The organism is Amycolatopsis sp. NPDC114484 (assembly GCF_055633755.1).
This window is the reverse complement of sequence record NZ_JBVKDQ010000005.1, coordinates 307221-364891: the sequence shown is the minus strand read 5'-3', so window position 1 is coordinate 364891 and position 57671 is coordinate 307221. Positions and strand designations below refer to the sequence as shown.

Sequence of the window (57671 nt, the reverse complement as noted above, 5' to 3'; positions counted from 1 at the left end):
CGGGCCGCATCGGGGAGCGGTGGGCGCCGAGCGGCAAGGTGGGCAGGAGGCGGCGGTAGCCGGTCAGCAGCGGGACGACCTTGCGCCATTGCGTGCCGGACATCGGAAACCCGTGCCCGAACACCAGTGCCGGGCCGGTTCCGCCGGTGTCGGCGTAGTCGATCGGCCCGGCGGACAGTTCCACGCGCGGCATCGGACCTCCCTCGGGTCTCGCGATTAGAGCGATCACTCTAGTCGCGAGACTAGGCCGGTCCGGGGCGGCGGGTCAACCCGGCTCGGTGCGGGATCGCGGTCTCCGGGGATGGCCGCTCGGCGTGGGTCTCTGGCGCGCGGGGTTCGGCGGTCGGTCAACCCGGTCCGGTGCGTGGTCCTTGGCGGGACGGTTGTCGCGACCGCTTGGCGAGTAAGGCTTTGGCGCGTGATGTTGTGCGAGACCCCGCCTGCCGGTCAATCCGGCCTGGTGCCGGAAGGTGGTCTTCGGCGGAACGGTTGGGGCAACTGTTCGGCGAGCGGGTTCGTGGTGTCGCGCTGCGCCTTTCGGCGGACATGCCGCCGGAGTTCGCCGTTCCAAGCCGTGTTCTCGCTGGGCTGGCCGGAATTGTTCGCCGTCATGGCTTATTTTCCGGTGAAGACCACGCGGTTTCCGTCCGGATCGACGAGCGGCAGAATGCGCGTGCCGCCGCCGGGTCGCGGTCCGTCGTGGGCGGCTCCGGCCTTCGTCGCGTGGGCGGCGGCCGCGTCGAGGTCTGTTTCCTCGAGGACGACCGTCGAGTGTCCGGCCCGGTCGGGTTCGGACCACACCTGCAGGCCGAAAGTGTCGCCGAGGTGCCATTCGAGCAGGCCGGGCATCGGCCGGGCGTCCGGGCCGCGGTCGAACAGGGCCGCGTACCACTCCTCGGCCCGCGCGAGGTCGGAGACGGTGCACTGGGCGAGCACTCGACGGATCATGACCGGTCCCTTCGTAGTGGTTTCGATCTGCAAGCACTATCAGGAGACCACAAGTGCTAGCGATATGCAAGCACTTGGCCTGTCCGGTGCCGGGCGGCCGCCGGATATCCGCTCCGATGAACGAATCAGGCGAATTGCTCCCGCTGCGCCCAAGGACGGTTTTCTTCCCGGTGCGGAAATCTGTGCCGCGGCCCGGAGGCAGCGTTCATCTCCTGTTTCTCCGGCGGTTTTCCCTTGTCTTTGTGCGCGGCCTGGAATACGCCGGTCGCCGTGTCCGGCGGCAGAGACGAGGAGGACTCCCGTGTCGAGAATTCGTTGGCGTGCCGCGGTGGCGATGGCCGCGGCCGGTACTGTCGCGGCGGCTGTGCCCGCGCTGGCCGCGCCGGTGCGCACCGAGCACGTGCTGCTGCTTTCGGTCGACGGTCTCCACCAGTCGGACCTGGAGTGGTACACGCGCACCCGTCCCGGGTCCGCGCTGGCCGCGCTCGCGGCGCGCGGCACCGAATACGCGCACGCGAACACGCCGGTGCCGTCGGATTCGTTCCCCGGCATGGTCGCGCAGGTGACCGGCGGCAACCCCGCGAGCACCGGGATCTACTACGACGCCACCTACAACCGGGCGTTGCTCCCCGCGGGCACGACGTCCTGCGCCGGTGCGAAACCCGGGTCCACAGTGGACTACACCGAGGACCTGGACCGCGACAAGGACGCCATCGACGCCGGGCAAGGCCTGCCGAACCTGCCCGACGGAGTCCTCGCGATGACCGGCAACCCGCGTTCGCTGATCAACCCGGCCGCGCTTCCCGTCGATCCGGCAACGTGCAAACCCGTTTATCCGCACCAGTATCTGCGAGTGAACACCGTGTTCGAGGTCGCCCGGCAGGCCGGGCTGCGCACCGCCTGGTCGGACAAGCATCCGGCGTACGAAATGCTCAACGGCCCGTCCGGGAGCGGCGTCGAGGACCTCTTCACTCCGGAGATCAACAGCAAGGCCCCCAGCTCCAGCGACTGGACGAAGGACAACTCCGCGACTCAGCGTTATGACGGCTACAAGGCCAAAGCCGTCCTGAACGAGATCGACGGCTTCGACCACAGTGGACAGAACCGCACCGGTACGCCCGGGGTGTTCGGCATGAACTTCCAGTCCGTCTCGACCGCGCAGAAGCTTCCGCTCTCCGGCGGCCAGCCCGGCGGATACCGTCCGGACGGCACCCCGGGGCCGGTGCTGGAGTCCGCTTTGGACTTCGTCGACCGGCAGGTGGGCGCGTTCACGGCTGAATTGCGAAACCGCGGCCTCGACCGTTCGACGACGGTGATCCTCTCCGCGAAACACGGCCAGTCGCCGATCGACCCGTCCGCACTGACCCGCATCGACGACGCCCCGCTGCTCGCCGGCCTGAACGCCGCCTGGCGGGCCGCGCACCCCGGCGCACCCGACCTGGTCGCCCAATCGACCGACGACGACGCGATGCTGCTGTGGTTCACCGACCACTCACCGTCGGCGGCGGCGTTCGCGCGGCAGTACTTGCTGGCCCAGTCCGGCACCGGGAACGGCAGCACCGGTGCGCCGAAACCGTTCACCCACGCGGGCCTGACGGCGGCCCACGCCGGAGCCGATGCCGCCCGCTACTTCCAGGCGCGCCCAGGCGACCCGCGAGTGCCGGATCTGGTCGGCGTCGCCCAGCACGGCGTCGTGTACACCGGCGGCCACTCGAAAATCGCCGAACACGGCGGCGCGGCGGCGGACGACCGCGCGGTTCCGCTGGTGGTCAGCGGCGGGCACGGGACGAGGATCCCGGCGGCGGTCGAGACGACCCAGATCGCGCCGACGATCCTGCGCCTGCTGAACCTGGACCCGCGTGCACTGGCGGCGGTGCGGGAAGAGGGGACGGCTCCGCTGCCCGGCCTGGGCCGCGGCTGATCCGGACCTCGGCCCGGCTCTCGTTCGAGGGGCGGGCCGAGGTGGGCGGACAGAGGCGATTCGACGGGCGGGCTGGGCGGCTGGAGGTGTTGGGGCGTCTGGCTGAGCGGGGCCTGGTTTGCCGGGATGCGGTGGTCGAGTTGGCGGGGCGGCGGGGGCGTTGGAAGGTCCGGCGGAGTGGGGAGCGGGCCTGGTTTGTGTGTGTGGGCTGCCGAGTTGGCGGGGTAGCTGGGGGTGTTGGAAGGTCCGGCGGAGTGGGGAGCGGGCCTGGCTTGCGGGGATGCGCTGGCGGAGTTGGCGGGGTGGCTGGGGGCGTTGGCGGAGTGGGGAGCGGGCCCGGTTTGTCGGGATGCGCTGGCCGGGGTGGCTGGATGTGCCGGAGGGCCTGTCCGAGTGAGGACACGGACTTGGTTGGCAGGAACGCGCTGGTCGAGCGGGCGGGGTGGCTGAATCGGCCCCGGGTTTTGTCGGGCACTGCGCTGGAGTCTGCGCCACAGGGCGGGGAATCTGATCAGGCTCGGCGGAGGTGATTCGGCCAGGGCATGGGGACGAGTCGCACACTGCCAGGGTGGCGTGACAGATGCGGGATCCGGCGAAGCGCACCGGGGCTCTGTGGGTTGGCAGGCAGGGGCTTGCTGGAGCGGCCTCGGCTCGTTCGGCAGTGCGGTGCGGGACCCGGCGGAACGGAATCTCAACCGGAGCGGCGAGCCTGGCCGGGGTCGGTGGGGTGCGGGGGACTCCGCGGTCGGGGGCGTGCTGGAGCGGTCGGGCTGCTCGGTGGAGCCGGGCTGGGCTGGTCCGTGCAGTGCAGGGGATTCACCGGCGCAGCGGCCCGACCGGCTGATGCGATCCGCCCGGCGGAACCTGCCCTCGTCGGCGCAGGGAAGCCATAACTCAGCCGATCGCGGAAGCCGGGCGAGGCAGCAGCCCGCCCCGCCGTCCTATCCCTCGGCAACCGCGCCAATCCCGGCATCAACCCTGTTCACCGGCATATTATGAGCAAAAGCTCACCTCCGGAGGAGACCCGCGATGCCCGGAAAGCGTCTGCAGCCGCGCAAGGAGCCCCGGCAGGTGCGCGGCGAGCTGACTCGCCAGCGGATCCTCGTAGCGGCCGCGCAGGTGTTCGCTGAGATGGGGTACGCGGCGGGCACCACGAATCGCATCGCGGAGCGGGCTCGGGTGTCGATCGGGTCGTTGTATCAGTACTACCCGAACAAAGATGCCGTCCTCGTCGCGTTGGCATCTCAGCATCTCGACGCCGGCGCGGAAACCCTTCGCCGCCACCGGGAAACCGCTGGGCCGCCGGAGACGCTGGACGGTGCGCTCCGCGAACTCGTGCGCCTCGCGATCCAGAACCACCTCGACGATCCGCAGCTGCTGCGCGTGATGGCCGAACAAGCGCCGCGCTCCGCGGAGTTGCTGGAGCAGGTCGCGCGGTACGAGGAGGAGCGGGTCGCCTACGTGCGCGGTCTGCTCGAACCGGAAGCGAACGTGTCCAATGTGGACATGGCGGCGCGGATCGTGGTGAACACGGTGGAACTGCTCGTGCACAAGATGATCGCCGGACCGGAGCCGCTCGATCTTCCCGTGTTCGAGGACGAGCTGGTGGCCATGCTGACCCGCTACGTCACGGCGGGCTCCGAGCGGAGCAGCGGATTGCGCCATTGAGTCGGCGGACGCGGTGGGGCTGTTTGTCAAGTGGCGGACATCACTGTGGACGTCGTGATCGATCAGGCGATCGATTCCGTGATCGCGGCCACGGCGGAGCGGCGGGTGACGAAGGCGGGACCCGGCGGGAGGGGGCGGGAGCGGTTCGGGCGGGTAGTCGGCGGTTTCCCGGCTCGGCCGCAGCCGCAGGTCGCCGCGGCGCAGCGGTCCGGCTCTTCCCGGTCGTTGAGACGGCCCCGGGCTATGACCGTGATCTCGTCGCGCTCGTGGTCGAAAAAGGGCCTCCGGTTGGCTGCCGGAGGCCGGACGGCATGGGAGTATCCAGCGCATCTGTACCTGAAGCGGGCGAAGTCGGACCAGGTGGCGACCCAAAACGCCGTCAGGCCCGGCCGGCGGATCTTCCGCGAACGAGCGGGAAGGAGACAGCATGCTGATCGGGGTGCTCAAGGAGGCACAACCGGGGGAGACGCGCGTCGCGGCGACTCCGGAGACGGTGGGCAAGCTGCGCGGGCTGGGCTATGACGTGACGGTGGAGCCGGGCGCCGGGCTGGCGTCGGGGTTCTTCGACCAAGCGTATGAGGACGCGGGCGCGGCGGTCGGGCCGATCGCGGAGGCGGACATCGTGTTCGGGGTGAACGCTCCCTCGTCCGAGCAGTTGGATGCGGTGAAGCCGGGGGCGACGGTGGTCAGCCTGCTGGCCCCGGCGTTGAAACCGGAGCTGGTGGAGGATCTGGGGAAGCGGCCGATCACGGCGCTGGCGATGGACGCGGTGCCGCGGATCAGCCGGGCGCAGTCGCTGGACGTGCTGTCCTCGATGGCGAACATCGCCGGGTACCGCGCCGTGGTGGAAGCGGCGCACACGTTCGGGCGGTTCTTCACCGGGCAGGTGACCGCGGCGGGGAAGGTCAACCCGGCGAAGGTCCTGGTCGTGGGCGCGGGTGTGGCCGGGTTGGCGGCGATCGGCGCGGCGGGGAGCCTCGGGGCGATCGTGCGGGCGACGGACCCGCGCCCGGAGGTCGCGGATCAGGTGAGGAGTCTGGGCGGGGAGTATCTGTCCATCGAGGACCCGAACGCCGAAGTTTCCGCCACCGGATACGCGAAGGAGATGGGCGACGACTACAAAGCGCGCGAGAAAGAGCTGTACGCGACGCAGTGTCGCGACGTCGACATCATCGTCACGACGGCGTTGATTCCGGGGCGTCCGGCACCGCGGATCATCACCGGCGAGATGGTGGCGTCGATGAAGCCGGGTTCGGTCATTGTGGACATGGCCGCGGCGAACGGCGGCAACGTCGAAGGCTCTGTCGCGGGCGAAAGCATCGTCACGGACAACGGGGTGACGATCCTCGGCTACACGGATCTCGCGGGCCGTCTCCCGGCGCAGGCGTCCCAGCTGTACGGCACCAACCTGGTCAACCTGATGAAGCTGATGACCCCGGAGAAGGACGGCCAGCTGGTCGTGGACTTCGACGACGTCGTGGTCCGGTCGATCACAGTCGTGAAGAACGGCGAGCTGACCTGGCCGCCACCGCCGGTGCAAGTCTCGGCCGCTCCGCCGAAACCCGCGGCAGCGGTGGAGAAGAAGGAGGAGCCGAAGAAGGAGCCGATGTCCTCCGGTCGTCGGCTCGGGCTCGTTTTGGGTGTGGCGGCGGTGTTCCTGTTGCTGGCGGCGTTGGCTCCGGCGGCCCTGTTGCCGCATTTGACGGTGTTCGCGTTGGCGATCGTGATCGGGTATTACGTGATCGGGCACGTGCATCACGCGTTGCACACGCCGTTGATGTCGGTGACGAACGCGATTTCCGGGATCATCGTCGTGGGTGCTCTGCTGAATCTGGTCAGCGGCAACACAGTGGTCGTGGTGCTGGCGGCGGTGGCGACGTTGCTGGCGACGATCAACATTTTCGGCGGGTTCGCGGTGACGCGCCGGATGCTCGCCATGTTCTCCCGCAGCTGACCCGGAAGGCCTTCTTCAGATGACTGTGCACACTGCGAGCCAGGCTGCCTACATCGTGGCCGGGCTGTTGTTCATTCTCGCGCTGGCCGGGCTGTCCCGGCACGAGACCGCGCGGGTCGGAAACTATTTCGGGATCGCCGGGATGGTCGTCGCGCTGATCGCGACCATCGCGCAGGCGGTGTCCGGGGAGATCACCGGGACGTCGATCGCGTTGATGATCATCGCGATGGTGATCGGCGCGGGGATCGGGCTGCGGCGGGCGGCGGTGGTCGAGATGACCGGGATGCCCGAGCTGATCGCCCTGCTGCATTCGTTCGTCGGTCTCGCCGCCGTTCTGGTGGGCTGGAACGGCTACCTGCAAGTCGAATCCGACCCCACCGGCGGCGAAGCCCAGCATCTCGATGCGCTGGGGACGCTGGGGATCCATCACGCCGAGGTGTTCATCGGCGTGTTCATCGGGGCGGTGACGTTCACCGGGTCGATCGTGGCGAACCTGAAGCTGTCGGCGAAGATGAAGTCCGCGCCGCTGATGCTGCCCGGCAAGAACTTCCTGAACCTGGGCGCGCTGGTGCTGTTCGTGGCGTTCACCGCGTGGTTCGTGGCCAGTCCCGCGTTGTGGCTGCTGGTCGTGGTCACTGTCCTCGCGTTGGCGCTGGGGTGGCATCTGGTCGCGTCGATCGGCGGCGGGGACATGCCGGTGGTCGTGTCGATGCTGAACAGCTACAGCGGCTGGGCCGCGGCGGCGTCGGGGTTCCTGCTGGAGAACGACCTGCTGATCATCACCGGCGCGCTCGTCGGCTCCTCCGGTGCGTACCTGTCCTACATCATGTGCAAGGCGATGAACCGGTCGTTCATCTCGGTGATCGCGGGCGGGTTCGGGATCGAGGCGGGACCGTCGGGGGACAAGGATTACGGCGAGCACCGGGAAATCACCGCCGAGGGCGCGGCGGAACTTCTCACCGCCGCGTCCAGGGTGATCATCACCCCGGGCTACGGGATGGCGGTCGCGCAGGCCCAGTACGGGGTCGCGGAGCTGACCCGGAAACTGCGCGACAAGGGCATCGAGGTCCGCTTCGGCATCCACCCGGTCGCCGGACGCCTGCCCGGCCACATGAACGTGCTGCTGGCCGAGGCGAAGGTGCCGTACGACATCGTGCTGGAACTCGACGAGATCAACGACGACTTCTCCGACACCGACGTCGTCCTCGTCATCGGAGCCAACGACACCGTCAACCCCGCCGCCGCCGAAGACCCGGGCAGCCCGATCGCGGGCATGCCGGTGCTCACCGTCTGGGAAGCGGAGAACGTCGTGGTGTTCAAGCGTTCCATGGCCTCCGGCTACGCGGGCGTCCAGAACCCGCTGTTCTTCCGCGAAAACTCGGCGATGCTCTTCGGCGACGCCAAGGACCGCGTCAACGACATCCTCTCCGCGCTGTGAATCAGGAGAAACGCATGAAAGCCGTACACATCAAGGATCTCGAAGGCCCGTCGACCGTCTCCGTCGTCGAGGTCGATCCGCCCGCGCGCGCTGCCGACCAGGTGCTGATCGACGTGCACGCGGCCGGGGTGTCGTTCCCGGACGTGCTGCAGACGCGCGGGCTGTACCAGGTGAAGCCGGAGCTGCCGTTTGTCCCGGGCGCCGAGGTCGCCGGGGTCGTGGCGGAAGCTCCGGACGGCGCGGCGGTCAAGGCCGGGGACCGGGTCGCGGCGCTGCCGTTCCTGGGCGGGTTCGGCGAACAGGTCGCGTGCGCGGCGGACGCGGTGTTCCCGATTCCGGACGACCTGGGCTTCGAGCAGGCGGCGGCCATCCCGTTCAACTACCTGACCGCGCACTTCGCGCTGTGCCGGCGCGGCCGGATGGCGGCCGGGGAGACCGTGCTGGTGCACGGGGCCGCCGGCGGGGTCGGGACGGCTGTCATCCAGGTCGCGAAGGCGTTCGGCGCGGGCAAGGTGCTCGGGGTGGTGTCGACGCCGGAGAAGGGCGAGGCGGCGGTCGCGGCCGGCGCGGACGAATACGTGCTGGCGGACGGGTTCAAGGACGCGGTGAAAGCGTCGACCGGAGGCCGCGGCGTCGACGTGATCGCGGACGTCGTCGGCGGCGACCGGTTCACCGATTCGCTGCGCTGCCTCGCCGCGGACGGGCGGATGCTGGTCATCGGGTTCACCGGGGGCTCGATCCCCGAGGTGAAGGTGAACCGGTTGCTGCTCAACAACTTGGACGTCGTGGGCGTCGGGTGGGGCGCGTACGCGCTGCCGCGGCCGGGGTACCTGCAGGGGCAGTGGGCGGAGTTGCTGCCGAAGCTCGAGGCCGGGGCGATCGTGCCGCCGCTGGGCGGGAGTTACCCGCTGGCTGAGGTGCGGGAGGCGCTGGAGGCCATCGAAAACCGGAAGGCGATGGGGAAGCTCATCCTGACTGTGCGTCCATAGTGGACTGGCGGGCGGGAGGCCCCGGGCGCTGACGGTGATCGGGGCCTCCAGTTCAAATAGTCCTATGTAGACGGGGCTGCAGGCTGACGGCGGCAAGGTTCAGTCACGAGAGACCAGCTCTGCCGCGTCCTCGACGGACAATCGGCCGCCACGTTCGAATGCGCTGGCAAATCCGGAACCGAGAACTGCTTGTGCCGCTTCGGTAATCCGGTCCACGTCGCCCCGCTCGGCGGCGGGCAGCGGGGCGTCGACACTGCGCCGTGCGGCGTCGGCGGCACCGAGCAGCAACGCCGCGGACTGCGGATCCACTGTGCCCGCCAAGCCTTCCAGAGACAGCGCGAAAGCGCGCGGCTCGGCAAGCAGCCGCGCGTATTCCAAGCCTCGCAGGTGATACTTCTTCGCCTGCACCGAATTTCCCCGGAGTTCGGCGACGAAACCGAGTTCCGCGTACAGCAGGTGGTCGCCCGCCGTCGAGGAGAGGCCGTGGTACTCGTCGCGGAGGCGGGTCAGGCGGTGTTCGGCGGCGTCGAGGTCGCCGGAGCGGCGGGCGCCCAGGGCGAGGCCCATTTCGGCGTGGATCCGGCCGTAGGTGTAGCCGTGGTCGGCCGCGATGCGGAGGGCTTGTTCGTGCAGGTCGCGGGCTCGCGGCCAGTCGCGTTCGAGCAGGGCCAGGCGGCCGAGGCCGGACAGTCTCGCCGAGACTTCCGCTTGCAAGCCCAGTTCCCGCGCGATGGCGAGTCCTTCGTGCTGGCGGCGAGCGGCTTCGGCGTAGTCGCCCTTGATTTCGGCGAGCGCGGCCAGCGGCGGGATGGTCTGCATCTCGCCCCACCGGTCGCCGAGGCGGCGGAAGAGCTCGGCGCTGCGCAGGCCGTCCCGGCCGAGTGCGGCGAGATCCCCGCGGACGAGGCTGAGCATGGCGCGCAGGGCGAGTGCCGCGGCGACGCCCCATTCGTCGTCCCCAGCGGCCGCGAGGGCGCGCGCGTTCATCTCGTGGCTGGCGGCGAGGTCGCCGACGCTGAACAAACTATAGGCGCGCAGCCACCGCGCACGAACGCCGTCCGGGGAATCGGGCGGGGCTGGTTCGCCGGTCAGCAGGGCGAATGATCCATTGAGGACAGTGAGCTCAGGATCCTTTGCGGCGACCCGTAAAACAGCCGCCAGCATCCGCCGGCCTTCGGTGAGCCTGCCTCGCAACAGCCACCACCAGGACAACGCTTTCGCCAGCCGCGCCGCTTCGGCCGATTCCCGGCAGATCGCCTCGTCCAGGGCGGCGCGCAGGTTGCCCGCTTCGAAGTCCAGCCGGATGAGCCAAGCCTGTTGCCCAGGGCCGTGAAGTTGGGCGTTCTCGGCGATTTCCAGGTAGTGGCGCAGGTGCCGAGCGTGGGTGGCGGCAGGATCCGCCAGCCGTTCGACGGCATAGGCGGCCACGGATTCCAGCAGCCGGCACCGAACCCCGGCCGGTCCGTTCGCGACGGCCACCAGCGACCGGTCGACCAGCCGGAGCACGAGATCGAGCACGTCGCCGTCTCCCGCGCAGACGGCTTCGGCGGCGGCGAGATCGAAACTGTCGCGGTGGACGGCCAGTCTGCTCAGGACAGTCCGTTCGGGTTCGCTGAGCAGGTCCCAGCTCCAGTCGAGCACCGCGCGCAAGGTCTGCTGCCGCGCCGGAGCGCCGCGCGACCCCCGGGTCAGGACGGCGAACCGGTCGTTGAGCCGGGCCGCCAGTTCCCGCACGCCCAAGCCGCGCACGCGAGTAGCCGCGAGTTCGAGCGCGAGCGGAAGACCGTCCAGGCGGCGGCAGATTTCGGTGATCGCGTCGAGGTCGCCCGCGAAATCCGGGGCGGAGGCGGTCGCTCGTTCGGTGAACAGCCGCACGGCATCCTCGGGCGGCAGCGGTTCCACCGCGAACACGGATTCGCCCGGCAGTCCGAGCGGTTCCTGGCTGGTGGCGAGAACGCGCAGGTCACGGGTGTTGCGGAGGAGCGATCCGACCAGTTCGGCAGCGGCTTCGACGACGTGCTCGCAGTTGTCCAGGACGAGCAGCATCCGCTGGTCGCGCAGGGCGGTGGCGAGTTGGTGCAGCGGGGAGGCGGAGCCGCGGATTCCGAGTACGGCCGCGACTGTTTCGGCGAGGTCGTCGGCGGTGCCGCGGACGCCAGCGAATTCGACCAGCCAGCAGCCGTCCGGTGCGTGCCGAGGAGAACTGACGCCCGCTGCGGCCAAGGCCAGCCGTGACTTGCCGACCCCGCCCGGCCCAGTCAACGTCACCAGCCGGGCCGACAACCCATCCAACTGGGCGAGCGCCTCCTCCCGGCCGATCAACGGCGTCAGCGGGCGGGGAAGATTTCCGCGCGGTTCGGCGGCCAGCCCGGGATCTTGCCGGAGCAGCGATTCGTACAGCGCGCGCAGCTCCGGGCTCGGGTCGACGCCCAGTTCCTCGGCGAGCCGGGTGCGGAGATCCGCATAGGAGGCAAGGGCTTCGCTCTGCCGCCCGCGCAAGTACAGCGCACGCATGTGGGCTGCTCGCAAGCCTTCCCGGAGCGGATTCCGCGCGACGACCTCCGCCAGATCGTCCGCGGCGGAGTAGTCGCCCGCTTCGACCTGGGCCTTGGCCTGTTCTTCCACCGCGGCCAGCCGCAGTTCGGCCAACCGGTGCGCGGCCGGTCGCGCGAACTCCTCGTCGGCGAAGTCGGCGAACGCCTCGCCTCGCCACAGGTCGAGCGCTTCGGCGAAACGCGCAGCGCGGGCTCGGGGATCCGTCGTCGCGCGAGCCTGCGCGACAAGCTCGCGGAACTGCGCGGCGTCGGAATCTTCGATCCGCAGCCGGTAGCCCGCCGGATGCCGCTCGACGCCGTCCCGGCCGACGATCCGGCGCAGCTGCGACACCTTGGCCTGCAGCGCACCGGCTGGTTTGCCGGGCGGGTGGTCGCCCCAGAGGTCCTGGATGAGCCGGTCCGAGGTGACCGGCCCGCCGTCGTGTGCGAGCAGCGTCGCGAGGAGGGTCCGTACTTTCGCCTCGGGCACGGTGCTCAGCGCGCCTGTTTCGTCCCACACTGCGAGCGGGCCGAGCACCCCGAACCGCATCGCCCTGCTCCCGTCACGCCATCAGATCACCGTCAGTCGATCGTAAGCATTCCCGAAGACCCGGTCCGCACAGTGGGCGTATGAGCCCCACCTCCACCGCCGTCGCGCCCACCCAGCGGCTTCCGCTTTTCGCGCTGCTGTCGCTCGCCACCGCGGTGTTCATCACCAGCCTCACCGAAACCCTGCCCGCCGGGTTGCTGCCCGCGATGAGCGGCTCGCTCGGCGTCAGCGAATCCGCGACCGGCCAGACCGTCACCGGCTACGCGCTGGGCACCGTGCTGACCGCGATCCCGCTGTCCACCGTCACCGCGGGCTGGCGGCGCAAACGGTTGCTGCTGACCGCGATGGCCGGATTCGCCGTGGCCAACACCGTCACCGCCGTGTCGTCGGAGTACAGCCTGACGATGGTCGCGCGGTTCGTCGCCGGCGTCGCGGCCGGTCTCGCGTGGGCGCTGCTGGCCGGTTACGCCCGACGTCTGGTCGCTCCCGCCTTACAGGGCCGTGCCATCGCAATCGCCATGGCTGGTATCCCAGTCGCGCTGTGCCTCGGCGTGCCCGCCGGGACCTTCCTCGGCCAGCTTGCCGGGTGGCGTACCGCGTTCCTCGCCATGACCGTGCTCACCCTGGCGCTGCTGGCCTGGATCGGCGCGGCCGTGCCCGACTTCCCCGGTCAGGCCGGGGGAGCGCGCCCGAAGATGCTGCCCGCGCTGCGCATCCCCGGAGTCGCGGCGGTCCTGTTCGTCACGCTGGTGTTCGTGCTCGCGCACACCGTGCTGTACGCCTACCTCGCCACCTTCCTCACCGGCCTCGGCATGGGCGGCGACACCGATCTGGTCCTGCTGACCTTTGGCCTCGCCTCGATCGCGAGCATCTGGATCGTCGGCGCGCAGATCCACCGGCGGCTGCGGTTGCTGATGGTCGTCAGCGCGCTGCTGGTCGCGGTCGCTGCGGCGCTGCTCGCGACCGAACCCGCGCTGGTGTACGCGGCGGCCGCGCTGTGGGGCCTCGGCTGGGGCGGGGTGCCGACCTTGCTGCAAACCGCGGCCGGGGACGCGGGCGGCGAGTCGGCGGACACGGTCCAAGCGATGCTCGTCACGCTGTGGAACGCGGCGATGGCGGGTGGCGGCGTCGTCGGCGGAGTGCTGCTCGGCGTGGCTGGCAGCGGTTCGTTCCCGTGGACCGTCCTGGTGCTGATGGCACCGGTGCTGGCGGTCGTCCTGCTCGCCCGGCGGCGAGGCTTCCCGGCCGCTTGACCGCGCCGCCCCGGCGATCTTGGATGGAACCGTGCCAGAGCCTGTGAACACCGATCTCGGAAGCTACCTGCGACGGATGCGCGAGCGACTCCAGCCCGCCGAGATCGGCCTGGTCAGCCGCGGTTCCCGGCGGGTGCCCGGGCTCCGGCGGGAGGAGGTCGCCGCGCTCGCCGGGGTCAGTTCGACCTACTACACGCGGCTCGAGCAGGCACAGACCGCGCACGCGTCGCCGGAGGTGCTGTCCGCGATCGCCCGCGCGCTGGACCTGAGCGCGGCGGAGGAAGCGCACCTGCTCAAGATCGGCACCACCGCGCCCGCCCGGCCAGTGCGGCCGGCCACGACCGACGAGCTGACCCCGCGGACCCGGATGCTGGTGAACACACTCGGCGACGCGGCTGTCGCGGTGCTGAATTTCCGCTGCGACATCCTGGCGTGGAATTCGCTGTTCCACAAGCTGTTCGCCGCGCACCTCGATTTCGCCGCCCCGGACGGGGACCGCCCGAACGTCATCAAGCTGAACTTCCTCGACGACAACGTGCGCGCGCTGTATGCGGATTGGCCGCTGGAGGCACAGCAGAACGTCTCCTACCTGCGCTACATCGCCGGGGACCACCGGCACGACCCGCGGCTGGCCGAGCTGATCGGCGAGCTGACCATGGCCAGCGGGGACTTCGCGAAGCTCTGGGTCGGCCAGACGGTCGGGAACTGCACGGCCGGGACGAAAACGTTCCGGCACCCGCTGGTCGGGCAGTTCGACCTGATGTATCAATCCGCCGAGCTGGGCGACGGGACGATCTTGAAGATATATCACGCGGAACCGGGCTCCTCGCACGAAGCGGCGGTGAAGCTCCTCGCCACCGGTCTGAGCTGACCGCAGCCTGCCACTGGCAGTGCTAGTCACCGCAGGGATCTGGCTGTTCCCGCCGCGGACGGCGAACGTTGGCCGCATGACGACCGATACGGCTCACGTCCGCCTGACCGGCCGCCGCGCGCTGGTGCTCGTGGTCCTGCTGGCCGCGCAGTTCATGCTGGCGGCGGATTTCTCGGTGCTGAACGTCGCGCTCCCGCGAGTCGGGGCCGACCTCGGCTTTCTCCCCGGCGATCTGCAATGGATCACCACCGTGTTCGCGCTGTGCGCGGCCGGCTGCACCCTGGTGTTCGGCCGCGTCGGCGATTACCTGGGCCGCCGCCGGATTTTCGCCGCCGGGATGGCCGTGCTCGCGGTCGCGTCGGCGGTCGGCGGCCTCGCCGGTTCACCGGCGGTGCTGCTCGTCGCCCGGACGCTGCAGGGCCTGGCCACCGCCGCGGTCACCCCGGCCGCGCTCGCGATGCTCACCGTCGCGTTCCCGGAACCTTCCTTGCGCACCAAGGCATTGGGGCTCAACGGGGTGATGATGAGCTCCGGCTTCACCGTCGGCTCGATCCTGGGCGGGCTGCTCACCGACCTGCTGTCCTGGCGCTGGGCGTTCTTCCTCAACCTGCCGGTCGCGGTCGCCGCGCTGGTCGTCGTGCCGTTCGTGGTCCCGGAAAGCCGGGCGGAAAACCGCCGCACCCTCGACGTGCCCGGCGCGGTGCTCATCACCACCGGATTGTTCGCCGGCGTCTACGGGATCACCCGCGCCGCTGAGTCCGGTTTGGACACCGCGACCCTCTTTTCGCTGGCCTTGGCGGCTTTCCTGCTGCTCGCGTTCGTGCTCGTGGAACGGCGGACCGCCGACCCGCTCGTGCCGGTAGCCATCCTCCGGCACCCGGACATCGCCTACGGCAACCTGGCCGCGCTGTTCCTCTTCGGCGGCGAGACCGCGCTGATCTTCTTCACCGGCCTGTACGTCCAGAACGTCCTGGGCTACTCGTCGCTGGTCGCCGGGCTGGTGCTGGTGGGCATCGGGGCCGGCCAGATCCTCGGCGGCAGCGTCGGCCCGAGGATTCTCGCCAGGATCCCGCCGCGGACGATGCTCGGCGTGGCGCTGGCCGGCCAGGGCGCGTTCATGCTGCCCGGCCTGTGGCTGGCCGCGACCAGCGGCTGGCTGGCGATCCTGGTCGCCGCCGAGTTCGTGAACGCGGTCTTCTCGATGCTGGCGATGCTGTCGTTCCTGGTGCTCGCCACCTCGGCGGCGGACGCGGATACCCAGGGCCTCGCGACCGGAATGGCCACGCAGAGCCAGCAAATCGGCATGGCGGTCGGGATTCCGTTGCTGAGCGCGGTTTTCACGAGCGTCACCACCGGCGAGCTGGACGCCATCCGCGTCGCGCTCGGGGTGGATGCGCTCGCCCTCATCGGCGTGGGTGCGGTTGCTTTGCTCCGCAAAGGAAAGCGTTAAACGCTCTTCGTGAGATAGACCGCCCCGTGAATGTGATTCCCGAGCGTGTTCGCGGGCGGTTCGGCGACCTGGTACCCGGCGCGCCGGTACATCGTCAGGTTCCGCTCGCTGCCCGACCCGGTGTAGAGCACCAGGCTGGTCGCCTCCGGCGGAGCCTGCTGCTCGGCGTAGCTCAGCAGCCACCGGCCGATGCCCTGCCCGGCGAGATCGGGCGCGACCATCAACCGGCCGATTTCCCAGCGGTCCTCCTCGAGATGGGCCCGCACCGCGGCGACGAGCCGCCCGCCGATCCGGACCGTCCACACGCGAGTGGCCGCGATCCAGCCGCGCACGGTGTCCAGATCCTCGTGCAGCGCGGGGACGTCGAAGGTGTCGTTGACGATCGCCTGCGGGACCCAGCAGCACCGTTGCAGCACGAGGAGTTCGGCGGCGTCGGCGGCCTGGGCCTCGGACAGCTGGGCATCGGCGAGCGGCAAAGCGGCGAAATCGGTCACGTCTCCCGATCTTGCGCGCCGGGGGAAACCCTGTCCAGCGAATATCCGGACGCTGGCCGCCGCCGCGCCTGCCGGCCGGAACGGCTCGGCGGTCGCAGCGCTTCGTTTTCCGGCCCGGCGGGCAGCCCGCGTGCCTGCCCGCCGGGCCCGCTCACCTCTCCGAACCCTCCACAGTGGACAGGACGGTAGCGGCGAGCTCCCGCAGCACCGGGGCCGGATCGTCGTGCAGGTAGAAGTGCCCGCCGGGAAACACCTTGACGGAGAACCGGTCCCCGGCGACCTCGCGCCAGCCCGCCAGCCACTCGGGCCCGGCGAGATGATCGGTCTCCCCGCCGAAAACCGTGACCGGGCACGGCAGCCGCACCGGCCGGCCGGTGTCGTAGAACTCCTCGACCAGCGTCAGGTCCGCGCGCAGGGCCGGGAGCACCAGTTCGAGCAGTTCCGGCCGTTCCAGCACCTCCGGCGGGGTGCCGCCCAGTTCGGCGATCGACCGGATCAGCGCCGCGTCGCCGCGGTCGGTGAACCGGCGGGCGGGCGGCGCGCCGGGCGGCCGGACGCCGGACACGATCAGCTGGGCGGGCAGCGGGCCGCCGTTCCCGGCCAGCCGCCGGGCGACCTCGTAGGCGAGGTAGGCGCCCATGCTGTGGCCGAACAGGGCGAACGACCCGGACCGCAACGGCGCGAACAGTTCGCCGGCTAGCGCGGTCGTCAGCTCGGCGAGGTCGGAGTACGGGGTTTCGAACAGGCGCGGGCCGCGGCCGGGCAGTTCCACCGGGATGAACTCGGGGTCCGGCCGGCGGGTCCAGGGCAGGTAGTGGGCCCCGCCGCCGCCGGCGTGGGGGAGGCAGTAGACCGGGAAACGGCCGCTCGGCGCGGCGTCCCGGTGCCACGGGGTCCAGCCGGGAGCGGGGCGGGTCGCGGTCACGGCGCGGTGCTCAGGTGCTCGCGGGTGAGCTCGCCTCGGATCGCGTGCTCGTACAGCTGCCGGGTCCGGCGGTCCGGTTCGACCTGCAGTTCGTCCCGCAGCCGGACCTCGCACAGCCGGTACCAGCGGATCACCTGGTTCAGCTGCCCGAGCAGCCCGTGCAGCACCATCAGCGACCGGTAGACCTTCTCGTGCAGCGGGTCCACCTCGAGGATCCGCATGCAGGAGCGGACCGCGCCCTGGAAGTCGGCCTCGCGCAGCTGGCTTTCGACGATGTACTCCATCGTGCACAGAAACCGGCTGCGCAGCCATTCCCGGTATTCGGCGGCCCACGGAAGGTGCACGCCGGGCAGGAAATCGCCGGGGTAGAGGCCGGCCGCGCGCTGGTAGCGGAGCAGGGCCCCGGCGTCGTTTCCTTCCCGCTGCAAAACGTAGCCGTAGTCGACCAGCTCGTTGAACCGCTCGAAATCGACGAGCACGTTGTCGGCGCTCAGCCGGTAGCCGCTCTCGGTGGTGACCAGCCGCAGCGACGAGCGGGGGCCGTCCTGCGCCCCGTGCTCGGCGAGCACCCGGCGCAGGACGTGCGCGGCGACCTTGAGCGAGCTGGAACCGTTGGACCAGGCCGATTCGGGCCAGAGCGCGTCGTTGAGCTGATCGCGCGAGACGCCGCGCCCGCGCCGCAGCAGCAGGAATTGCAGCAGCTGGCACGCTTTGCTCGCGCGCCATCGTTCGATCGGTTCCCCGTCGACGGCCACCTGAAAGCCGCCGAGCGTGCGCACGACGATCGATTCGTTCATCGGGCCGAGGGCGAGGCTGCCGGAAAAGATTTCGGCGAGGTGGTCCTCGCCATTCGGCGCCGCCGGGTCGCGGAGTGGTTTTCGGGCAGTTTCATTACTGGACATGAGGCCTCGATCCAACTATTCGCGGGGAAATCAGAAATGGTTTTGTTTTCGATATCGAGGAGTTGTGCCGAGCCTAAGCGGCGGCCGGCGGAAGCCGCAAGACGGCGCGGGCCGGTGATCGTCTCGCCGGCGGGACGGTGTTTCCCGCCGCCGTTTCGCCGCGTCCGGGCGAGAATCCGGCAGCCCGCGAAAACCGGCGAATCGGCGGCGGTATTAGCCGTCTGGCCGGGTTCCGTTTCCGGCGATTGCGCGCCCCTGCCGAAGAGGTGTCGTCAGGGCACAGTTGCCGGTGCGGACGGGCAACCGGGCGCGCCGCCCCGGATCGCGGACGAACCGCGCCGGGCGGGCACAACGGGCGGCCCGGCCGCGAAACGGCGCCGAACGGGGCCCGTCCGCCTCGGTCCTGACTAGCTGTGGTCGCTTGACTACTTCGCCGCCGAGGACTTGACTGCGTTGCTGCGGCATGGTTTCTCTTGAAGATATGATCGGCCTCGTCCGCGCGCCTTTGCCGGCGCGAGAGCGGTATTCCGCGAGTGTGCCCGATGTGCCGCTCGGCGGTACCTCTCCGGGCGGGGTTTCCGACTCTCCGGCGCGGGCGCGGCGGCCCGTTCGGGCAACTGCGCGGCGAGGCGGCGAACGGTGCCGCGGCGGCCCGGTCTGCGATAACGGCCGCCTCGCGGGCTAACCGGGCCGGGCGTCCCGCCGGAACGCCGTTCCCGCCGCCGCGGGATTTGCCGCGAGGGCGGTAAATGCCTTCTCTCGTCGCTTCGGCAGTTCCGGTCCGGCCCGGTACTCTTGCGTTCCCATGATTACGCCGCCCCCAGACCGCAGGAGCATCTTCATGTCTTGTCAGCGCCGTGCTCGGCGGACGGCTGGGAAAAGCCTCGGCGGAAGACCGGCGCAGTACCAGATAACCATGTTCTTGTCGAATTTCCGGTGCGGCGGGAAGCGGAACGGTTCGGGCGGAATTCGATTCCCCGCCCGGGAAAGCCTGCGGTGAACCGGATGTCCAGTACGGGGGAGGGGCCGCGGCTGCGGGTGAACGTCCTGGGGCCGGTGGAATGCCAGGTCGGCGGGGACCGGGTCCGCCTGGGCGGGCTCGTGCAGGAACGCGTGCTCGTGGCTCTCGTGCTGGAGGCGGGCCGTCCGTTGCGCGTCGCGCAGCTCGTCGGCGCGGTATGGGACGAAACGCCGCCCGCGACCGCCGTCCACCAGGTGCGCAAGGCGGTCGCCGGCCTGCGGCAGCTCATCCCGGACGGCGCGGAAGTGCTGGTCACCGAGTCGTCGGGGTACCGGATGCTGCTCGAGACCGGGCAACTGGACCTCAAGGAATTCTCCGCGTCGCTCGCCAGCGCCCGGGACGCGCTGGCCAAACGCGAGGCGGACCAGGCGGCGCGGCACCTGGAGCACGCGCTCGCGCTGTGGCGCGGCCCGGCCGTGGCCGGCGGCGAGGGCGGCCTGTCGATCCAGGCCGCGAACACCGCGCTGCTGGAACAGCGCGCCGCCGCGATGGAGCAGCTGATCGACCTGCGGCTGGCCCGCGGCGAGCATTCCGAACTGGTCGGGGAACTGCGCACGCACATCGCGGCGCACCCGCTGCGGGAACGGCTTCGCGGCCAGCTGATGTTCGCGCTGTACCGGTCGGGCCGTCAGGTCGAGGCGCTCGACGAGTTCGCCCGGGTGCGCGCGCTGCTGTCCGAGGAACTCGGCCTCGACCCCGGCGCGGACCTGATGAAGCTGCACGAGCAGATCCTGCGCAACGATCCCGGCCTGGCCGCGCCCGCGGCGCGCCAGGTTCCGGAAGAGGCGCCGGCCCGTGCGGAGCCGGAGAAACCGGTCAAGGCGTACTCGCTGCCCAACGACCTGACCGACTTCATCGGCCGCGAATACGAACTCGGCATCCTCAAGTCCTATATCGACCGGGCTCCGCAGCAGGGCCCGTGCGTCGTCGCGATCGACGGGATGGGCGGGGCGGGCAAGACCTCGCTCGCGGTCCGCGTGGCGTATTCGGTTTCCGACCGCTACCGCGACGCGCAGCTTTATCTCGATCTGCGCGGTTTCACCCCCGACGAGAAACCGATGACCGCGTTCGCCGCGGCCGAGGCGCTGCTGCGGATGCAGGGCGTCCCGATGGACCAGCTGCCGGACGAGCCCGCGGCGCGGATCAACCTGTGGCGCACCGCGGTCGCCGACCGGAGCGTGCTGTTGCTGCTGGACAACGTGTGCGACGTGGCGCAGGTCCGGCCGCTCCTGCCGCCGAATTCCCAGTCGCTGGTGCTGATCACCAGCCGGAACCGGCTGATCGACCTCGACGGCGCGCACTGGATGTCGCTCGGCACGATGACCGACGAGGACGGCAACGCGATGGCCGCCGCGGTGCTGAGCACGCGGCGCGCGGCGGCCGAACCGGAGGCCGTCGCCGAACTGGTCGAACTGTGCGGGCACCTGCCGCTCGCGATGCGGATCGCGCTGGGCAGGCTCGCGAACCGGCCGCGCTGGTCGATCGGGTACCTCGTCGACCGGATGAGCGACGAATCGCGCCGGCTCGACGAACTGCGCTCAGGCCAGCGCGGCGTCGACCTGACGCTCAAGATCTCCTACGAGGGCCTCGATTCCCGCTACCGCGCGGCGTTCCGGCTGCTCGGGCTCCATCCGGGACGGGACATCGACGTCGACTCCGCGGCGGCGCTGCTGGGGTCGTCGGAGAACGAGGCCGAAGACATCCTCGAGGTGCTGCTCGACGCGCACATGCTGCAGCAGCACGAATTCGGGTACTACGCCTTCCACGACCTGGTGCGGAGTTTCGTGCAGCAGGTGCTGCGGGTCTCCGGCGCCAGCCCGGCGTCCGAGGTCCAGGAAGCCCTGGAACGGCTCCTCGACTATCTGGTCGGGGCCAGCGACCAGGTGTGCGACATCCTCTTTCCGGGACGGCTCCGGTTGTCCCGGCGGCTCGATCCCGGACGGCCGGTGGCCCGGCAGCTGGACGATCCCAAACTGGCGCGGGAGTGGCTGGCGCGGGAGCAGTCGACATTGGAGGCGGCCGCGGTGCTGGCGCACGAGAAGGGGTACGACCGGCACGTCGTGCACCTGGCGCGCAATGTGGTGTTCCAGTTTGACGCGGTGGGGTTGTACACGGCTTTCGCCGAGCTGGCCGAGCTTTCCGTGGCGTCGTCGCGGCGGCTGGGGGATCCGGAGCTGTTGCGGTTGAGCCTGTCCAATCTCGCGGTGGCCGCGTGGAAGCTCGGGCGGTTCGAGACGGGGATCGCGGCGGCGGCCGAGGCGCTGGAGATCGCGGGGGAGCTGGGGGATCGGCGGGGGTTCGCCAAGGACACCGGGATGCTCGGGCTGCTGACGGGGACGGTCGGGCGGTTCGAGGAAGCGCTGCCGTTGCTGCGGGATTCGATCCGGATGAAGCGGGAGCTGGGGGCCGGGCGGGCCGAGGCTGAGTCGCTGGTGAATCTCAGCTCGCTGTATGAGCAGTGGGCGCGCTATCCGGAGGCGGCGGAGGCCGCGTCGCGGGCGGTGGAGCTGGACAGCGAGCTGGGGATTCACGAGCACGAGGTGATCGCCCGGATTGATCTCGCGCACGCTTATCTCGGGGCGGGGGAGGCAGGGAAGGCGGATGAGCAGCTGCGGCGGGCCCGGGCAGTGGTGGAGGAGTTCGGGGCGTCGGCGGGGGAGGCGGCGCTGGCGTTCGCGTTGTCGGCGGTGACCGCGCACCAGCTGGGGCGGGAAGAGGAGGCGGAGCGGTTCGCCGAGACGGGGCTGCAGCATGGGCGGGATCATTGGACGCCTATTCGGCAGGTGGAGATCGACAACCTGATCGGGCGGCTGCGGCGGGGGCAGGGGCGGTTCTCGGAGGCGGTTTCGCATTACGAGCGGGCGTACCGGGTGGCGGCGGCGATCGGGTATCGGGTGGCTGAGGCTCGCGGGCTGGTGGGGGCTGGGGAAGCGGAGACCGCGGTGGGGCTGGGGGAGGTCGGGCGGGGGCATTGTGTTGCCGGGAACGGGATTTTCGACGAGTTGGGGGTGCCTTCGGTGGCTCGGGGGTGATCGGGTTTCGGCGGCGGTTGTGATTCGGGGGCAGGGGTTGCGTGGGGCACCCCGAAGTTTGATTGTGCTGACGGTTCGGGGGTGCTTGTCAAGGCGGGAAAGATGCCTTGACAAGCACCCCCGAACCGCAGGGAGGCTTCGTATCGGGGTGTGGGGGAGGGGCTGGGTGCCTCGATGGGTGGGTGTGTCGGCTGCGGGTTTGTGGGGTGTGGAGGAGTTTTTGAGGGCTAGGTCCGTGAAGGGGGCCCTCGCGTCCGGTCGCGGGTCGTGAGGGGCCCCCTGAGGGAATCAGAGTTCCTCAGGGGGCCCCTCACGGACGGGTGCGCGGGTCAGTCCGTGAGCGGTGAGTCCAGGTTGGCCAGTGCGGCTTCGGGGGAGATGCCTTCTGCGGGAGGCGGAGCGTCGGGGACGTGCGGGTCGGTGGTGGCGGGGACGGCGGCGAACCAGCGGGGGCGCGGGGGGTCCAGCGGGGCGCCGGCCAGGGCGCGGAAGAGTTCGGTGCGCAGGTCGAAGCCGGTGGCGGTTTCCAGGAGGTCCGCGGTGCGGTGGGCGTTGAAGCCCGGTGTCGCGCGGATCAGGTACGGTTCGCCGCCGGCCAGGACGACGCGGGTGTGCACTGGGCCGAATTCGTAGTCGAGCAGGTCGAGCATGCCGGTGACGGCGGCGCGGACTTGGCGGGCGTCGGCGTCCGGCAGGGTGGCGGGGTAGACGTGGTGGCGCGGGTGTTGTTCGGTGATGCCGACGACGCGGTGCATGCCGTTGACGGTCAGGGTCGTGACCACCAGTTCGGTTCCGGCGATCAGTTCCGCTACCGCGGCCGGGCCGGAGGGGTGTTCCTCGATCCACTGGTCCAGGGCGTCCGGCGTGGTGACGACGTGGGTGTCGTCGATGCGGACCGCGCCGCCCAGTTCGGCTACTGCCGCGGGGAGTTCCTCGACGGTTTCGACGGTGCGTTCCCGGGCCGCCGCGCGCGAGCTTTCGGTCAGGGCTTGACGGAAGGCTCGGGGGTCGGCCAGCGGGCTCGGGGCCGGGACGGGGCGGCCGTCGGCGTCCAGGACGTGGGTGAAGCCGTGCAGTTCCGTCAGGCGGGCGACCGCGGTGACGGCGTCTTCGGAGTCTGCCGGGTTGAAGACGCGTTTGTCCGGGAGGGGAAGCGCGGCGTCGGGGTTCGCGAGCGCGCTGACGTCCAGTCCGGAGCGCACGGCCTTGTGCACCAGCGAGGCGTCCGGGAAGACCAGCAGCAGGCGCACCGTGGCGTCCGGTTCGAGCTGATTCACCGGGTGCCGCGCGAGTGCCGCGCTGTCGATCTCCTCGGTGTTCCGCCGCCCCATGATGTGTTCCCTCGATTCGATGACGATGACGTCGTGTGTGTGTTCGGACCGGACGGCGAGGGAGGGCGGGATCGCCGCCGGATGGTCCTCGCGTGGTCGCTGGACCCCATCAGAACACATCCGGCCTTGGCGTGATGCTCACCTTTCCCCGGCGTACTCCTCCCGAGGTATCCGCGAAGGAACTCTCGGGGAACTGCCGGGCCCATGATGAATTCATCAGGGAAGACGGCACGGGCAAGGAGCGATGATGACCAGGACGAACGGTGTGGCGGGGAACCTGCGGCGGCTCGCGGCGGCGGCCGGATTCGCGGTGCTGATCGGTTTCGGCGCTTCGGCGATCACGGCGGAAGCGAGCGCGGCGCCGGCCGTGCATTCGGTCGCGGCCGGGGACGGGATCGGCACCGACTCGGGCGAGGGGCCCAACCCGTGCCCGCCCAGCACTTGCACCGAGAAGTGACGATTTCCCGGGGTGCGCGCCGGGCCTCCGTCGCAGGGTACTGCGGTGCCGGTGAGACAGGAGGCTGGCGCGGCGCACAAGAAGCCGGCTCGGCGGGCGGGCTTGTTTCGGCTGGGCATCGGCTTTTCCAGGGCGGAGTGACGATTTCACAGGCTGCGTACCAAACCGCCGTCGCAGCGTAACGCGGTGCCGGTGAGGTACGAGGCGGGTGCGCTGCACAAGAAGGCGGCGGCTGCGGCGAATTCGGCGGGTTCGCCGTATCGGCGGGCTGGGATCGCGGCTGTCGAAGCGTGTTCGACCTCGGCGGTGGTGCGGCCGGTGCGTTCCGCGGTCGCGGCGTCCACCGCGGCGAGGCGGGCGGTCTTGATCCGGCCGGGCAGCAGGAGGTTCACCGTGATTCCGTCGGCGGCGACCTCCTCCGCCAGCGTTTTGAGGTAGCCGGCGAGCGCGGCGCGGCCCAGGTTGGACAGCGCGAGGTGCGGCAGCGGGGCGGCGACGCCGCTGGAACCGATCGCGAGGATCCGGCCCCAGCCGTTGGCGCGCATGGCCGGAAGCGCCCGGGTGACCAGCCGGATGTGCTGGCGTACCAGGCTGTTCAGGGCGGTGTCGACGCTTTCGGCGTCGAGGTCCGCCGCGGCGGCGGGCGCGGGGCCGGGGCCGTTGAGCACGAGAATGTCCGGTGGGCCGAAGGCTTTTGCCGTAGCGGCCAGCAGTTCGGCCGGCCCGTTCTCGGCGAGCAGGTCCGCTTCGACGCCGACGGCGTTGGGCAGGGTCGCGGCGATCTCCCGGGCGCGGTCGCCTCGCCGGCCGCAGACCACCGTGTTCGCTCCCTCCGCGGCCAAGGCGCGGGCGGTCGCTTCGCCGAGACCGCCCGTGGACGCGCAGACCAGTGCGGTGCGGGCGGTGAGACCGAGGTCCATCAGGCACCTTTCGAGAGTCTTTGGGGCAGCAGGGGTTCCGCTCGCAGCCAGTCGGCGAATCCGGGGGCCCGGACCAGGTCCGAGTGCCCGCCCGGGAACTCGCGGACGCTGGTCCCGCCCGACGTTACGCGGTGCCACGCACGAAGGCCGGGCAGGGACGTGAGCGGATCGTACTCGCCCCGCGCGGCGTGCACGGGACAGTCCAACCGGGAATATTCTGCCGGACGGAATTCCTGGAGCAGGCGCAGATCCTGTGCTGCGGTGTCCAGGACTACTTCGGCCCATTCGGGCGGGCTGGCGGGTTCGATGGTGTCCAGATAGGTCTTGAGGGCGACGCGGTCGGTCGTGAGTTCCGGCGGTACTTTCGCCAGGCTGGGCGCGTTCGCGCCGGAGACCACCAATGCGCTGATCTTGGTGCCGGGCTGTGCGGCCACGGCGAAAGCCAGGTAGGCGCCGAAACTGTGTCCGGCCAGGACGGCTCCGCGGGATACCTGGGCCGCGCAGGAATCGACTAATTCGCGAAACGAGTCCGCGCCCTGGCCGAAGTCGCGGCCGAAGCGGCCGGGGTAGCGGACCAGATGCGTGTCCGGCGAGCGCAGGAGTTCGCGGAATTCGGCGCCGAACGAGCCCGCGCCGGGGAAACAGAACACGGCGGGGGTCACAGGGTGAGCCCCAGTTCGTCCATGATCAGGGCGATGCTGATCGCGCCCAGCCGGAAGTCCCATTTGCCCGGGCGGGCGGAATCCAGGCAGCCCGCGGAGAAAGCGCCGCTGTCCGCGACGAGCTCGCGCCAGCCGCGCCAGGTCCGGGAATCCACAGTGGACTGCAGGTCGTAGGCGGTGAAGCCGTGCTTTCCCCGGAGCAGCACGGAATCCGGGACGATGCCCCGGTAAGCCGAGCGGAGGCACGCTTTGCCCTCGAAATCGACGACCTTGGCGTCGTCCGCGGTCCGCAGCGCCAGATCGACGACCGGGTTGCCGAGGAAGGGATAGCGGCCTTCGACGGAGTTGCGCATCGTCATCGCGTCGCCGTGGTCGCCGAGGAGATGGCCGGACAGTTGCACGTACACGTCGGCGATCGAGCGCAGTTGCATCGGAGAGAGCTTCTTGACCTCGGCGTCGCTGAACGGGATCAGCCTGGATCGCCAGAATTCGTTGCCCCCGGCCCTCGCTTGCGGGGTGAGGTAGTCGGTGCGCCGTTGTTCGACGCCGCGCCAGTCGACTTCCCAGCCGAACTCCGCGCGTCCCCACGCCTGTTCGTTTTCGGCGCGGGCGGCGGGCCGGGAGCGGGCGGCGCTGTCGAAGGCGTAGGAGTCGTAGCCGAAGAACAGTTCGTCCGCGCCTTCGCCGGAGACGACGCCTTTGATCCCGGTCGACCGGACGTGCGCGGCCAGCATCATGGCGGCCACGTTGTAGGTCTCCCGCTGGGGATAACAGCAGTGCCGGACCATGTCCTCGAACAATGCGGCGATATCGTCGCGGCGGCACCGGATCTGCTCGTGCTTGCTCCCGGCCGCGGCGGCCGCTTCGTCCTGGAAGCGGCGTTCGTCCAGTTCGCGGTCGTCGAATACCACCGAGAAGGTGCGGACCGGCTGGTCGAGGAGAGCGGCTGATTCCAGCGTGATCGCGGTCGAATCGAAACCGCCGCTCAGATAGGCGCCGATTTCGGTTTCGGCGGTGAGCCGCGCGCGGATCGACTCGCGGAGGCTGTCCCGCAGTTCGGCGTCGGACACCGCGCCGGGCTCGAATTCGCCGTAGCGCCAGTAACGCAGGGTTTCCTGACGATCGGCGGTGAATCGGATCGCGCAGCCTGGCGGCACCGCGCGCACGCCGTCGACCAGAGTGCGCGGGGCGACAATGTTGCCCAGTGCGAGGTATTGGTCGACCGCGCCGAGGTCCAGCTTCCAGCTGTGACCCGCCGACCGCACGAGCGGGGTGATCTCCGAACTGAAATGCACCGTCGAACCGGCTGCCGTGTAGTAGAGCGGGCAGATGCCGAACCGGTCGCGGGCCAGGTACAAGGTGTTCTCGGCCTGGTCGAGGACCACGGTCGCGAACTGGCCGTCGACCATGGCCAGTCCGTCGATTCCGTACTGGGCGACGAGTTCGGGGAGCACGGCGACGTCGACCGCGTTGCCGCGCCGGTCTTCGCCCAGTTTCGCGCGGAGTTCGCGGGCGTTGTAGACCTCTCCGTTGGTCAGGGCCACGTAACGGCCGCGCTGGTCTTCGGACGGTTGCCAGCCGTCGGTCAGCCCGGTCATGCCGAGGCGGCCGAGCTTCGCCGACAGCGTTTCCGTGTCCAGCGAATAGGTTTCGTCGGGCCCGCGGTGGACGAGCCTGCGGTGCATGGCCGCCGCGACGCCGCGGTCGAGCCGTCCGTCCGGGGCGAAAGTGCCGCACACGCCGCACACCGCGCTCACACCCCCCGGCCGGACAGCCCGCCGACCAGTTCTTCGAGGTTCTCCGCGCGCAGGACGTCCCGCACGCCGACGTCCGTCCAGCCGAGCTGCTTCAGTTTGGCGAGCAGGACCACCGCCGAGGCCGAATCGCCGCCGATGGCGAAGAAGTTGTCGCCGAGACCGGCGTCGCCGACTCCGGTGAGCGTTCGGACCAGGCTGAGGACGGCGTCCGCGGGCTTCTCGCCGGAGCGGGACTCCGTGCGCCGGCCGGTGCGGAGCGCGTCGTGATCGACTTTGCCGTTGGCGGTGTAGGGCAGTTTGCCGACCTGCTGGATCACCGACGGGACCTTGTAGGGATCCAAGGTGGATTCCAGCTGGGTCCGCACTTCGCGCACCGTGGCGGCACCGGTGTAGTAGCAGACCAGCGCGTCGGATTCGCCCGTGCCGTCGTGGGATTCGGCGGTGACCACCGCTTCCAGGACCCCGGCGAGGCGGCAGGCCGCGCTCTCGATCTCGCCTGGGTCCAGCCGGTATCCGCGGACCTTGAGCTGGCGGTCCAGCCGCTCCACGTAATAGAGCTGGCCGTCGCGTTGTTCGACCAGGTCGCCGGTGCGGTAGACGTTCTCGAACGGCCGCAGGCCGTCCGCGGTCAGGTATCCGGCCGCGACGCACTCGCCGGTCAGGACGAGTTCTCCCCGGTTGGGCGCGGTTTCGCCGGGCAGCGGGACGATCCGGTACTCGCCTTCGCCGATCAGCTCGCCCAGCGGTACGGCGGCGGCGCAGTCCCGCGGGGAGAGCGGGGCGGTGAGGAAGTTGCAGATGGTGGTTTCGGTGGTCCCGTAGGCGTTGTGGAACTCGGCCACGGCGGACCACTTCCGCAGCACTGCCGGACGGCACGCCCCACCGCCGTTGAGCACGTGCTGAAGGGACATCGCGGGGGACGGTTCGGTCGCGGTCAGCGCGAACGGAGTCGTCTTGACGTGGGTGACGCGGAAATCGGCCAGGGTCGACTGCAGGACGGGGCCGGGGCTCAGCCGGGTTTCGTCCAGGACCACCAGGCAGGCGCCGGCGGTCAGCGTCCAGAGGATCTCGGTGACGCAGCCGTCGAAGGTCAGGCGGGCGAACTGGAGTGTTCGCGACTCGGGTTGTACCGCTAGGCGGTGCACGTGGTCCCGGATGACGCGGGCCAGCGGGGCCGCGCGCACCAGCACGCACTTGGGTTCGCCGGTCGAGCCCGAGGTATGGATGACGTAGGCGAGCCCGTCCGGCCACTCTGCGGCGCTACGGCGGAGCCCGCTGCGCCATTCGGCGGGCGGCTCGGCGAGCACGGGTTGCGGAGACTCCGCCGAGGTATGCGCGAGGAGGGTGATCCCCAGCGACGAGACCTTGGCGCGGTTCGAAGCCTCGCTGTCCCGCGCGTCGAGGAACACGAAGGGACGCCCGGCGATCAGCGCGCCGGCCATCGCGACGATCGAACCCGCCGACCGGACCGCCTCGATCCCGACGAATTCGCCCGGTCCGGTGCGGGCCCGCAGCTGCTCGGCGAATGCGGCGGCTTGCGCGCCGAATTGCCGGTAGCTGAGCACCCCGGCGCCGGTTTCGAGGGCGGCGCGGTCCGGCTGGCTTCGAATGGCGTTCTCGAGGTCGGCTGCGACCGAAAACTGATTCATGGAAAAGTACCCCGCCCTGTCAAACCACGGTGTGCGAGAGCGTGCCGACGCCCTCGACGACGGATCGGATCGAATCTCCGGAACTGAGCACCGCGGCCCCCGGGGTGCCGGTGCAGATGACGGTTCCGGGGGGCAGCGTGCGGCCCGCCGAGAAATACTCGACCAGATATCCCAGGTCGTATTTCATCGCCGACGTGTGCGCGGTGGCGACGACCTCGCCGTTGCGCACCGTGGACACCCGGATCGCCGCGAGCGCCGCGTCGTCGAACTCGTCGAGGGTCACCAGCTGCGGGCCGATGCTGCAGAAGGTGTCGAAACCCTTGGCCCACGGGATGTAGCGCGGGTTCTCGCGGATGACGTCCTCGGCGGTCAGGTCCAGCACGGCGGTGACCCCGGCGATCGCCGACCGCCATTCGCCGCGGCGCACGTTCTTGCATTCGGCGCCCACGACCAGGCCGAGCTCGGCTTCGGCGGTGACCCGCTTGGTCTGCGCCGGCAGCTCGATCCGGCCGCCGTTGCCGATCAGGCAGCCGCCGGGACGCAGGTAGGAGCCCGGTCCGGAGGCGGGCTGGGCGGTGTTCAGGTCCTCGGAGTGGCCCCGGTAGTTCAGGCCCGCGCCCCAGATGTCGCCGGTTTCGACGATGCTGGCGGCCGTGTCCAGATCGATGCTGGCGGGGGTGGCGGGGTCGTTCAATTGTGCCGCGAGTTCGGGCAGCCGGGACCCGGCGAGCAGGTCGGCGATCCGGGTCCCGGCCGGGTAGCCGAGGTCGGTCAGCGCGGTCCAGGATTCGGCTCGGGCGGCGAGGATCCGGTGCCCGTCCGGGGACGGGAAGCGCGCGAGCCTCATCGGGCGCCTCCGGAAACCGCGGCCAGCAGCGGGTTTTCCACGGTCTGGGCGAGCAGTCCGGCGGCGGTGCGCAGATCGTTCTTCCCGACCGCGTTGGAGGCCAGCCGGGCCGCGGTCTCCATCACCTCCGCCGGGTCGAGGCCGTGCTCCGCGCAGAGCTGCTCGATCAGCGGGAAGAACCCGGAGTGGATGCCGATGACGCCGCCCAGCACCTGCAGGTTCCGGTTCTCCGGCGGTCCGGTCAGCCCGCTCCGGCAGAACTGCGAGATCCGGGCCAGTTCGCGGTAGGCGTACTGGTCGTCGCCGCTGCGGCTCAGGATCCCGGCCAGCGATTCGGTTTCCGCGTTGCCCGCGCCGCGGCCGAGCCCGGCGAGCGTGCCGTCGACCAGGGTCGCGCCCGCTTCCAGCGCGGCGAGGCTGTTGGCGTTCGCCATGCCGAGGTTGTCGTGGCCGTGGAAGCCGGCGACCGGGTTGCACTGCCGGACGGCGGCCACGTAAGCGCTCGCGTCGCGGGGGAGCATCGACCCGTAGGAGTCCACGACGTACAGCCCGGCGAGGTCGTCGGGGATGCCGTCGAGCAGGGCGGGGATCCGGTCCGGCGGGGTGGCGCTGGACTTCATCAAGTTGAGGTAGACCTCGCCGCAGATCCCGGCGGCGGCTTTCAGGTAGTCCAGGTGCGCGCGGACCTGGTCGGCGGCGAGGCCGATCCGCACGAACGACATGCCGCGGCGGCAGAGGTCCTCGAGCGTTTCGAGCCGGCTGAACTCCGGCTGCGCGAACATGCCCCAGGACGAGGCGGTCAGTTCCGCGCCGGCGAGCGCACACCAGCGGCGCGGGCTGATATTGCACGGCGGGAGCCCGGCGAGTTCGGCCTCGAAACCGATGCCGTGCCCGATCTCGATCTTCTCCACCGGGGTTTTGTCGAGTTTGCCGAGCAGGGTCGTGACGAATTTCTCGTCGAGCTGGAAATCGACCACGTAGGAACCCTCGCGCAAGGTCGTGTCGAGCACCTCGACCGGCAATGGCGAGAAAAACGGCGCTGCGGGCATGGGGCATTCTCCTTCGGTCTCGGAATAGGGCAAAGGAGCCTCGAATCAGGTATTCGCCGCCGGAATTCGAGTGCGTCGTTCAGGCGATATCGAGGAAGTTTGGGCGAGCGTAATCGGGTTTCGGCGGGACCCGCAAGACAGTGCGCGGCGGGGAACGTCCCGCCGGCGGGACTCGGCGGGCGCCCGGCCACGCTGCCTGAAATGTCTGGTATGTCGCTGATACCTCGGGGCGGCGGGACTGAGGTATCCCAGCCGGATGTCCCAGGAAACTCGGCCGTCCACGATAGGTGTCAAGCCGAACGACGGGTACGAGGAGAGACAGCATGAGCGCAGTGAACGGGGACCAGGCGGCCACCTCCCGGCAGCGGGCCGCGCGGATGGTGCTGGCGGCGGTCGCGGCCGGCCTGGTCGCCTTGGGCGGGTACTGCTCGGTCGCCGAACAGGCCCCGCACAGCGCGGTCGTGGCCGCTTCCTCGGACAAGCCGGGCACGGAGTCGGGCGAAGGCCCGAACTACTGAGCCCCGGCCGGCTTCCCGACGCCGATGAGGAGTGAGCACGTGACCGTGACAGCAGGCCCGATCGCCGTCCTTCCCGGGCCGGGCGTGCCCGGCGACTGGACGGTCTGCGACCACTGCCGCGGCCGCCGGGTCAAAGAACCGCCGTCGCAGCGGCAGCTGCCGAAGATCGACGCGGCGATCCTGGAAGCGGTCGCGACCGGGGCGTCGAGCGTGCAGATCGCCGGACGGCTGCACCTCAGCCGGCAAGCGGTGGACTACCACGTCAAAGGCATGCAGCGGCGGTTGAACGCCGTGAACCGGGCGGAGCTGGTGTCGAAGGCATACGCGTCCGGAGTGCTCGAGGCGGGCGACTGGCCGCCTCGGGTGCCGCCGTCCTTCCTCGGGGACGCGTGAATCTTCCGGAACGGAAAGGTCGAGCACAATGGGAACTACCGTCACGTTGCCGCGCCAGGGCCCGCACGCCCCGCGACGCCCGGGACCCGCCGGGGACGCCGCCGGGCAGGTGCTCCTCTCGCGAGTCGGGCTGAAGCTCCCGGCGACGGTCACCTACGAGGGCTGGGCGCGAGCGGGCGTCCAGATCGCCAGGGTCGCGGATTCGAGCGCGTGGTGCCTTGGCGATTGGCTGATCTGCGGGCAGAGCAAATACCGCGACCGGTACCGGCTCGCGATCGCCGAGGCCGGGCTGGATTACCAGACTTTGCGCAATTACGCGTGGGTCGCTCGCCGGTTCGAGCTTCCCCGGCGGCGGGAGCAGCTCAGTTTCCAGCATCACGCCGAGGTGGCTTCGCTGCCGGATGCCGAGCAGGACCGGTGGCTGGACGAGGCGCAGCGGTCGCGGTGGTCGCGGAATCAGCTGCGCGAGACGATCCGGCGGGCTCGGACCGGGGAGAAGGGCGTCCGGCCGGAGGCCGCGGCGTTGCCGAAGGTCACCGCGCCGAGGGAGCGGGTGCAGCGGTGGCAGGACGCGGCCGAGCGGGAAGGGCTGGGGTTCGAGAAGTGGATCATGGCGGCGTTGGACAACGCGGCCGGCGGGGTGCTGGGGCGGATGCAGGGCGGGGAGTTGCTGGCGTTGTTCGGGGAGGGGAAAGGGTGACGGGGGCGGCGGTTTCGCTGCGGTTGAGCGAGCGATCGTTCCGGTTGGGCACCCCGAAGCTGATTGTGCTGACGGTTCGGGGGGTGCTTGTCAAGGCGGGAAGGATGCCTTGACAAGCACCCCCGAACCGCAGGGAAGGCTTCGTATCGGGGTGCGGGGCGGGGACTGGCTGCTTGGTCAGTTGGGTGTGAGAGTGCCGGTTTAGGGCTGCGAGGGGAACCCCGAGGGGATCAGGGGCGGTGAAGGACTCCTTCACGGACTTCTGGCAGCGGGTGCTGGGGTAGGAGTGCGGCGATCGCGTTGCCTGCCCACCAGCCTGCTGCGCCCTGGACCGTGGGGAGCAGCACTGTCGCGACTACTGCGACGTCGGCCAGTTCTGGGTTTCCGGCGAGGCTCGCGACCGTTCGCGCGGTCGCCGACAGGGGCTGTCCGGTGAGTTCCCGGATCAGCAGGGGAAGGATCCAGCCCGCCGCGGCGATCAGGCTGGCGGCGAGTGCGTGCCATCGGGAGCCGGCTCCGGCGACGGCGCCCAGTACGAGCGGCAGCCACCAGAATCCGGCTTCGGCGCCTGCCCACACCAGGCATACTCCGGCCAGTGCGGCTCCGGTTGACGGGGACCATCGGATTTGGGGACCGGGCAGAGTCATCAGCGCGCCCCCGGTCGCAGGGTCCAGACCACGGCGTCGTGCGGGTCGGCGGTGAGCCGGAGCGGGCGGTACCGGCCCGCGATCCAGTCCGGGATGAAGTTCGCGTACCAGGGCGAGCCCGGGTTTTCGCTCTGCCCGCCCGGATACTGCACCGAAGCCGAGCCGTCCGGCCACGAGACTGCGACGCGCAGGGCCGGGCCGAACGAGGACTGCAGGCCGCCGTCGGCCGCGTCGACGGTCCAGGGGTTGCCGCCGGAGGGCCAGGGGCCGTAGCCGAGGCCGGGGACGCCGGTGATCGACGGGATGACCCGGGTGTGCACGCGGCCCCACGTCCAGCTGGACGGGTCCGGGCCCAGTTTGGCGCCCAGTTCGGCGACGGCCTGGCCGAAGGCGGTGCGCATCGCGGCGGTGGCGGTTCCGCCGGTGGTGCCGGGGCGGCTGAACAGCGGGTTGCGCGGGTCGTGCAGGGTCCAGTGTTCGAGGTTCTGGTTGAGGTTGACCAGTGCCAGTGATGCGCTCAGCCCGTCTTTGTCCACCTCGACGGGGACCTTCGCGGCATCCCAGTGCGGCTGGAAGACCGTGCTCAGGTAGTCGTTCCAGAATTGCCACCATACGGTCGCGGCGGCCGAATCGACGGTCATGGAGAGGGACCAGGTCGACAGCAGGTCCCGGGCGTGGCGCTGGGCGGGGGTGAGCTGGGTGCCGTCCAGGGCGGAGAGGAGCACGGGGACGATTTCGCGCGCCAGGTTGTCGGTGACGTTCTGTTGCAGGGACTGGAAATCCTCGGGGCGGAGGTTGCGGTGCGTGCTCAGGTAGCGGGTGATTTCCCTTGCCCGGTAACCGTTGTCGAAACCTGAAGCGGGGCCTAGGTAGTACGGGTAATCGGGGCCGGTTTGCCGCTGGTTGGCGGAGACGACGAAGTGCGAGGGCGGGTTGTGGACCTGTGGCACGGCTTCGAACGGGATGGTGCCGATGATGTCCGACTCGCCGGTGCCGGAGAGCGGCAGTGCGGCGTCGCCCGAGGCGACCAGTGGGTACACGCCGGGGGCGATCGCGCCGATGTTGCCTCGGTCGTCGGCGTAGACGAAGTTCAGCGTGGGGGCCACCCAGGAGCGCAGTGCGGCGCGGAGTTCGCCGGAATCGCGGCTGGCGTCGATCGCGAGGATGGCGGCGACGTCGGGGGAGGGCAGGTTTCCCGTCCAGCTGACCGCGACGGTCTGGCCGTCGAGGGTCATCAGCGGGCCGTGCACGGTGCGGTCGACGCGCCAGGTCACCGGTTCGCCGCCGTGGACCGGAATGGTGTACTCGGCGGTTTCCACGGCGTGCCAGGCACCGCGCCAGAAGTACTGGCCGGGGCGGGTTCGCTCGCGGTAGTAGAAAGTCGACTGGTTCTGGCCGTCGGTGACCGACCAGGACACGTGCCGGTTGCGGCCGATCACGATGCCGGGGACGCCGGGGTAGCTGGCCCCGGTCACGTCGTAGCCGGGCGAGTGCAGGGCGGCCTGGTACCAGATGGACGGCAGGGTCGTGGGCAGGTGCGGGTCGCCGGCCAGCATCGCGCCGCCGCCCGCGACCAGCGGTCCGTTGGCGGCCCAGGCGTTGCTGTCCGGGAAGGTGTGGACGGGCTGGACGGGAAGGTGCAGGCCCGACGGAGAAGGGTTGCCGGGCAGGGCGGGCGAACCGGTGGACGGGGGAGAACCGGGGGCGGCGGCGTTCGGGTTCGGGGCGGGGAGCGGGGCGATTCCGGCGTCGCGGTACGGGCCGGGGTCGTAGGGGGCTTGAGCGTTGGGCGGCAGGTGCGGGAACAGGCGCCGGGCCAGGTCGGGGCCCAGTGCGGTGGTGAGGATCGATCGTTGCAGCGGGTTGGTCGAGAAGTTCAGTGTCTGGGTGAGGACGCCTTGGGCCACCAGGCTGTCCACGGGGGTCCAGGGGGCGGGGGTGACCCCGGTCAGGGTGTAGATCGCGGGAAGTTGATGTGCGGCAATGGTTTCGGTCATCGACTGGTTGACGCCGCGCGCGTACGCGAGCAGCGCGGTGCGGGCGGGGCTGCCTTGCGGGATCGCCGCCCATTCCGCTTTCGCGGTGCGCAGGAGGCCGAGGCCCAGTTCGAACTTGTCCGAGGAAACGCCTGCGGGGCCTTGGAGTTCGGCCAGTCTGCCTTCGCCCATCCGGCGGGCAAGGTCCAATTCGGACAGTCGGAAGCGGGCGTGCAGGTAGCCGAGGGCGAGGAACACGTCGGCGTCGGAGCGGGCGGTGACGTCGGGCACCCCGTCGGCGTCGAAGGACACCCGGACCGGGGCCGACAGGCCGTCGAAGGCGAGTTCTTGGCTGTGCGGAAGGGTTCCGCCGGCCGCGGACGCCCACACGCCCGTTCCCGGGTTCAGCACCGAACCGAGCGCGGGCAGCGGGCCCAGGCCGGTGCCGGAGACCACCGCCAGCACGACGGCCGCGGCGGTCGCGAGGAGTGCGTTGAGCGTTTTGCGAGGTCGTTTCATAGCGGCCTTCCTGGGACATACCGGGTCGGGCGGACGGTAGCCGGGCGCGGTTTCGATCCGGTGCGGGCGGCGGGTGCGCGGGCTAACCGGCGGCGAACCGGGCGTCCGTAACTTCCTGTGCCGACAGACGAGCAGCAGTCGCGAGCAGAGGAGGACGCGTGGCACAGCGGAAGGGGCGTTGGCTCTTGCGGGAGCCCTCCCGCGACGCGGAGTTCAGGCTTTTCTGTTTCCCCTTCAGCGGAACGGGCGCGTCGTCGTGGCGGCGGTGGCCGGAGCGGATCGGGCCGGTCGACGTGTGCCCGGTCCAGCTGCCCGGCCGCGAGAACCGCATCGGCGAAGAGCCTTGCCGCGACATCGACGCGTTCGCCGACGGGGCGGTGGACTGGCTGGGCGAATACCTGGACCGGCCGTACGCCTTCTTCGGCCACTGCCAGGGCGCGCTGCTGGCGCACGCGGTGCTCAGCCGGGTCGAGGAATTCGACGTCCGGCAGCCGGAGCGGTTGTTCGTCTCGTCGTCCCGGACACCGGATCTGCCGCCGGAACGCCGGTACCGCGCGCCCGCCCCGGGGCTGGCCGGGGTGTTCCACCCGACGATGACCGACGAGCAGTTCGCCGAGGAGCTGCGGCGGGTGGCGCGCACGCTGGGCGGCGACTTGATCCCGGAACTGCTGCCGATGCTCGTCACTGTGCTGCGCGGCGACGTCGAAATGTGTTTCCGTTATGCGCCAACGAATCCCAGTCCGCTGCGCTGCCCGATCACCGCCATCGGCTGGCGCGACGACCAGGACGTGCCCGCCCAGCAGATGACCGCGTGGTCCGCCTACGGCGCCACGACGCATCGCGTGCTGGACGGCGAGAAGCTGACTTTCCTGACCGCCCCGCCCGCGCTGCTGGACGTCATCAGGCAGGACTTGACCGTGGCCGGCGATTCCGCGCCCGCCCTCGAACCGGAGGTGGCCCGATGACCGAGCCCCGCACCCTTGTCGAACTCGTCGACCGGACCGCCGCGCGGCATCCGGACGCGCCGGCCGTGCGCGACGCCGAAAAACAGCTCGACTACACCCAGTTGACCGCCTCGGCGGACGCACTGGCCGCCGCGCTCGCCGAGGCCGGAGTGCGTCCCGAGGACCGCGTCGGCGTTTACCTGCCGCGTGGCGCCGACGTCGTGGTCGCGGTTCTCGGTGTGCTCAAAGCAGGTGCCGCTTACGTCCCGGTGGACGACAAATACCCCGACTCCCGCCGTGACCACCTGCTCGGCAGCGCCGGCCCGCGAGTGGTCGTGACCGTGCCCGGCTGGGCGGGACGGCTGGCGCACCTCGACGTGCCCGTCCTGGAGTGGGACGGGCGTGCTTCCGGTGCGCGCCCCGACGTCGAGATCAGCGGAGCGCACGCCGCGTGCGTGCTGTTCACCTCCGGATCGACCGGTGAGCCGAAGGGCGTCGTGCTGGAGCACCGGCAGATGGTCGGTTTCGCGCTCGATCCGGCGCTGCCCGAGCTGGGACCGGGGGAGCGCACCGCGCAGGCGTCCGGGATTTCCTTCGACACCTTCACTTTCGAGGTGTGGCGCTCGCTCGCGGGCGGGGCCGAGATCGTGGTGGTGCCGTCGATTCCGGAGCTGATGTCGGCGGATCTGCGCAAGGAACTGCGCCGCCGCCGGATCACCGCGATGCTCGCGCCCGCGATCGCGCTGAACCACGTCACGCGTTATGACCGGGAAGCGTTCTCCTCGCTTTCGCTGCTGTGTTCCGGCGGCGACGTCCTGCTCCCGCAGACGTGCGCGGAACTGCGCGCGGGCGGTTTCGCCGGACGGCTGTTCAACCTCTACGGCCCCACCGAGACCACCGTCGCCTGCACCGGCCAGCCGATCGGCGACGAGCCGGGTTACTCCGAGCAGGTGCCGATCGGGCACGAGTTCGCCGGGGCGCGGCTTTCCGTGCTGGACGAGCGGTTGCGCGAGGTCGAGCCGGGCGAACCGGGCGAGCTGTACGTCGGCGGAACCGGGGTCGGCCGCGGCTATCTCGATCGGCCGGGACAGACCGCCGTCCGTTTCGTTCCCGATCCCGCCGCCGGTCCGGGAGCCCGGAGGTACGCCACCGGGGACCGGGTCCGCCGTCGCGCCGACGGCGCGCTGGAATACCTCGGCCGCGCCGACGCTCAGGTCAAGATCCGCGGCGTGCGCGTCGAGCCGCGCGAGGTGGAACGGGTGCTGTGCAAGCATCCGGACCTCCGGGAAGCGGCTGTCATCGCCGAAGGCGAGGCGGGCGACCGGCGGCTCGTGGCGGCGGTGGTGCCGGACAGCGAACGCGTGACTCTGCGCGCGGTCAGGGAATTCCTCGCCGACGAGGTGCCCGAGCAGCTCATCCCGGCGGAATTCGTGGTCCTGGAAGCGATGCCGCTCGACGCGCACGGCAAGCGCGACCTGGCGGCGCTGGGCGACCTGATCCGCGACCGGGCGGACCGGCGGGCCCCGTACGTACCGGCTGACACCGAAACCGAACGGTTCCTCGCCGGACTGTGGGAGGACTTGCTCGCGGTCGAAGGGATCGGGCGCGACGACGACTTCTTCACTCTCGGCGGGCATTCGCTGCTCGCGGTCCGGGTCCGGATGGCGTTGCAGCGCAAGCTGAACGTGACCGTTTCCCCGGAATCGTTGTTCGCCAACAGCGTGCTGTCGGACCAGGCGTCGATGGTCGACGACGCCAGGATGGCGGTGCCGCGATGACCGCGACCGCGATCGATCTGACCAATTTGGACTTGTTCACCGACGGCGACCCGCACGAGGCGTGGGCGTGGCTGCGCGATCACGAGCCGGTCTACTGGAACCCGACCCCCGACGGCGGTTTCTGGGCGCTGACCCGGTTCGCCGACGTTTCCGCGGCCTATGTGGACTCCACGGGCCTGTCGTCGCGCCGGGGCACGGTGATGGGCGGTTCCTACCGCAGCGATTCGGATTCGTCGTCCGGGCAGATGCTGATCGCCTCCGACGTTCCGGCGCACCGGCACCTGCGGCACGTGGTGCACAAGGCTTTCGGACAGTCCATGATGGACAAAGCGGCCGGGTTCGTCCGCCGGTATCTCGGCGAAGCGCTGGACAAGATGACCGCCGACGGCGGCGCGGACTTCGCGGCCGACGTCGCGCCGGTGCTGCCCGCCGGTCTGCTCGCGGCGATGTTCGGGCTCGGCCGGACCGACGCGTTCCGGCTGCTGGAGCTGACCCGGACGATGATCGGCTTCCAGGACCCGCTTTACCGCGGCGGCGGCGAGGAAACGACCGCGCTGGTCACCGCGCAGGTCGAGATCTTCGAACTGATGGCCGACCTGATCGAACAGCGCCGCGAAAACCCGGCCGACGATCTGCCGAGCATCCTGGCCGCCGCGTCGCCGAACGGCCGCCCGATGAGGGAGAGCGAGCTGCTCTACAACTGCCTCAACGTCGCGGTCGGCGGGGACGAGACCACGCCGTTCACCGCTTCCGCCGCGGTGGCCGCCTTCATCGAGCACCCCGGCGAGGCGGCCCGGCTGCTGGCCGATCCCGGGCTGCTGCCCACCGCGCTGGAGGAGGTGTTCCGCTGGACGTCCACCAACGCCTACGTCCAGCGCACCGCGACGCGCGACCTGGTGATCGGCGGCAAGCTGATCGAAGAAGGCCAGTTCGTGACGCTGTGGAACGCCGCCGCGAACCGCGACGAGCGGGAGTTCCCCGAGCCAGGCCGGTTCGACGTCGGCCGCACGCCCAACCACCACCTCGCCTTCGGGGTGGGCATCCACCGCTGCATCGGCGCCGTGGCGGCGCGGATGGAGATCTCGCTGTTCCTGGAGGAGATCGTCCGCCGCGGCCTCGTCTTCCAGCCGGCCGGCGTTCCGCGGCGGCTGCGGTCCAACTTCATGCTCGGGCACACCCGCCTTCCGGTGACCGTGTCCCGCTGATTCCGAAAATCCCGCTGATCAGGAGGAGAAACCGATGAACCCGTTCGAAAACGCCGACGGCCGCTACCTCGTGCTCGTCAACGACGAGGACCAGCACTCGCTGTGGCCGGTGGAACTCGACGTCCCGGAGGGCTGGCACCAGGTGTTCGGCGAGGCGTCCCGCGCGGACTGCCTCGACTACGTGAACACGCACTGGACCGACATGCGGCCGAAGAGCCTGCGGGAAGCGATGGCGGCACAGGCCTGAGCGGCCCAGCCTGACCGGCCCGCTCCGCCCCGCCCGACTCGACGAGGAGAGTCCGATGCTCAACCAGGCCGTCCGCGCCAGCGCGGCGATCCCGGTGTCCGACGAGGTCCTGCCCGCGCTGTTCGAGCGCGGGGTCCGGGATTCCCCGGACGCGCTCGCGGTCGTGTTCGAGGGCACGCGGGTGTCCTACGCCGAGCTGAACGCCCGCGCCGCCCGGCTCGCCGGGTTCCTGCGGGCGCGCGGCGCCGGGGTCGAATCCCGGGTCGCGGTGGCGGTCCCGAGGTCGGTGGAACTGGTCGTTTCGCTGTACGCGGTGCACAAGGCGGGCGGCGCGTACGTGCCGATCGACCCGGATTACCCACCGGACCGGATCGCTTTCCTGCTCGGGGATTGCGGAGCGCGGACCGTGCTGACGACGCGGGCGGTGGCGGCGCGCCTTCCGGCGGTGCCGGGCGTGGAGGTGGTCGAACTCGACGCCGAGCCGGTGCAGTCCGAACTGGCGCGTTTCCCGGACGAGTTCCCGGCCGCCGGGTTGCGGCCGGGGAACGCCGCGTACGTGATCTACACGTCCGGCTCGACCGGGCGGCCGAAGGGCGTGGTGGTCCAGCACGACGGGATCGTGAACCGGTTGCGCTGGATGCAGGACCGCTACCGGCTGGCCCCCGGCGAGCGCGTGCTGCAGAAAACGCCGTCCGGCTTCGACGTTTCGGTGTGGGAGTTCTTCTGGCCGCTGCTCGCCGGGGCCACGCTGGTGGTCGCGAAGCCGGGCGGGCACCGGGATCCGGCGTACCTCGCCCGGCTTGTCCGCGCGGAACGGGTGACCACCGCGCATTTCGTGCCGTCGATGCTGGAGGTCTTCCTCGACGAGCCGGAGGCGGCCGGCTGCACCGGCCTGCGCCGGGTGATCTGCAGCGGCGAAGCGCTGGCCCCGCGCACGCGGGACCGGTTCTTCGAGGTCTTCCCGTCCGCCGAACTGCACAATCTTTACGGCCCCACCGAAGCTTCGGTGGACGTGACCAGCTGGGAATGCGCCGCCTCCGACACCGACGACCCGGTGCCGATCGGCGTTCCGGTGTGGAACACCGGCGCACATGTGCTGGACGCTCAGCTGCGGCCGGTCGCTCCCGGCGTGCCGGGCGAGCTGTACTTGACCGGTGTGCAGCTGGCCCGCGGTTACGGCGACCGGCCAGGGCTGACCGCCGAGCGCTTTGTCGCGGCGCCGTTCGGCCGGATGTACCGCACCGGCGACTTGGCCCGCTGGCGAGCCGACGGCGTGCTCGAATACCTCGGCCGGACCGACAGCCAGGTGAAACTGCGCGGGCAGCGGATCGAGCTCGGGGAAGTCGAGGCGGTGCTGCGCTCGGTGCCCGGCGTTCGCCGAGCGGCGGTCCTGGTGCGGGCGGAGCAGCTGGTGGCTTACGTCGTCGCCGATCCAGTAGATGTCCGCGCGGAGGCGGCGAAGTTCCTGCCGGAGCACATGGTGCCTTCGGCGGTCGTCGTGCTGGACGAGTTTCCGGTGACGGACAACGGGAAACTCGACCGCGCCGCGCTTCCCGAACCGCCGGAACCCACCGCGCCCCGGCGGGCGCCGCGGACCGAGGACGAAGAGCGGCTGTGCCGGTTGTACCGCGAGGTGCTCGGCGTGTCCGAGGTCGGGATCGACGACAGTTTCTTCGACCTCGGCGGGCATTCCCTGCTCGGCGCCCGGCTGATCAGCCGGATCCGCACGGAGTTCGGCGTCGAGCTGCCCATCCAGACCCTGTTCGACGCGCCCGCCGTGACCGCCCTGTCCGCCGAACTCGACAAAGCCGCCCGTGCCCGCCGCCCGCTCGCCCCGATGCCGCGCCCGGACCCGATGCCGTTGTCCTTCGCACAACGCCGGCTGTGGTTCCTGCAGCAGTTCGAAGGGCGGTCGGCCACCTACAACATCCCGCTGGTGCTGCGGCTCTCCGGTCCCCTCGACCAGACAGCGTTGCGCGCGGCCGTCGCGGACGTGGTCGCCCGGCACGAATCCTTGCGGACGATTTTCCCCGCCCACGACGGGGAACCGCGGCAAGTAGTGTGCGCTGACCCCGCCGAGTGGCCGTCATTGTCCACTGTGGAGCTTCCGGAAGACGTTCTCCCCGAATGGGTCCGAGCCGAAACCGGGCGCGGGTTCGATCTGACTGCCGAACCGCCGTTGCGCGCCACCCTGCTGCGGGCCGGCCCGGAAGAGCACGTGCTCGTCCTGGTGGTCCACCACATCGCCGGTGACGCCTGGTCGATGGCGCCGTTCGCGGCGGAAGTGTCGCGCGCTTACTCGGCCCGCTCCGCCGGTCGTGCGCCGGAGTTCGCGCCGTTGCCCGTGCAGTACGCGGATTACACGCTGTGGCAACGAGATCTGCTCGCGAACGAGGAAGATCCGGACAGCGTCGCCGGGCAGCAGCTCGCCTACTGGCGCACCGCGCTGGCCGGGCTGCCCGACGAACTGCCGCTGAAAACCGACCGCCCCCGGCCCGCCGTCGCCGGGTATACCGGCGGGATCGTCCGGCTGGAGATCCCGGCGGACGCGCACCGGCAATTGGCGAAGACGGCGAAACAATGCCGTTCGAGCCTGTTCATGGTGCTGCACGCGACGCTGGCCGTGCTGCTGGGCCGGTCCGGCGGCGGCGCCGACATCCCGCTCGGCACGTCGATCGCCGGGCGCACCGAAGACGCGCTGGCCGGCCTCGTCGGCTGTTTCGTGAACACCCTGGTGCTGCGCGCGGATCTGTCCGGCAACCCGTCGTTCCGGGAGCTGGTCCGCCGGATCCGGCGCACGGACCTGGCCGCGCTGGCGCATCAGGACGTCCCGTTCGAGCGGCTGGTCGACCTCCTGCGGCCGGAGCGTTCGCTCGCCCGGCATCCGCTGTTCCAGGTCATGTTCACCTTCCAGAACGCGCCCGCGGCGACGCTGGAGCTGCCCGGTCTCGCCGTGTCGGCGGCGGAATCCGGGACGGCGACCGCGAAATTCGACCTCAACTTCGAGCTGCGCGAGCGCTTCGACCGCGACGGCGGCCCGGCCGGGATCGGCGTCGCGATCGAGTACAGCCACGATCTGTTCGACGAGACCACCGTCGCCGCGCTCGGCGGCGAACTGCTGGCGCTCCTCGCCGGGTTCGCGGCCGACCCGGACCAGCCGATCGGCGAGCTGACCGCGGCGGCCGTCCAGCGAACCGAGCGGGCCGAGCCGGAGGTCGAGGCGCACCCGGAGCAGGAGGAAATCCTCCGGGCCCTGTTCGCCGACCTCCTCGGCCTGGACCGGGTCGAGGCCGCCGACGATTTCTTCGACCTCGGCGGCGACAGCATCCTCTCCATCCGGCTGGTGAGCCTGGCCCGCAAGGCAGGATTGCCGCTCGGGCCGCAGGATGTGTTCCTGCACAAGACAGTCCGGCGGCTGGCGGCGGCCGCCGCTCTTGCCGCGCCGGTCGGGGCCGACGACCCGGTCGACTCGGTCGGCCCGGTGGCGGCGACCCCGGCGGTGCGCCGGGTGCTGGACCGCGAGTCGGCTCAGTCGGTGCTGCTGCGGGTGCCGCCGTTCCTCGGACCGGCCGGGCTGACCGGGGCGCCGCTGCCCGTGCTGACCGGTGCGGTGCAGGCGGTGCTGGATCACCACGACGCGCTGCGGGCGCGGCTCGTGGGCCGGGAACTGGAGGTCCAGCCGCCCGGCGCGGTCGCCGCGGCGGACTGCGTGACCCGGGTCGGGCCGGACGAAGCTGTGACACCGTGGCTTTCCCCGAAGGGGATGGTCCAGGTGGTGTGGTTCGACGCGGGCGCCGAGCCCGGCCGGCTGCTGGTGGTCTTGAACGACCTGGTCGCCGACGCCGAGAGCCTGCGGATCGTGCTGGCGGATCTCGCCGCCGCGCTGGCGACCCGGTCCCGCGGCGAGACCCCGCGCCTGGACCCGGTCGGTACTTCGTTCCGTGCCTGGGCCGCGACGCAGGCCGACCTGCCCTCCGGGCCGCCTCCCGCCGAGCTGCCGGTAGCTGGCTCGCGGACGGTTTCCTTGCCCGCAGCGGAAACCGCCGCATTGCGCGCTCTGGCGGAAGCCTCGAACACCGGCCTGAGCGAAGTCCTCCTGACCGGCCTGGCACTGGCCTCGGCCCGGCAGGGAACCAGCCAGCTGGTGAGCCTTGAGCGCTCCGGCCGGGAGGAAACCGGCCTCGCCCGCACCGTCGGCAGGTTCGCCCTGCCGGGCGCGGTCCGGTTCGACCTGGGCGCGCTCGACCTGGCCGACGCGTTCGACGGCGGCGAGGCCGCGGGCATCGCGCTGAAACGGGTCAAAGAACAGCTCCGTGCCGCGCCCGGCGATCCCGCACCGGCCCCGGTCGGGTTCAGCTGCCTGGACGACCCCGGCGGCTGGACCGTGGCCGAAGCCGGGCTCGCCACCGCCCTGGGCCATCCGGTCGAGGTCGCCGCCTGGCTGGACGGCGGGACGCTCACCGCCCGCTGGACCTGGTCCGGGGAAGCACCGGCATCGGCCGACAGCTGGATCCCGGCGCTGACCGCGTTGGCCGGGCACGCCGGCCGGCGCGGCGCGGGCGGGCACACGCCGTCGGATCTCCCGCTGGTCCGGCTGAGCCAGCACGAGATCGACGAGTTCGAAGACGAGTTGGAGGACCGGACGTGAACCAGCGCGGCATCCAGGACATCCTGCCGCTTTCGCCGCTGCAGGAAGGGCTGTACTTCCACGCCCATTTCGACCAGGAGGACTCCGACCCGTACACCGTCCAGGTCTCCTTCGACCTCGACGGCGCGCTGGACGGCGGAACGCTCCGCGCGGCGGCGCGGACCCTGCTGCGCCGCCACCCGAACCTGCGCGCGTTCTTCCGGACCGGGAAATCGGGCCGGCCGGTGCAGATCGTCCCGCGCCGGGTGCCCGAACCCGACTGGCGCGACCACGATCTGCGCGCGCTCCCCGCTGATCGGCAGGATGCTGAACTGGCCGAATTGGCCGGGCAGGACCGTTCCCGCCGGTTCGACCTCGCCGCACCGCCGCTCATCCGGTTCACTCTCGCCCGGCGCGGCGAGCGGCAGTACCGGCTGATCGTCACCAACCACCACATCCTGCTCGACGGCTGGTCGCTGCCGTTGCTGCTGCGCGAGCTGTTCACGCTGTACGCGCTCGGCGGCGAAGACCCCGGCCTGGAAGAACCGGCGCCGTATCGCGATTACCTGGCCTGGCTGGCGAACCAGGACCGCGGAAAAGCCGAGAAGGCCTGGCGGACCGCGCTGGCCGGGCTCGACGGCGGAACGCAACTGGTTCCGGTCGCCGCGGGCCACAACGAACCGTCGGTGTCGGTCGAATGCGAGCTGACCCCGGAGGACACCGCCGCGCTCACCGCACTGGCCCGTCGCTGCGGCAGCACCCTCAGCACCGTCGTGCACGGCGCGTGGGCGGTCCTGCTCGGCGGGCTGACCGGCCGGGACGACGTCGTGTTCGGCTCCGTCGTGGCGGGCCGCCCGCCGGAACTCGACGGCGTGGAGCGGATGATCGGCCTGTTCGCCAACACCCTCCCGACGCGGGTGCGGCTCGACCCCGGCGAGAGTTTCGCGCGGCTGCTGGCTCGGATCGGGGAGTGGCAGTCCGGCCTGCGCGAGCACGAATACCTCGGCCTGGCGGACCTGCAGCGGCTGGCGGGCGAGCGCAGCCTGTTCGACACCGTCCTGGTGTTCGAGAACTATCCGATCGGCAGCGAGGCCGCCGACCTCGGCGAGCTGGACCTGACCGTGCGCGTCGCCGGGGCCCGGGACGCGACGCACTACCCGGTGAGCCTGGTTGTGTTGCCCGGCAAGACCTTGCGGCTCCGCCTGGACCACCGGCCCGACCTGGCCGATGCGGCTACTCTCGTCCAGCGGCTGGCCCGGTTGCTCGTCCGCGTCGCCGCGGAGCCGGACGTGCGCGTCGGACAGCTGGACGTCCTGGCCGACGACGAACGCACGCGGATTCTGGAGTCCTGGAACGACACCGCGGTCCCGGTCCCCGCCGAAGCCACCCCCGAGCTGTTCGAGGCGCAGGCGACCCGCACCCCCGACGCGGTCGCTCTGATCCACGGCGGCGTCGAGCTGACCTACGCGCAGGTCAACACCTGGGCGAACCGGCTGGCCCGCGAGCTGATCACGCGGGGAGTCGGGCCGGAAAGCCGGGTCGCGGTCGCGCTGCCGCGCACGCCGAGCCTGCTCGTCACGCTGCTGGCCGTGCTCAAGGCGGGCGGGGCCTACATCCCGCTCGACCCGGCCCACCCGGCCGAGCGCCTCGACGCCATCCTCGCCGACGCCGCTCCGGTACTCGTGGTGACCGACCAGAACACGACGCTCGGATCGGCCCCGGTGCTCGCGCTCGACGAGCCGTCCGTGACCGCCGCGCTCTGCGGCCATTCCGGCACCGACCTGGGCCCCGGCGAGCGGCTGGGCGAGCCGTTGCCGTCGAACGCCGCCTACGCGATCTACACGTCCGGATCCACCGGAAAGCCCAAGGGCGTGGTGATTTCCCGGGCCGCGCTGACGAACTTCCTGCACGCCATGCGCGCTTTCGTCCCGCTGACCCCCAGCGACCGGCTGCTGTCGGTCACCACGATCGCCTTCGACATCGCCGGATTCGAGCTGTACGGCCCGCTGCTCGCCGGGGCCGCCGTCGTGCTCGCCGACCGCGAGTCCGTTATGGACAGTGCCGCGCTGGCGGCGCTGGCAGAAGCCAGCGGAGCCACCGTCATGCAGGCGACGCCGTCGCTGTGGCGCGCGTTTCTCGCGCACGACGACAAAACCGGGGCCGGCCTGCGGATCGTAACCGGTGGCGAGGCGCTGCCCGCCGAACTGGCGGCGGTGATGCGCGAGCGCGGCAGTCAGGTGATCAACCTGTACGGGCCGACCGAGACCACCATCTGGTCCACCGCCGCCGAGATCACCGGCGATGCCCCCACGATCGGCGAACCGATCGCCAACACCCGCTGCTACGTCCTCGACCGCGCCCTGCGTCCGGTGCCCGCCGGGGTCATCGGGGAGCTGTACATCGCGGGCGACGGCCTGGCCCGGGGATACCTGGACCGTCCCGCGCTGAGCGCCGAACGGTTCGTCGCGGACCCCTTCGCCGCGCCGGGCGAGCGGATGTACCGGACCGGCGACCTGGCCCGGTGGACCCCGGACGGCGAGCTGGAGTACCGCGGCCGGGTCGACACCCAGGTGAAGGTGCGCGGATTCCGCGTCGAGCTGGGCGAGGTGGAAACCGCGCTCCGGCGGCATCCGGACGTGCGGGAGGCGGTGGTGCTGGCGCGGCCGGGACCGTCCGGGAGCGCGCGCCTGGTCGCGTACGTCGTCGCTGAGTCCACTATGGACGAAGCAGCGCTGCGGGAACATCTCGCCGCGGGACTGCCCGAGTACATGGTGCCGTCGCTGTTCGTTCCGCTCGACGCGCTGCCGCTGACCCCGAACGGGAAGATCGACCGCAAGGCGCTCCCTTCCGGCGCCCCCTCGGCAAGGCCGGCCGGACGGCGGCCGCGGACCGGGCCGGAGGAGATCCTGTGCGGGCTCTTCGCCGAGGTGCTCGGCGTGCCCGAGGTCGGCATCGACGACGACTTCTTCGAACTCGGCGGCCATTCCCTGCTCGGCGGCCGCCTGATCAGCCGGATCCGCCGGACCCTCGGCGCGGAGCTGCCGATCCGCGCGGTGTTCGACGCGCCGACGGTCGCGGCGCTGGCCCAGCGAGTCGACGTCGCCGGGCGCGCCCGGCGGGCGCTGGAGCCGATGGCGCGGCCGGACGTCCTGCCGCTTTCGTTCGCACAGCGCCGGTTGTGGTTCCTGCACCGGATGGAAGGCGTCGGTTCGACGTACAACATCCCGCTCGCTCTGCGATTGAGCGGGCCGCTGGATCGCGCCGCGCTGACCGCCGCGCTGGCCGACGTGGCGGCTCGGCACGAGGTGCTGCGGACGGTGTTCCCCGAGGTCGACGGCGAGCCGCAGCAGGTTGTTCTTGACGCTTCGGAGGTGACGGTCGAAGCGGTGGCGGCCAATGAGGACGAATTGCCCGGCTTGCTCGCTTCAGCGGCTGGCTATGCCTTCGACCTGACCGCGGAAACGCCGTTGCGCGCGTCGTTGTTCGAGCTTGGCGAGACCGAGCACGTGCTGCTGGTCGTGGTGCACCACATCGCCGGTGACGCCTGGTCGATGGCTCCGTTCGCCGCCGACTTTTCCACCGCGTACGCCGCTCGGGTGCGGGGGAGCGCGCCGGTGTTCGCGCCGCTGCCGGTGCAGTACGCGGATTACACGCTGTGGCAACGGAAACTTCTGGAGGAAGACGACGTCGCTGCGGAGCAGCTGGAGTACTGGCGCAAGCGTTTGCGGGACCTGCCCGCCGAGCTGACTCTTCCAGCGGACCGGCCCCGCCCGGCGGTGTCCGCGCAACGCGGCGGCACCGTCCGGTTCACTCTGCCCGCCGAGACGCGGCACGGGCTGCGCCGGCTGGCGCTGGAATCCGGCGGGACCGCGTTCATGGTCGTGCAGGCGGCGGTGGCCGCGCTGCTGTCCCGGCTGGGTGCGGGCCCGGACGTGCCGCTGGGCAGCCCGATCGCGGGCCGCGCCGACGAGGGCCTGGACGGGCTGGTCGGGTTCTTCGTGAACACCCTGGTGCTGCGCAACGACCTCTCCGGCGACCCGAGTTTCCGCGAGCTGTCCTCCCGGGTCCGGGAAACGAACCTCGCCGCGTACGCGCACCAGGACGTGCCGTTCGAACGCCTGGTGGAGGAACTGAACCCGGCCCGGTCGATGGCCCGGCACCCGCTGTTCCAGGTCATGGTGGCCTGGCAGAACACGCCCCGCGCGGAGCTGGCCCTGCCGGGGCTCGCCGCGGAACTGGTGGACACCGGTGCCGCGCCCGCCCGGTTCGACCTTTCGTTCACCTTCGCCGAGGGTCCGTCCGAAGTGGACGGTTTCGTGGATTACGCCGCGGACCTGTTCGACGAGGAGACCGTGCGGGCGCTGGTGGAGCGGCTCGTCCGGCTGCTCGGTTCCGTGCTGGCCGAACCGGACATCCCACTGAGCAGGCACGACGTGCTCCTGCCGGGCGAACGCGCGGAGCTGCTCCGCTCCCGGCCGCTGCCCGCGGTGGCCCGGCGCGTGCTCCCCGAAACGCCGGAGCAGGCAGTCGCCCGGGTGCTCGACGCCGACGGCCAGCTGGTGCCGCCGAACTCGCCCGGCCTGTTGTGCCTCGGCGGACTGCCCGGAGACTGGGCCGAAGGGCTGGTACCCGACCCGTACGGCGGACCGGACACGTGGATGTATCCGACCGAAGTGCCGGTGCGCTGGCTGCGCGACGGCCGTCTGGTGCGTCAGGTGGTGCTGAACGAGACCCTGGAGGAAGCTCCGACCGGACGCGCGCCGGGCACCCCGCAGGAGGAGATCCTGTGCGGGATTTTCGCCGAGCTGCTGGGCAAACCGTCGGTGGCCGCCGACGAGGACTTCTTCGCGGCGGGCGGGCATTCGATGCTGGCCGCGCGGGTGGTCGGCCGGGTGCGGTCGGTGCTGGGGCTGGAACTGCCGGTCCGGACGCTGTTCGAGGCCCCGACCCCGGCCGGGCTCGCCCGGCGTCTCGCCGAGGCCGGGTCCGCCCGCCCGCCGCTGGTTCCGCAGCCGCGCCCCGACGCGGTGCCGCTGTCGTTCGCGCAGCGCCGGTTGTGGTTCGTCCAGCGCCTGGAGGGCGCGACCTCGACCTACCACATCCCGCTGCCGGTGCGGCTGACCGGCGCGCTCGACCGCGGCGCGCTGGCCGCCGCGCTCGCGGACGTGGTGACCAGGCACGAAAGCCTGCGCACGGTGTTCCCGGAGATCGACGGCGAACCCCGGCAGATCGTGCTGGACCCGCCGGACCGGTTCTTCGAACTGTCCGTTGTGGACACTGAGCGCGCGGAACTGGCCGAGCGGCTGCGGGAAGCCGCCGAACAGCCCTTCGACCTGGCGGAGCGGCCGCCGATGCGGGCGTGGCTGTTCCGTCTCGGCGAGGCCGAGCACGTGCTGCTGGTGGTGGTGCACCACATCGTCGGCGACGAATGGTCGATGGGGCCGCTCGCCGCGGACCTCGCCGCCGCCTACGCCGCCCGCACGGCCGGGCAGGCCCCGGAGTTCGCTCCGCTGCCGGTGCAGTACGCGGATTACGCGATCTGGCAACGGGATCTGCTGAGCGGCGGTCTCGCTGCCAGTCAGCTGGACTACTGGCGGCGCCAGCTCGCAGACTTGCCGGAACAGCTCGAACTCCCGGGCGCCGGGCCGCGTCCGGCCGAATCGTCCTACCGGGGCGGCGTGGTTCCGTTCGCCCTCGGCGCCAGTGCGCACCGAGCCCTGCGGAAGCTCGCCCTCGACTGCGGCGCGACTCCGTTCATGGTCGTGCAGGCGGCGCTCGCGGCGTTGCTGTCCCGGCTCGGCGCGGGGGAGGACATCCCGCTGGGCACGCCGGTCGCGGGCCGGGTCGACGACGGCACCGATCCGCTGGTCGGGTTCTTCGTGAACACTTTGGTGCTGCGCAACGACGTTTCCGGCGACCCGTGCTTCCGGGAGCTGGTCGGCCGGGCGCGCGAAACGGACCTGGCCGCGTACGCGCACCAGGACGTGCCGTTCGAGCAGCTGGTGGAGAAGATCAACCCGGCCCGTTCGCTGTCGCGGCATCCGCTGTTCCAAGTGATGCTGTCGTGGGCAGGCGGCGGCGACGTCCGGCTGGACCTGCCGGGGCTCACGAGTGAGCTGATGACGCCGGAGAGCCGCGTCGCCAAGTTCGACCTGACCCTCAACGTCGCCGAAACCTGGGACGGGGGCGATCCGGACGGCCTCGCCGGGACTGTCGAATACAGCACCGATCTGTTCACCGAGGCGAGCGCGCGGCGGCTGGGCGACCGGCTGACGCGGCTTCTCGAATCCGCGGTGGCCGAGCCGGACCGGAGGGTCGGGGAGCTGGAGGTGTTCCTGCCCGGCGAACGCGAGCGGCTGGACGTCGCTGGCCAAGGTGCCGCGCTGGACTTCGCTCCCGGCACGGTCCCGGACCTGCTGGCTGCTTCTGAGGAAACGGCACTGGTTTTCGAACAGCAGTCGCTGTCGTACGCCGAATTGGCCGCCCGGATCAACCGGCTCGCGCGGGCCCTGATCGCGCGTGGCGTAGGCCCGGAATCGGTGGTCGCGGTGGTCACTCCGCGCACCGCCGACGCGATCGTGGCGTTGTTCGCCGTGCTCGCTTCCGGCGCGGCCTATCTGCCGGTCGACCCGGACGTTCCGGACCAGCGCGTGAAGACGCTGCTCGCCGAATCCGGTGCGATGCTGGCGATCTCGGCCGGGGAACCGGCCTGCGGCGATGTGCCGGTGCTGGCTCTCGACGATCCGGCCGTCGCCGCGGAACTGGCGCGGACGCGACCGGACACCGTGCTCGACAGCGAACGGATCCGCCCGCTGCGCCCGGAACACCCGGCGTACGTGCTCTACACGTCGGGATCGACCGGACGTCCGAAGGGCGTGGTGGTGGAGCACCGCAACCTCGTGCATCTCTTCCACACGCACCGGACGGACCTGTTCGAGCCGTCCGTGCGGGAGCACGGCGGACGCCGGTTCCGGGTCGCGCTGACCGCCGCGTTGTCGTTCGACACCTCGTGGCAAGGGCTGCTGTGGATGCTCGCCGGGCACGAACTGCACCTGGTCTCCGATCCGGTCCGCCGCGATCCGGAAGCCCTCGTCGGCTACGTGCGCGAGCAGCGGATCGATTACCTCGACATCAGCCCGACCCTGTGCCAGCACCTGGTGAACGCCGGTCTTCTCGACGGCGACCACCGGCCGGCCGTCATCGGGCTCGGCGGCGAGGCGATCACCGCCCCGCTGTGGGAACGCTTGCGGGCGTGCGAAAACCTCGTGAGCCACAACTACTACGGTCCGACCGAGGCCACTGTGGACACTCTCGGCACCAGGCTGTCGGTCGCCGAGGAACCGGTGCTGGGCCTGCCGTTGCGCGACATCCAGGCTCGCGTGCTGGACCGTTGGCTGCGGCCGGTGCCGGCCGAAGCGGACGGTGAGCTGTACCTCGCCGGTCCGCAGCTGGCCCGGGGCTACCTCGGCCGTCCGGACCTGACCGCCGCCGCGTTCGTGGCGGATCCGTTCGGCGGCGGCCGGATGTACCGCACCGGCGACGTGGTGCGGCGGCGGCCGGACGGCACGCTGGAGTACCGCGGGCGGGCCGACGAGCAGGTGAAGATCCGCGGGTTCCGGATCGAACTCGGCGAGGTGGAATGCGCGCTCGGGCGGCATCCGGACGTCGCCGCCGCGGTCGCCAGCGTCCGGCCCGGCAGGCTCGGCGAACCGATGCTGGCCGCGCACGTGGTGCTTCGGTCCACTGTGGACAGCAAGGCCCTGCGCGCGTATCTCGCCGACGCGTTGCCGGATTACCTGGTGCCGTCCGCGATCCTGGCCGTCGACGAGTTCCCGGTGACCTCCAGCGGCAAAGTCGACCGCAAGGCGCTGCCGGAACCGCCGGTGCGCGCGGAGGCAGCCCGTCCGCCCCGGACCGAGCCGGAACGGGTGCTCTGCGGGATTTTCGCGGAACTGCTGGAACTCCCGTCGGTCGGGATCGACGACGGGTTCTTCGACCTCGGCGGGCATTCGCTGCTCGCCACCCGGCTGATCAGCCGGGCCCGTTCGGCGCTCGGCGTCGAACTGTCCGTCAAGACCGTGTTCGAGGCGCAGACTGTCGCCGCTCTCGCCGAGCGGCTGGGCACTGCGGAGAAGGCGCGGCCCGCGCTGCGCCCCCGGATGAGGGAGGCCTCGTGATTCCGCTTTCCTATGCCCAGCAACGGCTGTGGTTCCTCCACCAGCTCGAAGGGCCTGGTTCCACCTACAACCTGCCGCTGGTGATCCGCCTGCGCGGCCCGCTGGATCCCGCCGCCCTCGCCGCGGCGCTGCACGACGTCGTCCGGCGGCACGAGGTGCTGCGCACGACCTTCTCCGACGAGAGCGGCGAACCGTGCCAGATCATCGCCGCTGAGGCCACTCCGGAGGTGTGCGTCGCCGAGTGCGCCGAAGCCGACGTGCCCGAACTGGTCGCCGACGCCGTCCAGCGGCCCTTCGACCTGCGCGCCGATCTGCCGATCCGGCTCGCGCTGTTCCGGCTCGGCGCCGAGGAACACGTGCTGGTCCTGGTGACGCACCACATCGCCAGCGACGGCTGGTCGATGGGCCCGCTGGTCCGCGACCTGGCCACCGCTTACGCGGCGCGGCTCGACGGCCGGGAGCCGGAGTGGGTCCCGCTTCCCGTGCAATACGCCGACTACACCTTCTGGCAGCAGGAAATCCTCGGCGCCGAAGACGATCCGGACAGCACTCAGTCCCGGCAGCTGGCCTACTGGCGGGACACGCTCGCCGGTCTCCCGGACGAGCTCCCGTTGCCGCTGGACCGGCCGCGCGGCGCACGGGCCACGAAACGCGGCGACTCCGTCTCGGCGCGCGTGGATTCCGCCGCGCACCAGGCGTTGCTGCGGCTCGGGCAAGACCGGCAGGCGACGCTGTTCATGGTCGTCCAGACCGCGCTGGCCGCGTTGCTGCACCGCCTCGGCGGCGGGACCGACATCCCGATCGGCTGCACCGTCGCCGGCCGGACCGACGAGGCGCTGGACGACCTGGTCGGCTTCTTCGTCAACACGCTCGTCCTGCGCACCGACGTCGGCGGCGATCCAGGCTTCGGCGAATTGCTCGGCCGGGTCCGGGAATCGGTGCTCGGCGCGTACGCGAACCAGGAGCTGCCGTTCGAACGGCTGGTGGAAGAGCTGAAACCGGCGCGGTCGCTGACCCGGCACCCGCTGTTCCAGGTCATGCTGGCGTGGCAGACGGTGTCCGAATCCGAGGTGGCGTTCCCCGGGGTGCGCGCCGAACTGGAGCCGTTCGGCTGGGACACGGCGAAATTCGATCTCACCTTCACCGTCGCCGAACGGCCGGACGGGCTCGACCTGGCGTGCGAGTTCGACACGGACCTGTTCGACCGGGAGACCGTCTCGGCGATGCTGGCCCGCCTCGTCCGGCTGCTGAACGTCGCCGGTGCCGAGCCGGATCTGCCGATCGGCCGGATTCCGTTGCTGGACACCGAAGAAACCGCGCTGCTGGAACGGTCGAGCCGCGGCCCCCAGATCGACCTCGGCGACTGGACAGTGCCCGCTCTGGTCGCCGCACAAGCCGCGCGCCAGCCGGACGCGGTGGCGGTGAGCGCCGGGGAAACCCGGATCAGCTACCGCGAACTCGACCGGCGGGCCAACCAGTTCGCCCACCGGCTGCGGGCGCTCGGAGTCGGCCCGGAAACCCCGGTCGCGATCTGCGCGGACCGGGTCCCGGACCTCCCGGTCCTGCTGCTGGGCATCCTGCGCGCGGGCGGCCACTACGTGCCGGTCGATCCGGCGCATCCGAGCGAACGGATCGAGTTCCTGTTCGAGGACACCGGCGCGGACGTACTGGTGGCTCAGCGGCAGTACGCCGACCGGGCCCCGGCGGGCGTGCGCACGGTTGTGTGGGAAGACACCGACCTCGGCGACCTGCCGGACACCCCGCCGCCGGTCGCCGTCCGGCCGGACAACCTGGCCTACATCCTCTACACCTCCGGATCGACCGGGCGGCCGAAGGGCGTCCAGGTTTCGCACCGGGCGATCGTCCGGCTCGTGCACGGCCAGGAATACAGCGAGTTCGGCCCCGGCGCGGTGTTCCTCCTGCTGGCTTCCCAATCCTTCGACGCGGCCACCTTCGAACTGTGGGGCTCGCTGTGCACCGGGGCGCGGCTCGCGGTCCATCCCGCTGGCGTGCCCGACGCGGACGGCCTGGCGAAGGTGCTCGAAGCGGAGGGCGTCACCACGCTGTGGCTCACCGCCGGGCTGTTCCATTCCGTGGTCGACCAGCGGCCGGACGCGCTGGCCGGGCTCCGGCACGTGCTCGCCGGGGGCGACGTGGTGTCTCCCGCGCACGTGCTCGCGCTTCGGGAACACGGTCCGGTGCGGGTCGGGAATGGTTACGGGCCAACGGAATGCACGACCTTCGCGTGCGTCGACCCGGACGTGGTGGTCGCCGATGCCGCGCGTCCGGTGCCGATCGGCGGCCCGATCGCGGGCACCCGGGCGTACGTCGTGGACGAGCGCCTGCGCCGGGTCCCGGTCGGCGTGCCGGGCGAACTGATGCTCGCCGGGCCGGGGCTGGCCCGGGGCTACCTCGGCCGCGCGGGCCACACGGCGGAGCGGTTCGTGGCCTGCCCGTTCGAGCCCGGCGAGCGGATGTACCGCACCGGCGACCAGGCCCGGGTGCTGCCGGACGGGACGCTGGAGTTCGCCGGACGGCTGGACGACCAGGTGAAACTGCGCGGGTTCCGGGTCGAGCCCGGCGAGGTCGCCGCGGTGCTGGCCGGGCATCCGGAGGTCGCGCAGGCGGCGGTCGTGCTGCGCGAGGACCGGCCGGGCGATCAGCGGCTGGTCGGCTATGTCGTGCCGAGCGGCGAGAGCACCGCGGACTTGCGTGCGTATGCCGAATCGGTGCTGCCCGCTCATCTCGTGCCGTCGGCCGTGCTCGTGGTGGACGAGTTCCCGTTGACTGCCAACGGAAAGGTGGACCGCGCCGCACTGCCCGCTCCCCAGTACGAGACCGCTGCCGGGCGCGCGCCGCGGACGGCCGCCGAGGAAGTCCTTTGCGGACTCTTCGCGGAGGTGCTCGGCCTGCCCAGGGTCGGCCCGGAGGACGGATTCTTCGACCTGGGCGGACATTCGCTGCTCGCCATGCGATTGGTCGGCCGGGTCCGCGCGGCGTTCGACGCGGACCTCGGCGTCCGTGACGTCTTCGAAGCCCCGACCCCGGCGGCACTGGCGGTCCGGTGCGAACGGGCCGGTGCGGTGGGACGACCGGCGCTGATCGCTGCGGTACGTCCAGCCGCCGTCCCGCTGTCGTTCGGCCAGCAGCGGCTGTGGTTCCTCAACCGCTTCGACCCGGAAAGCCCCGACTACAACGTGCCGTTCGGCTGCCGCCTGACCGGCGCGCTCGACACCGAGGCCCTGGCGGCGGCGTACCACGACGTGCTCGGCCGCCACGAAATCCTCCGTACCGTCTACCCGGACCACGACGGCGTGCCTTGCCAACAGATCCTGGACGTCCGGCCGGACCTCGCCCCGATCCCGGTGGACGACCTCGAAGCAGCGGCCGCCGAAGCCGCCGGTCGCGGGTTCGACCTGCGCACCGAGGCGCCGATCCGCGCCCGGCTGTACCGGCTGGGGGAGCGGGACCACGTCCTCCTGCTGGTCATGCACCACATCGCGGTCGACGGCATGTCGCTGGCCCCGCTCGCCCGGGACCTTTCGACCGCCTACCGCGCACGGCTTCGCGGCCAGGCGCCGGACTGGCCCGCGCTGACCGTGCAGTACGCGGATTACGCGCTGTGGCAACAGGAATGGCTCGGCGCGGAATCCGACGAGACCAGCGTGCTCGGGCAGCAGCTGCGGTTCTGGCGCGACAATCTGGCCGGGCTGCCGGACCGGCTCGTCCTGCCGGTCGACCGGCCGCATCCGCCGGAGGGGGGCCGCGCCGCCGGCACCGTCCCGCTGGAACTGCCCGCGCGGGTGCACGAGCGCCTCGCGGACCTGGCGAAAAGCCAGGGCGCGTCGCTGTTCATGGTGCTGCGGGCGGCGCTCGCGGGCGTGCTCACCCGGCTCGGCGCCGGAACCGACATCCCGCTCGGCGGCATCAGCGCGGGCCGGGTCGACGAGGCGCTGGACGGCCTGGTCGGGTTCTTCGTCAACACCCTCGTCCTGCGCACCGACACCTCCGGCGACCCGGCGTTCACCGAACTGCTCGCCCGCGTGCGCGAGAACGACCTGGCCGCGTTCGCGCACCAGGACCTGCCGTTCGAACGGCTCGTCGAGGCGCTCAACCCGGCGCGCTCGCTGTCCCGGCATCCGTTGTTCCAGGTCAAAATCATGGTGCACAACCTGGACGCGGCCACGCCCGACCTGCCTGGCCTGCGCGCCGAACCGCTGCTCCACGAAGCGGCGGAGGCGAAGTTCGACCTGTCGATCGACCTGTTCGAATCCCGGGACGAGGCAGGCCGCCCGGCCGGAGCGGGCGGTTCGCTGGCCTACCGGGCGGACGTGTTCGACCACGCCACCGCCGAGCAGATCGCCCGGCTGCTGACCCGGTTCCTCGCGCGGATCGCGGAACGCCCCGAGCGCCGGCTCAGCGAGGTGGAACTGGTCGACGCCGAATCCCGCCGGCAGCTGATCTCCGACTGGAACGACACGGACGCGCCGGTCCCCGCGGAATCGGTGCTCGAACTGTTCGCGGCTAGGGTTTCCGCCGTCCCGGACCAGCCCGCCGTGCGCTGTGCGGGCGAGGAGCTGACCTACGCCGAACTGAACGCGCGAGCGAACCGGCTCGCCGGGTGGCTGCGCGAGCTGGGCGCGGGACCGGAACGCGTGGTCGCGCTCGCGCTGCCGCGCGGAATCGACCTGGTCGCCGCGATCCTCGCCGTGCACAAGACCGGCGCGGCGCACCTGCCGCTCGACCCCGGCCAGCCGGCCGACCGCATCGGCTTCATGCTGGCCGAGAGCGAACCGGTCGCCGTGCTGACCGCGGCCGCCCTCGCCGGTCAATTCCCCGGCGCCTGGGTCCTGGACAGCCCGTCCGTGCGCGAACGCCTCCGCGGCTACCCGGACACCTACGAAGTTGTCCCGCCACCGCGGGACTGCCCGGCCTACGTCATCTACACCTCCGGCTCCACCGGCCGGCCGAAAGGCGTGGTCATCCCGTTCTCCGGACTGTCCACAGTGGTCGCCGCGCTGCGGGAACGGAACCCGCTGGCTCCTGGCGAGCACTCCGTGACGGTGGCCAGCTTCTCCTTCGACATGTCGATCGCCGACCTGTTCTGCTGCCTGCTCGACGGCGCCTGCCTGGTGATCGCGACCCCCGACGAGATCCGGGACCCGGCCGCGCTGGCGGCGCTTCTCGGCCAGGCGCCCGGCCCGGTCACCCTCACCGCGACGCCCACCCTGCTCGGCGAACTGACGCCCTGCCTGAACGACCGCCTGGACGACGTGCGGATCATCTCGGGCGGCGAGACGCTCCCCGACGAACTGGCC

The 57671-nt window shown here is 71.0% G+C and carries 34 protein-coding genes and 1 pseudogene (2 of these 35 cut by a window edge); 20 read left to right on the top strand and 15 right to left on the bottom strand.

What is annotated here, in order from left to right:
• A protein-coding gene (locus ACZ7SW_RS16410; protein ID WP_470231221.1) for an alpha/beta fold hydrolase crosses the window boundary here: on the bottom strand, window positions 1-193 show its 5' portion. It extends 668 nt beyond the left edge of the window; only the first 193 of its 861 coding nucleotides appear in the window; its start codon is at window positions 191-193; its stop codon lies beyond the left edge, outside the window.
• A 422-nt stretch (window positions 194-615) separates the two neighbouring features.
• Window positions 616-948 (bottom strand): VOC family protein, encoded by a 333-nt coding sequence (locus tag ACZ7SW_RS16405; RefSeq protein WP_470231220.1) that lies wholly within the window; start codon window positions 946-948, stop codon window positions 616-618.
• A gap of 334 nt (window positions 949-1282) precedes the next feature.
• Here ACZ7SW_RS16405 and ACZ7SW_RS16400 point away from each other — a divergent pair, with 334 nt between their 5' ends.
• From ACZ7SW_RS16400 to ACZ7SW_RS16380, 5 genes are all read left to right on the top strand, one after another.
• Entirely contained in the window at window positions 1283-2869 is a 1587-nt protein-coding gene (locus ACZ7SW_RS16400; RefSeq protein WP_470231310.1) for an alkaline phosphatase family protein, read from the top strand.
• A gap of 1029 nt (window positions 2870-3898) precedes the next feature.
• Window positions 3899-4537: a TetR/AcrR family transcriptional regulator gene (locus tag ACZ7SW_RS16395; RefSeq protein WP_470231219.1), complete on the top strand. Its 639-nt coding sequence runs from the start codon at window positions 3899-3901 to the stop codon at window positions 4535-4537.
• 427 nt (window positions 4538-4964) lie between these two features.
• Complete coding sequence (locus ACZ7SW_RS16390) at window positions 4965-6491, top strand: Re/Si-specific NAD(P)(+) transhydrogenase subunit alpha (protein WP_470231218.1); 1527 nt, start codon at window positions 4965-4967, stop codon at window positions 6489-6491.
• 19 nt (window positions 6492-6510) lie between these two features.
• On the top strand, window positions 6511-7929 hold the full coding sequence (gene pntB / locus ACZ7SW_RS16385; RefSeq protein ID WP_470231217.1) for a Re/Si-specific NAD(P)(+) transhydrogenase subunit beta: 1419 nt from the start codon (window positions 6511-6513) through the stop codon (window positions 7927-7929).
• A gap of 14 nt (window positions 7930-7943) precedes the next feature.
• Window positions 7944-8918: an NADPH:quinone oxidoreductase family protein gene (locus tag ACZ7SW_RS16380; RefSeq protein WP_470231216.1), complete on the top strand. Its 975-nt coding sequence runs from the start codon at window positions 7944-7946 to the stop codon at window positions 8916-8918.
• A 99-nt stretch (window positions 8919-9017) separates the two neighbouring features.
• On the opposite strand, the gene ACZ7SW_RS16375 is transcribed toward ACZ7SW_RS16380, so the two are convergent.
• Window positions 9018-12002: an AfsR/SARP family transcriptional regulator gene (locus ACZ7SW_RS16375; RefSeq protein ID WP_470231215.1), complete on the bottom strand. Its 2985-nt coding sequence runs from the start codon at window positions 12000-12002 to the stop codon at window positions 9018-9020.
• Between the two features lie 80 nt (window positions 12003-12082).
• Between ACZ7SW_RS16375 and ACZ7SW_RS16370 the strand changes: the two genes are divergently transcribed.
• From ACZ7SW_RS16370 to ACZ7SW_RS16360, 3 genes are all read left to right on the top strand, one after another.
• Entirely contained in the window at window positions 12083-13255 is a 1173-nt protein-coding gene (locus ACZ7SW_RS16370; RefSeq protein ID WP_470231214.1) for an MFS transporter, read from the top strand.
• A 31-nt stretch (window positions 13256-13286) separates the two neighbouring features.
• The gene (locus ACZ7SW_RS16365) at window positions 13287-14126 is read left to right on the top strand and encodes a helix-turn-helix transcriptional regulator (RefSeq protein WP_470231213.1); all 840 of its coding nucleotides are present in this window, start codon (window positions 13287-13289) and stop codon (window positions 14124-14126) included.
• Between the two features lie 76 nt (window positions 14127-14202).
• Window positions 14203-15576, top strand: coding sequence for an MFS transporter (locus ACZ7SW_RS16360; RefSeq protein WP_470231212.1), 1374 nt, complete (start codon window positions 14203-14205; stop codon window positions 15574-15576).
• Here ACZ7SW_RS16360 and ACZ7SW_RS16355 read toward each other — a convergent pair.
• The 3 genes from ACZ7SW_RS16355 to ACZ7SW_RS16345 form a co-directional block, all read right to left on the bottom strand.
• Window positions 15573-16070, bottom strand: coding sequence for a GNAT family N-acetyltransferase (locus ACZ7SW_RS16355; protein WP_470231211.1), 498 nt, complete (start codon window positions 16068-16070; stop codon window positions 15573-15575). The two genes, ACZ7SW_RS16360 and ACZ7SW_RS16355, sit on opposite strands and share 4 nt — an antisense overlap.
• Window positions 16071-16221: 151 nt before the next feature.
• Window positions 16222-16995: a thioesterase II family protein gene (locus ACZ7SW_RS16350; RefSeq protein WP_470231210.1), complete on the bottom strand. Its 774-nt coding sequence runs from the start codon at window positions 16993-16995 to the stop codon at window positions 16222-16224.
• The gene (locus tag ACZ7SW_RS16345; protein ID WP_470231209.1) at window positions 16992-17897 is read right to left on the bottom strand and encodes an AfsR/SARP family transcriptional regulator; all 906 of its coding nucleotides are present in this window, start codon (window positions 17895-17897) and stop codon (window positions 16992-16994) included. Before ACZ7SW_RS16345 ends, ACZ7SW_RS16350 begins: the two co-directional genes overlap by 4 nt.
• Window positions 17898-18902: 1005 nt before the next feature.
• Here ACZ7SW_RS16345 and ACZ7SW_RS16340 point away from each other — a divergent pair.
• Window positions 18903-21950, top strand: coding sequence for an AfsR/SARP family transcriptional regulator (locus tag ACZ7SW_RS16340; RefSeq protein WP_470231208.1), 3048 nt, complete (start codon window positions 18903-18905; stop codon window positions 21948-21950).
• A 329-nt stretch (window positions 21951-22279) separates the two neighbouring features.
• On the opposite strand, the gene ACZ7SW_RS16335 is transcribed toward ACZ7SW_RS16340, so the two are convergent.
• Window positions 22280-23281 carry an ATP-grasp domain-containing protein gene (locus ACZ7SW_RS16335; RefSeq protein WP_470231207.1) on the bottom strand — a complete coding sequence of 334 codons (1002 nt, stop codon included), beginning with the start codon at window positions 23279-23281 and terminating at the stop codon, window positions 22280-22282.
• A 247-nt stretch (window positions 23282-23528) separates the two neighbouring features.
• Between ACZ7SW_RS16335 and ACZ7SW_RS16330 the strand changes: the two genes are divergently transcribed.
• Window positions 23529-23738 carry a hypothetical protein gene (locus ACZ7SW_RS16330; RefSeq protein ID WP_470231206.1) on the top strand — a complete coding sequence of 70 codons (210 nt, stop codon included), beginning with the start codon at window positions 23529-23531 and terminating at the stop codon, window positions 23736-23738.
• Window positions 23739-23884: 146 nt separating this feature from the next.
• Here ACZ7SW_RS16330 and ACZ7SW_RS16325 read toward each other — a convergent pair whose 3' ends face one another.
• Genes ACZ7SW_RS16325 through ACZ7SW_RS16300 form a run of 6 tightly spaced genes read right to left on the bottom strand, consistent with a single transcriptional unit; the run spans window position 23885 to window position 30622 of the window.
• Window positions 23885-24658, bottom strand: coding sequence for an SDR family oxidoreductase (locus tag ACZ7SW_RS16325; protein WP_470231205.1), 774 nt, complete (start codon window positions 24656-24658; stop codon window positions 23885-23887).
• A complete protein-coding gene (locus ACZ7SW_RS16320) occupies window positions 24658-25320 on the bottom strand; it encodes a thioesterase II family protein (RefSeq protein WP_470231204.1) in 663 nt (220 codons plus the stop codon). The genes ACZ7SW_RS16325 and ACZ7SW_RS16320 overlap by 1 nt, the downstream gene beginning before the upstream one ends.
• Window positions 25317-27059: an asparagine synthase (glutamine-hydrolyzing) gene (gene asnB, locus ACZ7SW_RS16315; protein ID WP_470231203.1), complete on the bottom strand. Its 1743-nt coding sequence runs from the start codon at window positions 27057-27059 to the stop codon at window positions 25317-25319. The genes ACZ7SW_RS16320 and asnB overlap by 4 nt, the downstream gene beginning before the upstream one ends.
• A gap of 14 nt (window positions 27060-27073) precedes the next feature.
• Entirely contained in the window at window positions 27074-28726 is a 1653-nt protein-coding gene (locus tag ACZ7SW_RS16310; RefSeq protein WP_470231202.1) for a non-ribosomal peptide synthetase, read from the bottom strand.
• A 19-nt stretch (window positions 28727-28745) separates the two neighbouring features.
• On the bottom strand, window positions 28746-29573 hold the full coding sequence (locus ACZ7SW_RS16305; RefSeq protein WP_470231201.1) for a fumarylacetoacetate hydrolase family protein: 828 nt from the start codon (window positions 29571-29573) through the stop codon (window positions 28746-28748).
• On the bottom strand, window positions 29570-30622 hold the full coding sequence (locus tag ACZ7SW_RS16300; protein ID WP_470231200.1) for a beta/alpha barrel domain-containing protein: 1053 nt from the start codon (window positions 30620-30622) through the stop codon (window positions 29570-29572). Before ACZ7SW_RS16300 ends, ACZ7SW_RS16305 begins: the two co-directional genes overlap by 4 nt.
• A 323-nt stretch (window positions 30623-30945) precedes the next feature.
• Here ACZ7SW_RS16300 and ACZ7SW_RS16295 point away from each other — a divergent pair, with 323 nt between their 5' ends.
• The 3 genes from ACZ7SW_RS16295 to ACZ7SW_RS16285 are packed head-to-tail and all read left to right on the top strand — an operon-like array spanning window position 30946 to window position 32233.
• On the top strand, window positions 30946-31140 hold the full coding sequence (locus ACZ7SW_RS16295; RefSeq protein WP_470231199.1) for a hypothetical protein: 195 nt from the start codon (window positions 30946-30948) through the stop codon (window positions 31138-31140).
• Between the two features lie 39 nt (window positions 31141-31179).
• Entirely contained in the window at window positions 31180-31533 is a 354-nt protein-coding gene (locus ACZ7SW_RS16290; protein WP_470231198.1) for a response regulator transcription factor, read from the top strand.
• A gap of 28 nt (window positions 31534-31561) precedes the next feature.
• Complete coding sequence (locus ACZ7SW_RS16285; RefSeq protein ID WP_470231197.1) at window positions 31562-32233, top strand: LmbU family transcriptional regulator; 672 nt, start codon at window positions 31562-31564, stop codon at window positions 32231-32233.
• Between the two features lie 230 nt (window positions 32234-32463).
• On the opposite strand, the gene ACZ7SW_RS16280 is transcribed toward ACZ7SW_RS16285, so the two are convergent.
• Together ACZ7SW_RS16280 and ACZ7SW_RS16275 are read right to left on the bottom strand one after the other, a co-directional pair.
• A complete protein-coding gene (locus ACZ7SW_RS16280) occupies window positions 32464-32811 on the bottom strand; it encodes a hypothetical protein (RefSeq protein WP_470231196.1) in 348 nt (115 codons plus the stop codon).
• 68 nt (window positions 32812-32879) lie between these two features.
• Window positions 32880-35375, bottom strand: a complete 2496-nt coding sequence (locus ACZ7SW_RS16275) for a penicillin acylase family protein (RefSeq protein WP_470231195.1) — start codon at window positions 35373-35375, stop codon at window positions 32880-32882.
• Between the two features lie 158 nt (window positions 35376-35533).
• Here ACZ7SW_RS16275 and ACZ7SW_RS16270 point away from each other — a divergent pair, with 158 nt between their 5' ends.
• From ACZ7SW_RS16270 to ACZ7SW_RS16240, 7 genes and pseudogenes are all read left to right on the top strand, one after another.
• Window positions 35534-36340, top strand: a complete 807-nt coding sequence (locus ACZ7SW_RS16270) for a thioesterase II family protein (RefSeq protein WP_470231194.1) — start codon at window positions 35534-35536, stop codon at window positions 36338-36340.
• A complete protein-coding gene (locus ACZ7SW_RS16265; RefSeq protein ID WP_470231193.1) occupies window positions 36337-38097 on the top strand; it encodes a non-ribosomal peptide synthetase in 1761 nt (586 codons plus the stop codon). The genes ACZ7SW_RS16270 and ACZ7SW_RS16265 overlap by 4 nt, the downstream gene beginning before the upstream one ends.
• Window positions 38094-39302 (top strand): cytochrome P450, encoded by a 1209-nt coding sequence (locus tag ACZ7SW_RS16260; protein WP_470231192.1) that lies wholly within the window; start codon window positions 38094-38096, stop codon window positions 39300-39302. The genes ACZ7SW_RS16265 and ACZ7SW_RS16260 overlap by 4 nt, the downstream gene beginning before the upstream one ends.
• Window positions 39303-39336: 34 nt before the next feature.
• Entirely contained in the window at window positions 39337-39549 is a 213-nt protein-coding gene (locus ACZ7SW_RS16255) for an MbtH family protein (protein ID WP_470231191.1), read from the top strand.
• A 106-nt stretch (window positions 39550-39655) separates the two neighbouring features.
• Window positions 39656-44197, top strand: a pseudogene (locus ACZ7SW_RS16250) (amino acid adenylation domain-containing protein); the annotation flags it as partial.
• Window positions 44194-52353 carry an amino acid adenylation domain-containing protein gene (locus ACZ7SW_RS16245; protein ID WP_470231190.1) on the top strand — a complete coding sequence of 2720 codons (8160 nt, stop codon included), beginning with the start codon at window positions 44194-44196 and terminating at the stop codon, window positions 52351-52353. The pseudogene ACZ7SW_RS16250 and the gene ACZ7SW_RS16245, both read left to right, overlap by 4 nt.
• A protein-coding gene (locus ACZ7SW_RS16240; protein ID WP_470231189.1) for an amino acid adenylation domain-containing protein crosses the window boundary here: on the top strand, window positions 52350-57671 show its 5' portion. The gene runs 1704 nt beyond the window's last position; 5322 of the gene's 7026 nt are visible here — the first part of the coding sequence; it begins with the start codon at window positions 52350-52352; its stop codon lies beyond the right edge, outside the window. The genes ACZ7SW_RS16245 and ACZ7SW_RS16240 overlap by 4 nt, the downstream gene beginning before the upstream one ends.

Excerpts from the sequence above, each read along its gene's own strand:
- ACZ7SW_RS16405 (WP_470231220.1), bottom strand. The coding sequence starts at position 948 with ATGATCCGTCGAGTGCTCGCCCAGTGCACCGTCTCCGACCTCGCGCGG.
- ACZ7SW_RS16400 (WP_470231310.1), top strand. The coding sequence starts at position 1,283 with ATGGCCGCGGCCGGTACTGTCGCGGCGGCTGTGCCCGCGCTGGCCGCG.
- ACZ7SW_RS16395 (WP_470231219.1), top strand. The coding sequence starts at position 3,899 with ATGCCCGGAAAGCGTCTGCAGCCGCGCAAGGAGCCCCGGCAGGTGCGC.
- ACZ7SW_RS16390 (WP_470231218.1), top strand. The coding sequence starts at position 4,965 with ATGCTGATCGGGGTGCTCAAGGAGGCACAACCGGGGGAGACGCGCGTC.
- pntB (WP_470231217.1), top strand. The coding sequence starts at position 6,511 with ATGACTGTGCACACTGCGAGCCAGGCTGCCTACATCGTGGCCGGGCTG.
- ACZ7SW_RS16380 (WP_470231216.1), top strand. The coding sequence starts at position 7,944 with ATGAAAGCCGTACACATCAAGGATCTCGAAGGCCCGTCGACCGTCTCC.
- ACZ7SW_RS16375 (WP_470231215.1), bottom strand. The coding sequence starts at position 12,002 with ATGCGGTTCGGGGTGCTCGGCCCGCTCGCAGTGTGGGACGAAACAGGC.
- ACZ7SW_RS16370 (WP_470231214.1), top strand. The coding sequence starts at position 12,083 with ATGAGCCCCACCTCCACCGCCGTCGCGCCCACCCAGCGGCTTCCGCTT.
- ACZ7SW_RS16360 (WP_470231212.1), top strand. The coding sequence starts at position 14,203 with ATGACGACCGATACGGCTCACGTCCGCCTGACCGGCCGCCGCGCGCTG.
- ACZ7SW_RS16345 (WP_470231209.1), bottom strand. The coding sequence starts at position 17,897 with ATGTCCAGTAATGAAACTGCCCGAAAACCACTCCGCGACCCGGCGGCG.
- ACZ7SW_RS16340 (WP_470231208.1), top strand. The coding sequence starts at position 18,903 with ATGTCCAGTACGGGGGAGGGGCCGCGGCTGCGGGTGAACGTCCTGGGG.
- ACZ7SW_RS16335 (WP_470231207.1), bottom strand. The coding sequence starts at position 23,281 with ATGGGGCGGCGGAACACCGAGGAGATCGACAGCGCGGCACTCGCGCGG.
- ACZ7SW_RS16330 (WP_470231206.1), top strand. The coding sequence starts at position 23,529 with ATGACCAGGACGAACGGTGTGGCGGGGAACCTGCGGCGGCTCGCGGCG.
- ACZ7SW_RS16325 (WP_470231205.1), bottom strand. The coding sequence starts at position 24,658 with ATGGACCTCGGTCTCACCGCCCGCACCGCACTGGTCTGCGCGTCCACG.
- ACZ7SW_RS16310 (WP_470231202.1), bottom strand. The coding sequence starts at position 28,726 with ATGAATCAGTTTTCGGTCGCAGCCGACCTCGAGAACGCCATTCGAAGC.
- ACZ7SW_RS16305 (WP_470231201.1), bottom strand. The coding sequence starts at position 29,573 with ATGAGGCTCGCGCGCTTCCCGTCCCCGGACGGGCACCGGATCCTCGCC.
- ACZ7SW_RS16300 (WP_470231200.1), bottom strand. The coding sequence starts at position 30,622 with ATGCCCGCAGCGCCGTTTTTCTCGCCATTGCCGGTCGAGGTGCTCGAC.
- ACZ7SW_RS16295 (WP_470231199.1), top strand. The coding sequence starts at position 30,946 with ATGAGCGCAGTGAACGGGGACCAGGCGGCCACCTCCCGGCAGCGGGCC.
- ACZ7SW_RS16285 (WP_470231197.1), top strand. The coding sequence starts at position 31,562 with ATGGGAACTACCGTCACGTTGCCGCGCCAGGGCCCGCACGCCCCGCGA.
- ACZ7SW_RS16275 (WP_470231195.1), bottom strand. The coding sequence starts at position 35,375 with ATGAAACGACCTCGCAAAACGCTCAACGCACTCCTCGCGACCGCCGCG.
- ACZ7SW_RS16265 (WP_470231193.1), top strand. The coding sequence starts at position 36,337 with ATGACCGAGCCCCGCACCCTTGTCGAACTCGTCGACCGGACCGCCGCG.
- ACZ7SW_RS16260 (WP_470231192.1), top strand. The coding sequence starts at position 38,094 with ATGACCGCGACCGCGATCGATCTGACCAATTTGGACTTGTTCACCGAC.
- ACZ7SW_RS16255 (WP_470231191.1), top strand. The coding sequence starts at position 39,337 with ATGAACCCGTTCGAAAACGCCGACGGCCGCTACCTCGTGCTCGTCAAC.